The following is a 54,744-nucleotide window of genomic DNA, read 5'->3' as shown; positions in this document are numbered from 1 at the left end:
GGCCAGATCGTGATCCGCAAAATGATGAACCTCTCCAGCTCCTTCGACCATCGCGTGGTGGACGGCATGGACGCGGCACAATTTATTCAGGCCATGCGTGGCTTGCTCGAACAACCTGCCACCCTGTTTCTGGAGTGAACATGCAGCCAACTCAACACACCACGCTGCTGATTATCGGTGGCGGCCCTGGCGGTTACGTCGCAGCGATTCGCGCCGGCCAGCTGGGAATTCCAACGGTCCTGATCGAAGGCCAGTCGCTGGGCGGCACCTGCCTGAACGTCGGCTGCATACCGTCCAAGGCATTGATTCATGTAGCCGAACAGTTTCATACCACGCAGCGTTACAGCGGCCAGCACTCGCCGCTGGGGATCAAGGTCCAGGCACCCACTCTGGACATCGGCCAAAGCGTGCAGTGGAAGAACGGCATCGTCGACCGCCTGACCACAGGTGTCGGCGCGCTGCTGAAAAAACACGGGGTCAAGGTCATTCATGGCTGGGCGAAGATCCTCGATGGCAAGGCGGTCGAAGTTGACGGTCAGCGCATTGAATGCGAACACCTGTTGCTGGCCACCGGCTCACAAACCGTCGAACTGCCGGTTCTGCCGATTGGCGGGCCAATCGTTTCGTCCACCGAAGCGCTGACGCCCACGACCATTCCCAAACGCCTGACGGTGGTGGGGGCGGGTTACATCGGGCTGGAGCTGGGCATCGCTTATCGCAAGCTCGGCGCCGAAGTGACCGTGGTCGAAGCGCGCGACCGGATTCTGCCAACCTACGACAAAGAACTGACGCAACCGGTGGCTGAATCCCTCAAGACGCTGGGCATCATTGTGTATCTGGAGCACAGCGTCGAAGGTTTCCAGGCCAGCACCAAAACCCTCTCGATGCGCAATCGCATGGGCGAAAGCCAAACCCTGGAAACCGATCAGGTATTGGTCGCGGTCGGTCGGCGTCCGCGTACCCAGGGGTTCAACCTTGAAACCCTGGGCCTGACCATGAACGGCTCGGCCATTGCGGTGGACAACCGCTGCCTGACCAGCATGCGCAATGTCTGGGCGATTGGCGACCTGACCGGTGAGCCGATGCTTGCACACCGGGCCATGGCCCAAGGCGAAATGGTGGCTGAGCTGATTGCCGGCAAACAACGGGAGTTCAGCCCCACGGCGATCGCTGCCGTGTGCTTTACCGACCCTGAAATCGTGGTGGTGGGTAAAACCCCGGCCGAGGCCGAGGCCGCCGGCCTGGACTGTTTGAGCGCCAGCTTCCCCTTTTCCGCCAATGGCCGGGCCATGACCCTGGAATCCAAAAGCGGATTTGTCCGCGTCGTGGCACGGCGTGACAATCATCTGATTGTCGGTTGGCAAGCGGTGGGCATTGGCGTATCGGAATTGTCGACTGCTTTTGGGCAGTCGCTGGAAATGGGCGCCTGCCTGGAAGACATCGCCGGTACCATCCACGCCCACCCGACCTTGGGCGAAGCCGTACAGGAAGCCGCGCTGCGCGCCTTGGGGCACGCATTGCATCTCTAGCCACATGGGTAAACTCACCGTAGCAACTGCCGACTGAACGAGTCTGCGTTCGGCAGTTGCTACGGAGGAGTTCGTGTCAGGTGGCAATCCAGCACTGGGCGTAATGGCCCAACACCAGTAGAATCGCGCTCTTTTTTCCAGGGCGCTCGCCATGACCTCTCTTAAAACACCCCATGAAGCCGAGTCCCAGGCCAGCGATCTGGTATTTGGTCTTGAGGACCGCCCCAAGCCGTGGATCGGTTTTCTTGCAGCCCTGCAACATTTGCTGGCGATCATCGTGCCCATCGTCACGCCGGGCCTGTTGATTTGTCAGGCATTGGGGGTTTCCAGCCGTGATACCAACCTGATTGTTTCCATGTCGCTGGTCATCTCCGGGATTGCGACGTTTGTTCAGTGCAAACGCTTCGGACCGTTCGGCGCCGGGCTTCTGATCGTGCAAGGCACCAGTTTCAACTTTGTCGGCCCGTTGATTGCCGGGGGCGCCTTGATGGTCAAGCAAGGCACGCCGGTGGAAGGCGTCATGGCGGCGATTTTCGGGGTGGTGATTGCCGGCTCGTTTGTCGAAATGGGCATCTCACGGGTTCTGCCCTTTGTGAAGCGCATGATCACCCCGCTGGTGACCGGCATCGTGGTGCTGATGATCGGCCTGACGCTGATTAAAGTCGGCCTGATCAGCATGGGCGGCGGCTTTACCGCCATGGGCAACGGCACCTTCGCCAACGGTGAAAACCTGATGCTGTCAGGGGTGGTCCTGGCGATCATCGTCATCCTTAACCGCATCCCGCTGGTCTGGATGCGCAGTTGTGCCATCGTCATTGCCCTGGCCGTGGGCTACGCACTGGCGGGCTATCTGGGCCGCCTGGACTTCACCGGCATGCACCAGGCCGAACTGTTCCAGGTGCCGGTGCCGTTGCATTTCGGCCTGGGGTTCTCGTGGTCGCTGTTTATTCCGATGCTGGTGATTTACCTGGTGACCTCGCTGGAAGCCATTGGTGACGTAACCGCCACCAGTAAAGTGTCACGCCAGCCGGTTGAAGGCCCGGTGTGGATGCAACGCATCAAGGGCGGTGTATTGGTTAACGGCGCCAACTCGCTGCTGGCCGGTGTGTTCAACACATTCCCCAGCTCGATCTTTGCCCAGAACAACGGTGTCATTCAGCTCACCGGCATCGCCAGCCGCCATATCGGTGTATGGATTGCCGGTATGTTGATTTTGCTGGGGCTGTTCCCGAGCGTGGCCGGTGCTATCCAGGCCGTACCTGAGCCGGTGCTTGGGGGCGCGGCAATGGTGATGTTCGGCGCCGTCGCGGCCTCGGGGATCAATATTCTGGCCAGCATCACCCTTGATCGTCGGGCCCTGCTGATTATTGCGGTATCGCTGGCTCTGGGCCTTGGTGTTTCGCAGGTACCCGAGTTCCTCGCACACATGCCTGCTGCCCTGCGCAACGTGCTGGAGTCTGGCGTCGCCACAGGCGGCATTTGCGCCCTGCTGCTGAACTGGTTCCTGCCCGAAACGGAAAAAGCCCGGGCCCTGTAAATAGCGACACCGGGCAGGAGCATCATGCGATCTCCTGCCCGGCGTTGACCTCGTAGCACATGAACTCTCCTCTGCATGGCACTTTCCCCCTCCTGCAGTCTGATTTACTCTTTTCCTACATCCACCGCATTCAGTGGGGTACGAACATGAGCACTTACGGTAAACGCCTGAAGCAAGAGCGCCTGCGCCTGTGCCTCACACAAAAACAGCTGGGCCGGATCGGCGGCGTGAGCCGTCAAAGCCAGAGCATGTATGAGCGCGATGTCAGCCTGCCCTTCGCGCCCTATCTGGCAGCGCTCGCGTTGCTCGGCGTTGATGTGCTGTACATCATCACAGGCCGTCACAGCCTGAGGATTGGCGCCCCCGTCACCCGATCAGGTGCCGATGGCGAGTTCAAGACAACACCGAAAATCCGCTACAGGTCTGCTGACGGGGTCTAAGCTCTGCACATGTCCTTTCAATACTGGAGCGCTGCGTGACCGAACCTGGTACTCACCACCAAAAAGCCCTGGACCGTTTTCTCAGTGAACGCCCCGAACTGGCTGAACAGCTCGATACGCTGAACCCGCTGGAAGCCCGGGCGGTAGGCCAATCGATAAAGCAATACCGTCAGGAACGCTTGAACGAAGCCTTTGAAGCCGAGGCCGAACGACAAGGTTTGTTTGCCTGGGAGCTAACGCTGCAACTGATCAGCGAAAGCACGGAAGCCTACGAAGCCCAGCGCCTCGAAGTGCACCGCGAAGTTGCACAAATGGCAGGCATGACCTGGGCCGAATACTGCGAGCTGTATGACCTTAAGCAGGGCTCGTAAATCCTTGCGACGGCTACGCCGCCGAACGCGGCCTCGCTCCGCTCGACCGCTGCTACAACCACCCCCGAGCCGTAACTGTTGATGAGTGCAACGAGGCTGCGTCCTGGCTTTGGCTTGCGGAAGACCCGGGCGCAGCTCCTCACCTGTCCTTGAAGGTCCTTCGGCCCTTTTCGCAGCCTTCGGCAGCGGCTACACCCCCCGAGCCGTAGCAGTTGACGAGTGCAACGAGGCTACGTCCTGGCTTTGCGCGGTGTCCTGTAAGACCGCAACTATCCAATGAAATAGATTTTGTAGCCGCTGCCGCAGGCTGCGATGGGTTGCGCAGCGACCCCGGACAGGATTACCGCTGTGGTGACCAGATGCGGGTACAGACTTTTTCCAGCAGCGCCTGGTTGTGACTGAACACAATCAGCCCCAACTCCCGACGCTTGACCTCTTCCAGCAAGACTTGCCATACCTGCGCCTGCACGTGTGCGTCCAGTTGCGCCGTCACCTCATCGGCAATCAGGTATCGGGTTCGCGGGTCCAGCGCTCTGAGCAAGGCGATGCGCGCCAGCTCGCCACCCGACAGTTCGTCCGGGCGACGCGTCAGCCAGGCCGGACTGACCGCCAGACGCTCCAGCCAGGCGGCATCCGGTGACCAGGCATCGCGCAGGCTTTCGCCGGTGGTGCGATAGGGATTGAACGTCTGCTCAGGATGTTGCGGTACCAGCTGGATCGGGCAGTAGCCTTTTTTCGGCAGGGGCTGGCCTCCCACGCTGACGCGGCCCGAGGTCGCCGCTTGCCATTGTGCCAACACCCGGCCCAGGGTGGTTTTGCCAAAGCCGCTGGGGGCGGAAATCCCTTGGCGCTCCCCCGCCTTGACCTGGAAGGACACCGAGTCCCAAAGTCGATGACCGTTTTGCACAATGCTGAGCTGGTGGACTTCAAGCATAGGACTGACACTCGCCTTCCGGTACCCGCCGCGCAAAGAACTGCTGCTCGGGCAGTGCAGCCCATAAGGATTGCAACCACGGACTGCCGCCGTTTTCGCGCAGTTCCCGGGCGCTGAGGGTCTCGTGCAGCGCACCTTGGTGCAGCACCGCGATCCGGTCGGCAAACTTCGCCGCCAGCGACAGATCATGGGTGACCCACAAGATCCCCCTGCCCTGCTGGCAAAAGCCCTTGAGGTGGGTCAGCAACTGGCTGGCATGCTCGTCATCCAGCCATGAAGTGATCTCGTCAGCCAGGATGTAGCGCGCATGGGTCAAGGCCGCGCAACTGGCCAGCACCCGTTTGGCCATCCCGCCCGACAGCGTGCGCGGAAACTGTTCGACCAGCTCCGGCTGCAAGTTGTAATGCGTCAGTTGCTCCGCCACATCGGCCAGGCCCAGACGGGCGCCGCTCAACTGTGCCGCGCGCCGCAATTGCGGGCCGACTTTGATCAGCGGATTCAGGGCACTGACGCCTTGCGGCACGTAACACACCGATTTACCGCGCTGATCGACCTTACCGGCTTCGCCCAACAGTTGCCCGTCAAGCCAGATGTCGCCACGGCAACGCATCGTATCGGGCAGCAGGCCCAGGATACTTTGCAAGAGCAGGCTTTTGCCTTCACCGCTGGACCCCACCAGCGCCACCAGTTCACCGGGGTGAACCTCGAGCGAAATATCACTCAGCAGCGGGTGCCAGGTTCTGTGGCCCAGCCAGTGAAAATGGGCAATATCGATCGCAAACTGGTCGAATTTCAGCATCAGGTAATCCTTATCCATAGCTGCTGCAAAGCCCGCGCAAACTGGTCAAAAACCAGCACCAGTCCCACCAGAATAAATCCCGGAAAAAACGCCAGCCACCAGGCTCCACTGCTCAAGTACCGTAGCGCATCGGCCAGCAATAAACCCAATGACGGATCATGGGGCGCCAGACCAAAGCCCAGGAAGCTCAGCGCCGCCGAGTGCAATACCGCGTGGGGAAACATCAGCAAGGTGCCGATCATCCACTGCGGCAGTAGCAACGGTAGCAGGTGATGGCGCCAACGATAGAAACTGCTGTTGCCCAAGCGATGTGACAGCATCACAAAGTCGGTCTCGCGAATACGCAGGATTTCTGCACGCAGGATCAATGCCAGACGCGGCCAGTGAGTCAGGGCCACGGCCAGAATCACACCCTGCTTGCCTCCGCCCAAGGTGAAACAGATCAACACCAGCAATAACAAGTGCGGTAACGCCAGCATGCTGTCGATCAAGCCGCGAATCAGGTAGTCCAGGGTTTTATTGAGCGAACACAGGCTGGCCGTGAACATCGCCAGGAAGCCGCTGCTCAAAGCCGCCGTCAGGCCTATTTGCAGGCTGGTGGTCATCCCCTGGAAACACCTGAGCCATAAATCCCGCCCCAGGCTGTCGGTGCCAAACCAGTACTGCGCCGACGGCGGCTGACGTCGCGCCAGCAAATCCATCGGTACATCGATATGGGTGATCGACAGGCCATAGGCAACCAGCGCCAGCAGCATCAACAACGACAGGCAAAGCCTGAGCAGCGCACGATTCGGATCGTAAGTCATGACTGGCGCGCCGCCCCGCGATTGAGGCGCCGTAACAGCGCATTGGCAATGCTATTACCGGTGAACACCAACACGGCGCACACCAGCACAATCCCCATCAGTAAAGGGATATCCCCGCGCAACCCGGCATCGATCGTGGCCTGCCCCAGCCCGGGATAAGCGAAGACTTTTTCGGCCAGCAATGAGCCGCCGATCAGCTCACCGACAGAGGCAAATTGCAGGCACAGAGCCGGGGTCACCGCGTGACGCAGGATATGAAAGTTGATCAGCGGCCAACCCTTGTCACCCTGAGCATGGGCGTAACGGATAAATTCACTGTTCATTACCTCGGCCACCCGGGCGCGGGTATGCAGCGCAATGTTGCCGACCCCCAGAATGCCCAACGCCAGCATGGGTAAGATCAAATGCCGGAGTTTGTCGCCCCAGGTGGCCGTCTCGGCATTGCTGCCAGGCGTCCAGGCGCAACAGATCGGGGCCCAGTTGAGGGTCACGGCAAACAGGGACAACAGCAATAAGCCGACCCAAAACGTCGGCAAGGACGCCAGCACATAGGACAACGTTGAGATCAGCCGGTCGGGCCAGCGATGGAGGTAGCGCCCGGCCGTCAATCCCAAGGCCAGTCCGACGATGCCGGAAAACAGCCACGCCGAAAGCAACAGCGCAAAAGAGGTGCTGAAACGTTCCCCGATGACCTCGGAAACCGGCGCGTTATAGAGCATCGAATAGCCCAGGTCGCCTTGCAACACTTGGCTGAACCAGTGCATGAAGCGCTCCCACAACGGCAGATCAAGCCCCCAGCGTGCGGCAATCATCGGGTATTGTTCAGGGGGTACGTGCAGCAGGTCGTTACCGATGTAGGCCCTGATCGGGTCCACCGGGGAGAAGCTGAGCAAGGTAAACGTGCCTGCCGCTGTTACCAGCAGCAGGCACACCAATCGCACCACAAAGAGCCAGAGCCCGCGAATCACTGGCAGGTCCACTTCCAGCCTTCAAGGCTATTGAGCAATGACCAGGAACCATGGATTTCCGGCGTTCCCTTGCCCAAATCGATGCATTCATCCGCCAGGTAGGTGTGCTGAACATTCAGCAACCAGGCCCACGCAGCATCGCCCTTGACCCCGACTCCCGTTACGCCGTCCCATTCCACTTGCTGCCAGAACGGTACTGCTTGCTGCCAGGTCGGGGCATCCAGCGCTTGCTGCAAATGCTGGTCGACCCGTGGATTCTGGTAATAGCCCGGGTTGTAATATTCAACCCCGGCCACCTTGCTGCTGTAGTGATGGTAAAGCTCCATCGGGTCGAGACTGCCCCAGCCAAATAACGTCGGGTTGGCGTGCATGTTGCGTTCAACGGTCTCCCAACTGCCCGACTTCAAATCCACATCGATGCCAATGGGCTTGAGCATCGACCGCACCGCCTGGGCCAGATCGCGGCGCGTGGCATCGCCACTGGCGTACCACAGGGTAATCTTGGCCGGCAGACCCTTTTTTTCGCGGACGCCACTGGCGGTTTCTACCCAGCCGGCTTGATCCAGAATCTGTTTGGCCCTGTCGGTATCGCCGTCCTTGAAAGCCGCGTCGGGATTGGCCCACGGTAAACCCTGCACGCCGGAATACGCCGGGATCGCGTGGCCTTCCAGGATCTGATCCGCCAGTAATTGCCGATTGATGGCGTAGTTTATCGCCCTGCGGATGGCCACATCGGCTGTCACGTCGTTACCAATGGGGTAACCATGGGCATCTTTTTTGCCGGAAGCGAGGGTGGGCAGCACGATTCCCCGGTTTTCAACGCTGGGGCGAACCCACAATTTCATGCCCGCCGCAGGTGTCACTGCCAGTGACGGAGCAATTCTGACAATACCCAATTGCTGGCTTTGCGCTGCGGCAAAGGCGCTGTCTTCATCGAGAAAGACAAACACCAGCTTGTCGAAATCGTTTTTCTGACCCGCGTAGTGCGGGTTAGCCTCAACAATCAGCTGTTGCCCTGGTTGATAGCTGACCAATCGGTATGGCCCGGCCCCGATCGGTTTTTGTGCATAGGTCTTGGGGTCGTACTGGTCGGCCGAGACGATACCCAACGAGCCGAGCACGTTGACGAAGGTGCTTTGCGCAGCCTTGAGCTCAATACGCACAGTAAGCGGATCAACCACCTCGGCCTTGAGGAAGTTCCCCATATCGACCTTGCCGCCACTGGCCGCGGCGTTGTTGTAGGTGTACGCCACGTCCTTGGCCGTCAGCGCTGACCCGTCGGAGAACTTCAGGTCGGGCTTGAGCCTCAGGGTCCAGCTTTTACCATCGGCGCTGACCTGGTAATCACTGAGCAAAAAACCATGCCAGGACAAGTCTTCATTTTGCTTGAGCAAAGGGCTGTGCAGCAGCAGGTAACTGCCGTGACTCCAGCCCAGCATGGGGTCAAATCCCTCCGTGGGCTCATCACCAATGGCCAATTGCAACGTGCGCGCCGGCGATGACGACGCAGGGGCTGCCAGCACACTCAACAAAGCGGCAGCTACCAGGGTATTTCGCATCCATGCAGGGTTTGACATCCATCCTCCTGAAAAAAAATACCGTCGCCGGGGTGAACTCCAAAACGCTGTGCGCCCGTTATCGCGCCCATCAGTAATAGCATTCTCATTCTAAATAGCCAGTTATCCATCTGATTTTTTTACTGTTTTTTACCCTCATTAGGCACCTTCCCCTGAGCTCCCACGACGATCCATGAGCTGACGACGGGCCGTGGCATTGAGCCATCCTGTGCTATACCCATTAGTACGTTTGATCAGTCATGACACATAGACTCCACTGACAGAGGTTCGCATGTTCAAAGGATTAGCCGGTCACCTCAAAGACAAAAACGTCCACTCGATCAACGCCCTGCCGTCCAACAATATCGAACTGTTCGACTGCTACGCTGGCTTGACCCTGGGCCACCTGTACCGCAACTTCCCGCTGCCCGTCACCCTCACTGCCGAGCGCTTTATCGACTACAGCACACTCGGCGCCAGCAATCGCGAGGCCCTGGAAAAAGAAGAAACCCTGTTCATGGCAACCATAAAATGGCTGGCCGACGTCGGCTACATTCATTTCGACGGTATGTCCGGCGTGGCATTTTATGAAGTGGTCCTGACGAGTAACGGCCTGCTGACCCTGCGCGCCTTCCCTGAAGGCTCAGACACCGGCCCCACCCTCGGCGACAAGCTGTCGCACTGCATCAAGGATCAGCACACGGCAGAGCTCAGGGCGCTGATGGCACAAGCATTGAGCCTGAGTAGCCGAACGCTTAGTCCGATGACGCGGTCAGGGATTTAAACCAGTCACATCGCTGCGCATGCCACTTCAACGCCCCCGCACTGGCCTTCAACGAGGGTGAGGACGGCGTATGGAGGGGCATGCCGTGGTCAGGTGTCACGACTACCGACACGCCCCCACCACCCACTTGACCTTCTCGAGTGCCTCACGCAGTGAAGGCATGTCTACCGAACCCAATGCCAGTCGGAGGGCGTGGGGGACGTGGGTTGATGTGGCAAAGGGTTGGGCTGTCGAGACTGAGACCTGCTCTCGCATCAAAGCCATGACGACCTGGTCGGCTCTGGCGTCTTCGGGCAAGGGCAACCAGATGAAGTAGGAAGACGGGTGCCCCATACACGGCAGCCCCGCCAGTATCTCGCCGGCGAGTTTTTGTCTGGCTTGTGCGTCTGTGCGCTTTTGCGCTTCAAGGCTGTCGACCGTGCCGTCTTCCAGCCAGCCGCTGGTGATCGCGGTCATGACCCCGGGGGTATTCCAGGCAGTAACCCTGATGATGCGTTCCAGCGCGCTGACGCCTGAAGCCGGTGCAGCAATAAAGCCGACGCGCAGTCCGGTGGCGACACTTTTGGATAATCCAGAAACGTAGACTGTTCTTTCTGGCGCCAGCGCTGCCAAAGGCGGCGGTGCGTCCTCGACCAGGAAAGCGTAGGCCGCATCCTCAATGATGTGCAGGTCATGCTTGCGGGAGAGCGCTACCAGGCGCTGACGCTGTTCAAGGCTCATCACCCAGCCCAATGGGTTGTGCAGAGTAGGCATGCTGTAGACCGCGCGTACGGATCGGCTGCGGCAGAGCTGTTCGAGGGCGTCCAGGTCCGGACCGGTGTCTGTGACGGGAACGGGAAGGACTTCAAGGTGCAGGGTGTGCGCCAGCACTTTGAAGCCCGGGTAGGTCAGTGCATCGGCAGCAATCACGTCGCCAGGCTGCAACAGCGCCATCAAGGTCACAGCCAGCCCATGCTGCGCGCCGTTGACGATCAGCACCTGTTCGGCAGGCACGTTGAGCCCGCGCCGTCTCAGATGCCGGGCTACGGACGCCCGCTCGTGCAGGCGACCGCCATGGGGCTGGTAGCGCAGCAACGACTCAAGGTCACCGGATAACGCGAGCTGACGCAAGGCTTGGCGCAATAAATCGGCCTGCCCCGGCACCGAGGGGTAGTTGTAATTGAGGTCCAGCACGCCCGCTGGGACTTCGGACTGATCGATCCCGTGCCCCGGTGGCAACGCTGTTTCCCTGACGAAAGTGCCCCGCCCGGCTTCCCCGCTGACCAGCCCCATCGCTTCAAGCTCTGCATAAACGCGGCTGGCAGTCACCAGCGCCAGTCCATGTGTCACTGCCAGTTGGCGATGGGTGGGTAATCGCATACCGGGTGGCAAACACCCGGAGCGAATATCCGTGGCGAAGGCGTCAACCAGCGACTTATAGCGAGAGCGAGGCATCAGTGATGTATCCATGACAATTTTTTGATTGTCATCCATCTTCAACCGCAAAATGCACTCATGCAACTGCCGAGGCTCCACACCCGTGGAGCCCTTTATTTCAGTCACCCGCTTCAGCGTGAGGCTCCGATGGAACGTACCCGTAATCTGCAAGACCTGACGCCTGAAAGAAACCTCAGTGGCTGGATTAACGGGTTGATCGGAGTGGTCATTTTCAGTGGTTCGCTGCCGGCCACACGGGTCGCGGTGCTGGAGTTCGACCCTGTGTTCTTGACCGTGGCGCGCGCGGCTATCGCCGGGTTGATTGCGGTGGGCATGCTCGGGCTGCTCAAGGCCAAACGTCCAGAACGCCGCCAGCTGTTACCGCTGCTCATTGTAGCCCTGGGTGTGGTGGTCGGGTTTCCCCTGCTGACCGCACTGGCGCTGCAGCATGTGACCTCGGCCCACTCCATCGTCTTCCTTGGCATGTTACCGCTGGCCACTGCCGCTTTCGGCGTGCTGCGCGGAGGCGAACATCCCCGACCTGCATTCTGGCTGTTCTCGATTCTGGGCAGCGCACTGGTGGTGGGGTTTGCGGTGTCTCAGGGACTGACGGCCTCCCCTGAAGGCGACATCCTGATGTTCCTTGCCATTCTGGCCTGTGGCCTCGGTTACGCAGAGGGCGCCAGGCTCTCCCGGACACTGGGCGGCTGGCAGGTGATTTCATGGGCGCTGGTGCTTTCGCTGCCGGTGATGACCGTACTGGCCTGGTTCTGCGCACCCGCCTCATTCGCCGGGATCAGCCCGCCCGCCTGGTTTAGCCTGGGGTACGTGTCGCTGTTCAGCATGTTGATCGGTTTTGTGTTCTGGTACCGCGGGCTTGCCCAGGGAGGTATTGCGGCCGTGGGCCAGCTTCAGTTGTTGCAGCCTTTCATGGGGTTGGCGCTGGCCGCCAGCCTGCTCCACGAGACTGTCAGCCTCGGCATGTTTGCCGTCACCGGCGCGGTGATTCTGTGCGTGGTGGCGGCTAAAAAATTCGCTCGATAGATGCTGGCCTAATAATCAGGGAATCGGGACCGATAGCACGCGGGAGAACTGGCGTCTGCGCAACGCTCCAGCTCGTCTTCCAGCCACTGCGCCAATACGATTGCATTGTTCGCCTCAGGGTCGTGGGCGGAATAAATCAGGGTCAACGTCCCCTTTTCTGCATATTGCAGCAGCGCCCACCAGTGCTGCGGGCTGGCGGCCAGTTCTTTTCGATACGCCGCTGCAAACTGCGGGAAACTCTGTTCACCGCTTTTGAACGCTTTACGTAACTCGGTCGAAGGAGCGGCGTCAGGCAACCAGGCGGTCAGTGGCAGATCTTCCTTCCGGCAGTTGCGTGGCCACAAACGGTCAACCAGCACCCGGGTGCCGTCATCCGGGGCCGCGGGGGTGTAAGCACGTTTGCATTGAATCATGGCGATAGGCTCTGAGCGGATGAGCAAAAGCAGGCAGCCTGCTCCCTTCAGCTTAACCGGTTTGGCGCAAAGTGCCGCGAACGCTTCCACGCTCGAAAGTGGCTGTGTACTATCAGCGCAGGCCGATGCTGCCTGCCGCTCGCTCCCCTAGGGAAAGGTGAAAGCATCTGTACTCCAGACCCTGTTTTAATACTCTTGAGAGTCGAGGTTTGGCAACGCGAGCGCCCATAGCATCGACGCCCGGGAGTCATCATGATATCGATCGAACAAGCCAAGCTCATGGCCAAAAAGCTGCGCGCCTCATTGGACACGCGTCACCAACCCGTGTCCCATTCCACAGCGCTGGAGCTGGTAGCGCAGCAGTTGGGTTACAAGGACTGGAACACCGCCTCGGCGCTGCTGCTCCAGGAACCCGGCCCATCAACCATCACCTTCGACAAACCCATCCCCATCCTGCGCATGTTCGACGAAGCCAAGGCGCGCGAGTTCTACCTGGCGTTCCTGGGCTTCAGCGTGGAGTTCGAGCACCGGTTCGAGGCTGACCTGCCGCTGTACCTGGGGATCCAGCGCAACGGCTTGCAGTTGCACCTGTCCGAGCACCATGGCGATGCGAGCCCCGGGGCGACGGTGTTCATCCCCATGCGCAATATCGAACAACTGCGCGACGAGCTGCTTGCCAAACGTTATGGCTACGGCCGCCCGGAGATTGTCCAGCAAGGCTGGGGGCGAGTCCTGGAAGTCTACGATCCTTTCGGTAACCGCCTGCGGTTCTGCCAGGACTGATCGCTCAGGCACCTGAGTACATTCACCGCAGCTTTCCTCACCCTCACATGCCTGCGCCCAATAAAAACCCCGCTCGAGGCGGGGTTCCATACAGCGCAGGTGCAGGATTCTTATCCCTCCCAGGCTGGCGCCGAACTGACGCTCGGCGCCAGCTGGATCAGGAGGCTGCGTCCAGCTCGGCTTTTAGCGCTTTGGCACTGGAGCGAGTGCGCACCCAGTTGAAGGCGATGGCGAGGATCAGGGCGAAACCGACGTAGCCCAGCAGCGGGTAGACGGTGCCGACCAATTTGCTGAAACCGCCCAGGCTCAAACCCAGACCTACGCACACGGTCACTGCACTGATGAGCTTGAAGCGGCTGGTTTCAGGCTTGGCAAAGCGCGCGCTGAAAGCAAAGAACATCCCTACCGCGGTGCTGTAGACCATGCACACCAGCGCCAGCGACATCACTACCGAGAGAATCGGCGAGATGCGACCTGCAAGTGCCAGCGACGGCATTTCAATGCCCTGCAGCTGGTTGATGTTGGCGAACAGACCGATGTTCAGCAGCAGGATCAGGGCACCCAGACCGAGTCCACCGAGTACACCGCCGAGGGCTGCTGCCTTGGGTTGCTTGGTCATGCCACCAATGACAGCCAGCATCGGGAAGCCAACGGCGATATTGAATGATGCGTACAGCAAGGCACCGACGAACCAGTTGCCCGTGACCGTCTCGTTATTCTCGCGGGCCACCGCGTCTAACGTCTCGATCGGGGCGTTGTAGCTGAAGATCGAGTAGGTCGTGATGACCAGAACCATGGCCAGCAGGAAAGGCATCACCGCACTGATCAAATCGATGATGCGCTTGACGTTCATGCACAGGGTGGCGATCACCAGCACGGTCATCAACACACCGCCGAACAGCGGCGGCAGGTCGTATTGCTGGGCAAAGATCGAGCCGCTACCGGCCAGCATCACCACGCCAACACCGTAAAGGAAGAAGGACAGCACTACGTCGACGACCAGACCGATGCGTGCACCGAACAGGATGTAAAGAACTTCCTTGTGCGAGCTCGCTTGCATCTTCGAACTTATGCGGGCGATCTGCATACCCAGGAAGGCAAACATCAGGCCGCTCACCAGAGTGCCGACGACACCTATCAGCCCATAGCCGGTGAAAAACTGAAGCACCTCCTGCCCTGAGGCAAAACCGCCACCAATCACGACGGACATGTAAGCAAGGGCAATCTGGATGGATTGTTTATTCATTGCACTATTACTCGTTCTTAGACTTATTAGGTGCACGGTGCAGAGAGGCAACCTGCAGCCTCTCATTTCCGTAGAGCGACTCTCTCCGTAACAGCACAACAAAACACGCTGATTTGTTGAACTGTGCAGGCCTGCGGACGCCGACCGCAGTATAGGAAGTGTTGACCAGTCATTTTCACCATATACACAGCAATATCTGGTTAAAAAACAGGGGAAAGATGGCTCTCACGCGAGATAGGTAGCGAACACAACGATATTGACCGCAAAAACACCGGAAATATATTGATACAAGTGCGCTTTTATAAATCAAGGACTTAGCCTGAAGTGACACTTTCGCTTGGCACGCACAGACAAAACACCCGACGGGCGATACACCTGCATGGCCACATGTCTACAGCCGATTCATTCCGCGCTTTGCGATCGGCCATCCGCAAAAGGTTCGTTGCCACGCCCCCCGCCAAACGACCATTCATCGCTGGCCGTGGTGGTGATGACCACCATGACATCCTCCGCATTGAGACCCGGCGCCCGCCTCAGCTTCTCGACCAGATCGAGATAGAAACGCTGCTTCGTCTCGACGCTGCGGGGACGGCCAGCCGTAATCGCAATCAGCACGAAGTCATGGCTACGCGGTCCGCCCATGTAATCAGGATCAAATATCAGCTCGCCTTGTTCATGCTGGTGAATGACCTGGAAGCGATCTGCTTGCGGTACCTCGAAGCTATCAACCAGGGCATCGTGCAGCCCCTGCGACAATGCCTGTAAATACTCGGCCGACTTCCCCCGGTGCAGTGAAATACGTGAAAACGGCATATCCGTTACTCCTGGAGAAAGATGAAGTCAGCCCGTAACCCGCTCAACACCGTAGCGCCCGACTGCCACTCTGAATAAAGCCCCTGATGCGCCATGACATTTCCCCCTCGGATCCGCTAATCGAACGAGGAAACTATCAAGTCGTGATCGTTCCGAATATCAGATTTAATAGAGGCATTCATTCCAAATAAATGGACTATTCAATGCGCCGTCCGACCTTCGATCTTGATGTCCTGCGTACTTTCGTGACCGGTGTGGAGCTCAACAGTTTTGCCAAAGCGGCGGATCGTCTCGACCGATCCACTTCGGCCGTAAGCGCGCAATTGAAAAAACTCGAAGAACAGGTGGGCACCCCGGTGCTGGTCAAGTCCGGTCGGGGCTTGGTGTTGACGCCAGTCGGTGAATCGCTGCTCAGCCATGCGCGCCGGTTGCTGGAGCTGAACGACGGTATTTTCCAGACCCTGCATGAAAGCCAGACGGCCGGGACCATCCGTCTCGGCCTTCAAGAGGACTTTGGGGAGCACTTACTGAGCGAGATCCTCCGACGCTTCGTCCAGGTTTACCCGATGATGACGCTTGAGATCAGGATCGCGCGCAACACTGAACTGCTTGCCCTGGTGGAAAACGCTGGCCTGGACCTGGCCCTGACGTGGGACACGGGTCACACGTCGCCCCATGCCACACGGCTGGGTGAAACGCACATGCACTGGATCGGCGCGCATGACACACCGTCGCCTGCCCGCCTTGATGGCTCAGCGTTGCCCTTGATCCTGTTCGACGCGCCTTGCGTGCTGCGCAGCGCCGCCACACAAGCACTGGATACTGCGCGAATTCCCTGGCGAATAGCCCTGACCAGCCCCAGCGTCGGTGGCCTCTGGGCGGCCGTCGCCGCCGGCTTGGGCCTGACGCTGCGGACCCGCATCGGCCTGCCGGCTCATCTGCGCGTCATCTCCGGCTTGCCTCCCGTCCCCAGCCTTGGCTACGTGCTTCACAGCAGTGGCGACCACCCGAAACCCGCCATCAAACAATTGGCCGCATCGATCAAAACGAGCCTGCAAGCGCACACGTTCGGTTTTGCGACTGCGCAATGATTGAGTTAGTCCGAACGGCGCAGGCCAGAAAAACGCCCCTTTATCTATCAATGTGGGACTTGTATTGCCGGTCTGGCATGACTAATCTCAGGCTCATGGCTAACTTCCGCACCGAACCGACCACCACCACGACTGCCAACGGCGGGTCGTGACAGGTTTCGTGAGCTGATTTACCCCACAAACCCAAAGACCCGCCAGCAATGGCAGGGTCTTTTTTTTGGCCCTGCATTACTGGCTCAACGTAAGGAAACGTCCCATGTATGCACTGCTGATTCTCGATATGCAGGTGGGTCTTATGCACGGCCCCGACAAACCCTGGCGCGGCGAAGCGCTCATTGGCACCTTGCACCACTTGATGAGCAAAGCCCGTGAAGCGGGAGCCCCGATCTTCCTTGCCCGCCACACAGGCCCTGCGGGCTCGCCCATCGAGCCGGGCAGCCCGCTGACAGAGATCATCCAGGAGCTGGAATTGAAGGGTGACGAGGTGGTCTTCGACAAAACCCGGCCGAGCGCCTTTAGGCTCACCGGCTTGGTAGATCAGTTGAAACAGCGCGGCTGTGAGGGCGTGGTGATTACCGGCATGAAAACGCAATACTGCGTTGACAGCACGACCCGAGCGGCGCGCGATCTGGGTTTCGACGCCGTACTGATCGCCGACGGCCACACCTGTTCCGATACTCCGGAATTGAAGGCTGAAGCCGTGATCGCCCACCACAACGCAACACTCGCGGGGCCCTTTTGCCAGCTCGTCCAGGCAGCGGACTGGGTGTTCTGATACAGCCCTCTGATCGATCCGGCCCGGGTCGATCAGAGGGGGGCCGCAACACGCCCTTCGCGCCTAATCACACTGCAAAAAAAGATGAACCCCTCTTTTCGGCGAAATTCGCCCCACATTTCATGGCCGCATGAATTATTGTCTTGCTGCTGCAGCTAGTTGTTTTTTTACTGACCGTTCCGCGAGGCTTCATGGAAATCGAGTTACAGGAAATTCGTGACCACCTTCACCGCCATGCACCTTTCGATGCTCTGCCCCTAGAAACGCTGGACGCCATCGCCCAACGGATCGAGGTCAGATATTTCAAGGCCGGGAGCGACATTCTCGAAGCCGGGGCTGTTATCCAGGACTTGCACTATGTACGCAGCGGGGCTGTGGAGATATATCGGCGTAATGGCGAACTTTATAACCGGCTTGTCGAAGGCGATATCTTCGGCCAAGCCGGCTTATTGCGTAGCAACAAAGTTCGCTTCCCTGCCCGCGCCCTTGAAGACTGCCTGATCTACTTTATTCCGGGCAGCCTGTTCGCAGAACTGTGCGCCCAACATGACACCTTCGCGGACTTTGTCGAAGCCGAGGGCCACTCACGCCTGCAGTCTGCGGTCGAGGCGCAAGGCCGCGCGAGCGAGCTGATCCAACTCAAATGCCGAGCCTTGATATCCCGTGAGCTGGTATGGGTAACCGCAGATACGAGCGTGCACGAAGCGGCCCGGTTAATGACGGAACAGAGCGTTTCCTGCGTAGTCGTGATGGCACCTGGTGCCGCGCAGGCGGGACAAATGGTCGGTATCGTGACCGACCGGGATTTGCGCACCCGGGTCGTCGCGGCGGCACTCAGCGACCGCTCGACATCCATCAGCGAAATCATGTCGGTCGATACGGTATCGATTCAGGCAGACGACTCCGTGTTCGAAGCCATGCTGGTGATGTTACGGCGCAATATTCATCACCTGCCAGTCGTGCAAAGAAACCGAACCCTGGGCTTGATCAATCTGTCGGACATTATCCGCTACGAATCCCAAAGCAGCCTGTATCTCGTCAGCACCATATCCAACCAAACGTCAGTTATAGGCCTGCGCTCGTTGCTACGCGACTTGCGAGGGACTTACATCCGCATGGTGCGCGATGGCGCAACGGCACACATGATCGGCAGTGCAATTTCGGGTATCGGCCGCGCCTTTACTCAGCGCCTGCTTGAACTGGCAGAAAAGAAGCTGGGCCCTCCTCCTGTGCCTTATTGCTTCATGGCACTGGGGTCGATGGCACGCGATGAGCAGTTACTGGTAACCGATCAAGACAATGCACTGGTGCTGGACGACCAGTTCGATCCCGCATTGCATGATGACTACTTCCTTAATCTGGCCACGTTTGTCAGTGATGGCCTGGCCGAGTGCGGATACAGTTATTGCAAGGGTGGAATCATGGCCACCAACAGTCAGTGGCGGCAGCCATTGCGGGTATGGCGTGAGTACTTTAATCAATGGATCGAAAAACCGAATCCCACAACGCTCCTCAATAGCTGCATTTTCTTCGACCTTGACGGCGTTTATGGCCAGCTTGAATTTGTGGAAGAGCTCAAGGTTCTATGCGCGCACAAATCCAGTACGCATCCCCGCTTTCTGAATGCCATGGCCAGGAATGCGCTGAACCGTACACCGCCTTTGGGGTTCTTCCGCACATTCATGCTGGAAACAGATGGCCAGCAAAAACGGATCATCAATCTCAAAGGGCGTGGTACCGCACCGCTTACAGATCTAATACGTATCCACGCATTGGCTTGCGGCAGTACAGCGCAGAACTCTTTTGATCGGCTTGAGGCGATCAGCAACACAAAACTCATGCAACCGGATGCCTTAAAGCACCTGCGTTACGCACTGGAGTTTTTATCCATGGTACGGATCCGGCATCAGGCTGACGCCATAGAGCAAGGCAACACCCCTGACAACTACATCGAGCCAGAGCGTTTTTCCACCAGCGAACGACATAACCTCAAAGAAGCTTTTCAGGTATTGAGCAATGCGCAGAACTTTCTGCGTTTCCGCTATCCGGCCAAGGGCCGGCACTACAATGATTGATTTAACAGCACGTCGAGATCAGCGGGCACTGGACTGGTCAGCCAAATTTAAGCTGTTGGCGCAACAGGCCATTCACCCAGGCCTTAAACGCTATTATGAAGCTGGCGTTATCTCTGCACAGACGCCGATAGAGGATGTGCCATTGCTTGCGATGGACATAGAAACCACCGGCCTCAACCCCGAAGCCCACAATATAGTCAGCATCGGCCTGATACCGTTTACGCTGCAGCGAATACGCTGTGGTGAGTCGCTCTACTGGGTTATAAAGCCGCCATCCGGCTTGAATGAAAAGTCCGTAACGTTCCATCACATCACCCATGCCGATATCTTGCTCGCCCCTTCTTTGCCCACTGTCGTGGAGCCCCTGTTAGAAGCCATGGCAGGCAAAGTCATTGTCGTGCATTACAGGAATATCGAAAGGGCCTTTCTGGATCAGGCGCTGCGTAACTTTCTGGGAGAAGGACTGCAATTTCCGGTCGTAGACACGATGCAACTGGAAGCGCGAATGCACAGAAAGAAACGAGGGTGGCTAGACAGACTTCTGCGTCGTCCCCAGACGTCGATAAGGCTTGCAGATAGCCGCGCCCGCTATAATTTGCCGCCCTACCATGCCCACCACGCATTGACTGATGCGCTTGCAACGGCGGAGTTATTGCAGGCTCAAGTCGCCCATCATTACGCGCCCTCCACGCCCATTGAAGAGCTGTGGAGTTAATCCCCTGAGCCTGTCAGCCAGGTGCACCGGGCAGGCGCACCTGGCTTCACTCAGTACAGTGGCTCAGGAGCGTGGTTCAGACATCAGTCCTTTCACCAGGGAAATACACCCAATCAGCAGCACTATGGCGAACGGCAGTCCCGTTGAGACAGCCATTGCTTGCAAGGCCACCAATCCACCACCCAGCAACAGGGCGATAGCAATCACGCCTTCAATGACCGCCCAGAAAACGCGCTGTGGCACAGGTGCATCGACCTTGCCGCCTGCGGTAATCGTATCGATCACCAATGAACCGGAGTCCGAAGACGTGATGAAAAATACAATCACCAGGACAATCCCCAGAAAGGACGTTATCTCCTTAAGTGGCAAGTCCCCCAGCATCGCAAACAGTTTGAGCTCCAGCACCGCATCCTTGACGCCAACAAAGCCTTCGACTGCGGCCTGATCAATTGCCGTTCCACCAAATGTCGTCATCCACAATACGGAAACCAGCGACGGAACGAGCAACACAGAGACCAAAAACTCGCGAACCGTACGGCCACGACTGACTCGGGCAATAAACATCCCCACGAATGGAGACCAACTGATCCACCACGCCCAATAGAACGCCGTCCACCCCTGAGTGAACTCGGTGTCCGTTCGCCCGAAAGGATTCGAAAGTGCAGGCAGATACTGTCCATAACTCACGAGGTTCTTGAAGAAACCCGTGAATATGGCCAGCGTAGGCCCCACAACAATGATGAATACCAACAGAAGCAGAGCAAGTCCCATGTTGATCTGGGATAACATCTTGACGCCTTTGTCCAGGCCGGAAAGTACGGACCAGAGAGCAATAAGCGTAATGCCTATGATGAGTACGACTTTACTCAGATTCGTCGACTCGATGCCAAACAGATACTCAATACCCGCCGCCGCCTGTTCTGCACCAATCCCTAAAGATGTCGCCAAACCGAACAACGTCGCAAACACGGCCAGAATATCGATGATATGCCCCGGCCATCCCCATACGCGCTCCCCCAGCAGCGGATAAAATATCGAGCGTATCGATAGAGGCAGGCCCTTGTTGTACGAGAACAGCGCCAGGGACAGGGCAACAATCGCGTAGATCGCCCAAGGGTGCAGGCCCCAGTGAAAGATGGTGGCCGCCATCGCCAGGTCGGCAGATGTTTTTGAATCACCCGCAGCCCCCCCGAGTGGAGCCCAATCAGTACGCGCCCCGCTGGCATCGAGAGTGACGCCACCCATCGCTGCCGAGTAGTGCGACATGGGCTCAGCAACGCCGTAGAACATCAAACCGATGCCCATGCCCGCCGCGAACAACATTGAAAACCAGCCAACGTATGAGTGGTCAGGTGTGGCGTCTCGCCCCCCTAACCGCACCTTGCCCAAAGGGGAAACGATGAGCCCTAAACACAACACAACGAAGACGTTGGCAACGCTCATGAAAAACCAGGCAAGGTGACTGGTCAACCAATTGCGGATCGAACTGAACAGAGGCTCAACTTCGTTCTGCAATGCCAAGGTCAAAATGACGAAAAGCAATATGGCGGCTGCCGAAATGATGAAAACCTTACCGTGGATATCGAGCGAGAATGAAAACTCACCTTTGATATTGTCCTGGCCGATAACGTAGTCGGTATCAATCAAATTGGCCGCTCCGCTAGGAGCTGGAATACCATCCTCACCGACAGGCTGAGGATTAACTGGCAGGTCATCCATAGGTATCTTACCCATAAGAGCTTCCTTATTTATGGCACGCATCTGCGTGCAATGGTGTGTAGCCCCGCTGTTCTGATGGTAAAAACGAGATACTGGTGCCGCTATCCTAACAAGCTTTGTCCGCGATTCAGTAACATCCGGTAAAATTCGACTGACATGCATAGCCCGGGTTAAACATGGCGCCATCGGGATATCGCCCGCAACGCATCGCCGTGCGGGCCACCTGTACTTGAAGCGACAGGCTGATAAAGCGCTTACGCTTTAGACTTTCAGCAGCCCACCGTTGCGGTAGGCAGGACGCACCGTCGAAGCAGCAATCAGCCAATGGCAGGAAGTCTCGCAACCCGGCGCGAGGTGTCGATATATCGACTGACTCATCGATAAGCCGGCTGCGGACTCTTACGGTTCCACGCTCATAAAACTTGCAACCTCCGGGCTGTTCACACCTGTCGACTGGAGGGTGCCCTGTAGGGATTTTATGATGAAAGAGTCATTTGAACGTGATGTCTGGCCCCGCTCACTCCGCGCTTGAACACTTCTATTGTTATTAAGAACTCTCGAATTATCACTGGCTTTTAGTTCATTCATAAAAGACTGCAAGAATGCATAGCCAATGAATTTATTATCTTTCAGTACCGGTTGACCATCGGTGTAACGGGAGTGAAGCAACTCGTCAGAAATCGTCATGACATCCTGCCCACCGTCATGAAGCATCGCCATTCTCGTCCAAAACCTCATGGCATCGGGACCATTCGGCAATGCGACCACTTTGGAATCCAGTTCATTTCGACTCACGGGGAGCTTATAGGTCGACATGCCTGACGGATAGTGGGCCTGTGATCTGAAAGCGTACTCCATAAGCCTTGCCGTAGGTTCCATCCACCAGGAACTCTTGAGCGGGGTTTGTCCGTATTGATAAAGGTGGAAGACTTCGTGGGCGACCACAAACCAAAACCGGGTGAATTTTGCTTGCACCGGTTTTTTTGCTGAACCAATAACTTGCGCTTCCAACTGCGTCGATATATCGACTCTTAAGGTGCAGGCCTCTCCCCGCCCTGGGGCTGCGGAGTATCTGACGGGAGAGTTGAATGCCAGCCCGTTCGGCCGAATATTCATGACGTTGATATCAATATATTTAACCGCCCGATACTTTTCCGTCAGCGTTGGATCCGTAAACCCCAACGCGTTATATACCTTTCTGGCCACATCGGCCTGTATTGCAATATTTTCTATATAGTCAGGCACCCCATTGGCATTGCCATCGGCTTGCGACTGTTTTGGAAGTCGGTGATCCTTGCCCGAGACGGGCGCCACTTCCGTATAGAACACACGAATACCGTTCAGCGCGTGAACCTTCTCGAGTTTGTTCAGCTCTGCATTCTTTCTGTCAGTGCAGCCAACAACATGATCGTTCGCAAAGGCATTTGCGGCGAGTAAAAAAATGACAGACGCAAGGCACCGGGCAATCATATCCAACCTCGTTTTATTTAGTCGTTACTTTGCCGAGCGCAAGGCGCTGCATTTCGGCGACAGCACGCTCAAACTGTTGCTTGCGCAGTGCTTTATTCAGCATCCTGGTCAGGTTGATATCTGTCCCCTCCCGGCGGGCGAACTCGTGGTTTTCCCGCAACAACTCCAGATGATCTTTCGCCAGAATGGCTTCCCAATGTGCGTCGTCCTTGTACAAGAACGTTTGCGCTTCCGACAACACGCCCAGCACCTTGAGAGGAATAGCGGTGCGCACACATTTTCGACAACGCCCGCAATTGTAAGCCCCCCCGAAATTACCCAGACAGACTCGCAAATAACGCAGCCCAAGCGCTTTGTTCCAGCGAATGATCGACGCGACCTTCTCGGGCCGTGTCACTTCCGAACCGTCATGAAAAATGAACATCTGCTCATTTGAAAACATTTCGTCGACCAGCGGAGAACTGCCGTGCGGGACCTGGTGCGCGTAGGAAAAGGCTGAAGGTATGCACATGTGCCCGATCACGGGAGACAGGCACAGGCCGATTGAAGCTAATGCACTGCCGTGATCAAACTTTTCCCAATTGGACATGACATGGGTACGAACATTGGTGATTCCAAAAATGGTCTTCACCCCAAGCTCATCGGCCACAGAGCGCACCCAGTCCTCCGACTCTTCTACGCCTACCGTCGTTTCAATGGGCGTTTCCACGCCTCGCATGAAGACCAGATACGTCAAGGGGCGTCCGGCCGCCACACCTTCTTCATGATGTTTTAACAGGCTGTAAAAGGAGTCGACACCGCCGGAAAAGAACGTCGCAGTAGTCTTGCGCGGTGCAGCAGGCAACTCTGAACGCGGGACGGTCCGGATCGGGACTCGCTTGAACAAGGCGGGCCACCACGTGTGATAAATGTCGCGAATGCGCGGCAGCATGACATGGAGCCTGTTCGAGATCGGGGAGACGATCTCAAGCGGCTCATCCACACGCATGGACTTGATCAGACAAGCAGCAGCAAATGCGTCTGCCGTATCGTCTACATGCCCTTCCTCGGCACCAAAGAACGTATAGTAAAGTTCTATCGGCTCACGCTCAGCCGAGTGGAATCTCACCTGGGCTTTAAGCGAAACGCTATCTTCCGAGACTTCGCGGCGAACATTTTCGATAATCATTTATACTGTCTTGTCTGCTTGATTGATGACGTGCATATGAAATGCAATCTCTATCGATCGCCCTGGTCCTGAAGCACATTCGCCTGTTGATCAGAGACCTTCACCTGCCAGACTCAAAGAACATCAACCTAGAAAGCATAGACCCTCCAGCAACGCACAAACTGCAATTTAAATACAGCGCTGCATAAACACCTGTCGCCGCATCAAGTCACACCAGAAGATAACTGTATACCTCCCTTCGATAAAAAACGCGTTCAAGCTTCCTCAAACCCAGTCCTTTCTTCATGGACAGCGAAAAATTATCACCGGATTAGCCTCCAGCACACACCTGATGATCATCCAACATCTTTTGCCCATCATCTTCTTGCGCGGCAGTCACAGGCCGACGGTCAGCCCGTGCTCATTTAGCGGCAGAGCGCTCATTTGCAGCATGGATCCGGACTTACTTACGATCTCGCGGGTGCTGCTGCTGAATGAGACATAAAAATAGAACAAGACAGCAATGATGATCCTCCACCATCGAATATTAAAAACCTAACGTTACGTGCACTCCCATAAACTAACTTAATACAAATACAGCCCCTCGATCCTCCGCGTTAAATCGATACGGTAATCATCGCGACCGGCGAGCACCGTAAACAATCAAACATGGCATCTAATTACGCGCCTATTGAATATTGGCTCTGTTTCGACACCTAAACAGCTCACGACTCATTCCTGAAACTCGCCAACACGGAGGTAGGCACGATTTCTTTCCAATGAGACCTTGATCATGCCCCCTGGAAGCCGTGCATTCCACGCGGCCAGCCGAAACCATCGATAGCTTCCCGCTAGCAGCTCGAAGGAATTATTCTGACGCCTTCCCAAACCCCAGAAATGACAAAGCCCGCCAAAAGGCGGGCTCTGCGGTGTAGCAATATGGCGGAGGCGATGGGATTCGAACTCATGGACCTGTTACAGTCGACGGTTTTCAAGACCGTTGCCTTAAACCACTCGGCCACACCTCCTAACGTTGTTGCGGGCGCCATAATACCTGAATGACACACGCTGTCAAACTCTCTTGATCGCTTGTTACAGAGCCTCTGCTATGATCTTTGCTACTTAACATTTCCAAACACAGGAGTATCGCCATGCGCGAACAGGATTACGCTGTTGATCGCAGCTTGCAGGCTGCTGAGCAGCTAGAGGTTAGCCGCGTCCTGCGCAACACTTATGGATTGCTGGCCCTTACTCTCGCGTTCAGCGGTGTAATGGCTTTTGTCGCCCAGCAGATGCGTGTCGGCTATCCGAATATTTTCGTGGTACTGATCGGTTTTTACGGGCTGTTCTTCTTGACCAACAAGCTGCGTGATTCGGCATGGGGCCTGGTGTCCGCTTTTGCCCTGACCGGTTTCATGGGTTTTCTGTTGGGTCCGATCCTCAACCGTTACCTGGGTATGCAGGGCGGCGCTGAGGTGGTGAGTTCCGCATTCGCGATGACAGCGCTGGTGTTCGGTGGCTTGTCGGCCTATGTATTGATCACCCGCAAGGACATGAGCTTCCTGGGCGGTTTCATCACCGCTGGCTTCTTCGTGTTGCTGGGCGCGGTTCTGGCGAGCTTCTTCTTCCAGATCAGCGGGCTGCAGCTGGCTATCAGCGCCGGTTTCGTTCTGTTCTCTTCGGTCTGCATCTTGTTCCAGACCAGCGCCATCATTCATGGCGGTGAGCGTAACTACATCATGGCGACGATCAGCCTGTATGTATCGATCTACAACCTGTTCGTCAGCTTGCTGCAACTGTTCGGCATCATGAGCCGCGACGACTGATGTACAGCACCTGACAAAAAGCCCGCTTCGGCGGGCTTTTTGTTGTCTGCGGCAAGCATCTTTAGGCGTCTGGCTTTATCATTGCGACAGATTTGCTGACAGAGCCCACCATGAAATTTTCCATTGCCCTTTATTCAGCAGCCCATGCGCCCTCTTCCCGCCGCGCCCTGCGATTCGCCGAGGCTGCGCTGGCTGGCGGCCATGAGATTGTCCGGTTGTTCTTCTATCAGGACGGTGTCCACAGCGCTTCGAGCAACATCGTGGTGCCACAGGACGAACAAGATCTTGCCCGACAATGGGCGACGTTTGTCCGTGAGCATCAGCTCGATGCCGTGGTATGCATTGCGGCGGCCCTGCGCCGCGGGGTGCTGAATGAAGAGGAAGCCGCGCGTTATCAGCGCCCGGCGGTCAACCTGGATGCGCCGTGGGAGTTGTCCGGGCTGGGGCAATTGCACGACGCGGTTCAGTCCGCCGATCGACTGATCTGCTTCGGAGGGCCTTGAAATGCCTAAGTCGCTTTTGATTATCAGCCGTCAAGCACCCTGGGCGGGGCCCGGTGCCAAAGAAGCACTGGATATCGTGCTGGCGGGAGGTGCGTTTGACCTGCCAATCGGCCTGATATTTATGGATGACGGGGTGTTCCAGCTATTACCGGAGCAAAACGCCGCCGCGATTCAACAAAAAAACCTGACGGCCAATCTGCAAGCCCTCTCCCTGTTCGGGGTAGATGAGCTGTACGCCTGCGCCTACAGCCTGGGCGAGCGCGGTATATCGCCTGCTGCGCTTGCGGTGGATGACGTCCGTACGCTGTCGGCAGAGGATGTCCGCGCACTCATTGACCGTTATGACCAGGTGATTACTCTCTGATGTCGACCTTACACGTTTTGAGCCACTCACCTTTCTCCGACACGCGCCTGGCCAGTTGCTTGCGCCTGCTTGGCGAGGATGACGGCCTGTTGCTCTGCGGCGATGCAGCCTATGCCTTGCAGCCCGACAGCAGCGCGCTTGAATGCCTTGAAAAGCGTAGCGGCAGGTTCAAGCTGTATATCCTCGAGGAGGATCTGCTGGCGCGTTACCTTGAATGCCCGCAGTGGGCGACGGTCGTGGATTACCCCGCCTTCGTCGAGTTGTCGATTACGTATGACAAGGTCAACAGCTGGCTATGAATGCACTTATCCTCGACGACAAACAGATCGAGCTGGACAAAGACGGTTACCTGGTCGATCTCAATGACTGGTCCGTTGACGTCGCGCAGGCGCTGGCCGCGCAATCAGGGATTGAGTTGAGCCCCGAGCACTGGGAAATCCTGGAGCTGCTGCGCAGTTTCTATCAGGAGTTTCAGCTGTCTCCCGCCACTCGCCCGCTGATCAAGTACACCGCGCTGAAGCTGGGTGCAGAGAAAGGCAATAGCTTGCACCTCAACCGTCTGTTCAATGGCACTCCCGCCAAGCTCGCCGCCAAGCTGGCGGGACTCCCCAAGCCGACCAATTGCCTATGAACGCTCAAGCTCCGCTCACCCTTGAAACCCCGGCCGAACACCCTTTCGCACAATTCGTGCGCATCCTGGGCAAAGGCAAACGAGGCGCTCGCAACCTGACCCGTGAAGAAGCTCGCGAAGCAATGGGCATGCTGCTTGACGAAAAGACTGAAGACACCCAGCTGGGCGCCTTCCTGATGCTGCTGCGGCACAAGGAAGAAAGCCCTGAAGAAATGGCCGGTTTTACCGAAGCGGTGCGCGAACGTTTAATCGCGCCCACGCTCAACGTCGACATTGACTGGCCTACGTACGCAGGCAAAAAACGCCATCTGCCCTGGTATTTGCTGGCGGCCAAATGCCTGGCACAGAACGGCGTGCGCATTTTCATGCATGGCGGCGGGGCTCACACCGCGGGCCGGCTCTACAGCGAACAGTTGCTCGGCGAGCTTGCGATCCCGCTGTGCCGCGATTGGCAAAGCGTCGAGGCGGCACTGGACTCAGGCCATCTGGCCTTTATGCCGCTGCAAGACTGGGCGCCGCAGCTACAGCGCATGATCGATCTGCGCAACACCTTGGGCCTGCGCTCGCCGATTCATTCGCTGGCGCGGATTCTGAACCCCCTGGGCGCACGCTGCGGCCTGCAAAGCATCTTCCACCCGGGCTACCAAAGCGTGCACCGTGAGGCCAGCGGCCTGCTGGGCGACAACAGCATCGTGATCAAGGGCGACGGCGGCGAAGTCGAAATCAACCCGGACACCCTGAGCCATCTTTACGGGACCACCGCAGGCGTTAGCTGGGACGAGGAATGGCCTGCACTGTCTTCCCAGCGCCATGTCAAACCGGCATCCCTGGAACCCGGGCATCTCAAGGCCCTGTGGCGCGGTGAAGTCGAAGACAGCTACCCGCAACTGGCGCTTATTTCGACCATGGCCCTGGCCTTGCGTGGGCTGGGTACGCCGCGTGAACAAGCCTTTGAGCTGGCACAGCGCTATTGGGATAACCGCGACAAATCGATTTAACTGATAGTTAGCGCCCACGTTTTGCGCTATTCGTTCGAACCCAGCCCTTTAAACTGAACGCCAAAGCACACCTGCCAAGGAGTTCACATGGGACTGTTAATCGATGGGCGCTGGCATGACCAGTGGTACGAAAGCAGTAAAGACGGGGCATTCCAGCGCGAACAGGCGCAACGCCGTAACTGGGTGACCGTCGACGGCTCACCCGGGCCCACCGGCACCGGCGGTTTTGCGGCCCAGGCAGGACGCTATCACCTGTACGTGTCCCTCGCCTGCCCCTGGGCTCATCGCACCCTCATTACCCGCCAGCTCAAGGGGCTTGAGTCGTTGATCGAGGTGTCTGTGGTCAGCTGGCTCATGCTCGAAAACGGCTGGACCTTCGACAAGGCCTTTGGCTCCAGCGGCGACCACCTCGATCCACTGGACTTCCTGCATCAGCGCTATACCCAAGACACTGCCGATTACACCGGCCGCGTCACGGTGCCCGTGCTCTGGGACAAACAGCAGCAATGCATCGTCAGCAATGAGTCCGCCGACATCATTCGCATGTTCAACAGCGCGTTCGACGGCCTGACCGGCAACACGCTGGATCTTTATCCGTCAGCGTTGGCCCCACAGGTCGACAGCTGGAATGACAGGATTTATCCGGCGCTGAACAATGGGGTCTACAGAGCCGGCTTTGCCACATCACAATCCGCTTATGAACAGGCATTTGATGATGTTTTTCGCGAGCTTGAAGAACTGGAACACCATCTGACAGAACATCGCTATCTAGCGGGTGAGTACTTAACTGAAGCGGACGTAAGGCTTTTCACTACTCTTATTCGTTTTGACGCGGTGTACTACAGCCATTTCAAATGCAATGAACGCCGCATTGTCGATTATCCAAGCCTGTCCAACTGGCTCAGGGAGCTTTATCAGTGGCCTGGCGTAGCTCAAACCGTGGATATGACTCACATCAAAGGGCATTATTACGCCAGCCACCGCACGATTAACCCGACGGGCATCATTCCCGTAGGTCCGGCGCTGGACTTCAACGCAGCCCATGATCGCGCCCGTCTGGCCGGCAATGGCATCTGGCAGCAGTAACCGCGCAAACAGTGCTGGCATTCAGGGCTAGCCGTACGGGCTGCCGGCCAGTAGCATCGCCCGCACTGTTTACGAGAACACCTCATGCTTATTCCTTACGACCAGCTTGAACCCGAAACCCTCACCCGCCTGATCGAAGACTTCGTGAGCCGCGACGGTACTGACAACGGCGATGACACGCCTCAAGAAACCCGTGTGCTGCGGGTCCGGCACGCGCTGAGCAAGGGCCAGGCGGTGATTTTCTTCGACCTCGAAAGCCAGCAATGCCAGTTGATGCCCAAGCATGCGGTACCCAAGGAGTTCTTTGATTAGCGGGTGCTCAAGGTCGAGTCCCGCACGCCCTTAGCCTCCTCCTTTTTAATCCGCTCGTAGATTTCCGTTCGGTGCACACCTACATCCCGAGGGGCTTCGACGCCCAGGCGCACGTGGGCACCACTGACGCCAATGATGCACACCCTAATGTTCTGGTCGATGGAAATATATTCGTCGACGGCACGGCTCAATATCAACATGGCTCTCATCCTTTTCAGTGGAGCCACAAAGACTGCATCGCATGATCTAGCGCTTCAATCCCTACAAGAGAATTCAGTAGCGTCCTACACCTACCAGAGAATTCCCCTTCAGTTACTCGAAAAGCGTGGTCCCAGCAAAATGACGGTTGCGCCCAGCACGCATAAGCCGACCCCGACCCAGTCAGAGCTCAGTGGACGAATACGCTCAACGACCGCCAGCCAGGCAATGGATGTGATGATGTAGATGCCGCCATAGGCTGCATAGGCACGCCCGGCATAAGTGGCTTCAACCTTGGTCAGGAGCAAGGCAAACGCTGTCAGGCTCAACACCGCCGGCACCACCCACCATGCGCTTTTGCCCTGGCGCAACCACATCCAGAACCCATAGCAGCCGGCTATTTCAAACACGGCGGCCAAAAAAAACCAAACATAATTAAGCATACCGCAGCCCCCCTGGATTCAGCGCGCCACCCTACCCTTGCGCTGGAGGCTGATCAAGGCAAACGTATTCTTGGCGCAGCGAATATAAAGTTGAATCTTTTACCGGCCGGACCAGTCGGATTTTATAAGCACTGCCCAGCCTTGTACCTCAAGCAGCGCCCTGTAAATCCTGCGTGTTGGCGAAACGTATCAATAAGGAAATGACTATGACCACGATTCTGCTCATCATCCTGATCTTGCTGCTGGTAGGTGGCCTGCCCGTTTTCCCGCACTCAAAAAGCTGGGGGTACGGGCCGTCCGGGATCATTGGTGCCGTTCTGATTGTGCTGCTGGTCCTGCTCTTGCTCGGCAAGATATAACGGGCCCCGGCCCTGCCGTTCAGCGCAATAAAAAAGAGGCCCAAGGGCCTCTTTTTTTATTGCGTCATGACTTACTTCGGATCTTCTACACCTGCGGTGTTATCCAGCAAGCTCTTGGTCGCGGTCTGCAGGAAGGATTCGAGCTTCTGCTTGAGCTCGGCCTCTGCCGGCGAACCGGTTACCACCTTGGCGCCAGCGTTGGCACCCAGGTTGTATTGCCACACTTTGCCCGGCATATCCTTGGGCTGAACCAGCATGTGGTCGCCACTGATGATGGCCACTGTCTGATCACTGCCCGACGGCTTGATAACGCCCGTGCCTTTGTCGCCTTCCGGCAGGGTCAACAAGTCACGACCCCAGCATTGCTGACGGAACTCGCCACCCAGACGGCCCATGATGGTGGGCACGATGTCGACCTGAGTACCGACGGTGTCATTACGCGGTCCGAACTTTTCCTGGATACCAGGCCCGATCAGCAGCAATGGCACGTTGAAGCGACCCAGATCCATCTCGGAAATCTGCTGCTCATTACCAAAGCCATGGTCACCGACCACTACAAACAGGGTTTCCTTGAAGTACGGTTCTTTACGCGCTTTCTCAAAGAACTGGCCCAATGCCCAGTCCGAATAGCGCATCGCGGTCAGGTGCATATTCAGCGGGCCACGGTCGGTCACGGGTTCGACTGGCAGCGGCGTTGGCAAGGCATACGGCGTGTGGTTGGACAGGGTTTGCAGCAGCGCATAGAACGGCTCTTTGCCTTCACGCTTTTTCAGCTCTTCCAGGCCACGGTTGAACATATCCTGATCGGACACGCCCCACGTCGGATCAGAGAACACCGGGTCAACGAAATCGTTGCGACCTACGAACGTGGTCATGCCCTGGTTGCTGAAGAAACCTGACTGGTTGTCCCAGGCGAAATCGCCGTTGTAGACATACACGTCATCGAACTTGCGTGCACTGAGCAACTCCGGCAAGCCGGACAGTTTGTGGCTGCCTTCCGGGGTTTGCATCAGGTATTCAAAACCCGGCAAGTTCGGGAAGCAGGCCATGGTCGCGAACATACCCTGGTGTGTATGCGTACCGTTGGAGAAGAAGCGATCAAACAACAGGCCTTCTTTGACCAGGTTGTCGAAATACGGCGTGATATTGCCAGGACGGCCCAGCGCACCCACCGAATGACCGGCGAAGCTTTCCATCAGGATCACGACAACGTTCTTGATCGGCAGGGTTTTCTCGTCAGGCGGCGTGGTATCACGGCGCACGGGCGCGGTGTCCGGGTCGACCAGTTTGTCGTGCTCGGTCAACAACATGTCACGAACCTTCTGCACAGCCACAGGCTCTTGCAGCGTGGCCTTCCAGACATTGGTACGGTCTTCGGAGAAACGGCTTTTCGCGGCAGCAATCAGCGACAGCGAGCCATTGAGCCCCAACTGGTTAGCGAAGTTGGAGTCTGTTGTATACGCATCACCCCAACGCAGAGGAGGTCCCTGGCGCAGGGTGCCACGAGCAGCAACCACACACACCAGCAACACCACGACGAACACGGCAACACGCCCGTACCACGGTGCCACGCCAGCGGTGCTGGCGCCTGTGGCAGCGACTGCACGAGGACGGGTCAGGCGATCTGCACCGCGGAATGCAACGTACAGCACCAGTGTGCCCACAGCCCATGACAACAAATAGCGCACCACCGGGAAGCCATACCAGAGCATGCTCATCACGGTTTGCGGGTCTTCCTTCACATACTGGAAAACCAGACCGTTAAGGCGCTGGTGGAACTCACGGTAGAAATCCATCTCCATCAGGCCCAGGAACAGCGCCAGGCTGGAAGCCGCCGTTAGCCAGAAACGCAGGACACCGCGCTGGGCCATGGCCTTGACGCTGAGCACAGCCAGCAGCAGAGGGATGCTGAGGTACACCACAATTCGCAGGTCAAAACGCAGTCCGTTGACGAACGCCTCGATGAAGGTCGAGGCCGGGGTGTCGAGGATCATTTCCTTGTTGTAAACCAGCAATGCCACCCGCAGCAGGGTGAACATCACCATCATGATCAAGGCACAGAGCAGCGTAAACGCCAGATGCGATTTGACGGTCGGTTGCAACACCCGCGAGAGCGCGGGTTGTTGTCTTGGGGCGTCCGGGATTGCCATGTCGTTTTAGGACCCATTGATTCGAGTTGAAGAAACTTTTGGTGTGCACGACCCTCGGCATCTACGCCCAAGGGCGTCGGAGTGCGGGTGTGTGCGCGGCGGGCAAATGTTGCATGATCACCAGTGGTTTGCCACTGATGCTGTAAGATTTTTTACCCAAAGTGCAGCTCGACACTGAGCGGTTACGACCCCTTCAGCGTCTGCGAGCACGCTTTGGCGTCGAGTTTTAGCGCGCGGATTGTCGTAAATGGCACGTGAAAATTTTGTCCAGAGGCTGTTTCCAAACACAAGAAAGGGCCTTTCGGCCCTTGCTTAATTGTTACCGGATTTTAATCGCTACCGGTTTCTTGCACGTGCTGCAAAACAGCGTTCTGCACTGCACCCTCACTGTTCGGCCACTTAAATGCGCACATTGCCCCGCGGCCCTGCGATGGCCCAAATAACCAGACCGAGCACCGGCAGGAAGATAATCAGCAACACCCAGAGAATTTTCGCCCCGGTTCCGGCGCCGCTTTTGATCACATTGATGATGGCCCAGATATCCAGAGCCAGAATGATCAGGCCAATCAGTCCATTAAATGTAGAACCCATGATGACACTCCTGAGTGAAGGCTGGTTCACATAGGATAGACAGCTATCGCCGGGGTTCCGTTATTTATTGCGATGGCCCGGCGATCAAACGTGAACGGCGACCTTCAGGGCTTCCAGCGACGGCTGCGCAGCGATGCCCACGTGCGCGCATAGTTCGAGTACACGGGGTACGTCATTGCCGAATACCAGCACCACCTGAATGTCGTCATCCAGTGGCTGGCTCAGGTTCATCAGTACATAACCGCCGTTTTCGGGGTTCATGCTGCCCATCTGGATTTGAATCCGGTTAAGCGCCGTGAGCGCCTCGGTCTTGGACAGTTGTTTGGGCTTGATGTTGAACGCAACACCCGGGCCGAACGACGCCACGATCTGCGCAAACAGATCCATGTAGGTGTCGGCCTGGAACAAAACCGTCTCCGGCAAGCTGCCGATCACCACCCACTCCCCCAACGGGATGGGAAAGCTGTCGTCGTAGTTGATGTCTGGATTGGCAGCCAGAAACGCCTCAGGATCGGCGTAAGCCTGAGCCGCTTCATCGGCGATCGCGGCGATTTCGTCGTCGCCCATGCACCCAGAACTGATTTTGCTGATGAGTTCAACGAGCGTGGTTTTCATGGGTATGACCTGTCACAAGGAAAATTGAGGGCGCGCAGGATATATCAATTGCGCCCCTCTTGGGTCATTGCCGTGAAGTGGCGGGCGACGATCAGCCCACGTATTTCTCGAGTTGGGCGACCGCGTCGGTAGCGCCCATGGTCTTGGCCGCGTCAAGAGCCGTAATGCCATTGGCATCTTTGGCCTTCGGGTCGGCGCCTTTGCTGATCAGGTAGTCAATGATCGCCGTGCGATTGAACATTGCCGCCATCATCAATGCCGTGCGGCCATCAAACGATGCTCCTTCAACCTGAGCGCCTCCTTCCACAAGCGCCTTGACCATCTCCAGATCGCCTTTAAAGGCGGCACCGGCAATCGGGCTCTGGCCGTTGTCATTGCGCACTTCGGGATCGGCCTTGTGTTCCAGCAAAACTTTAACGGCCTCGACGTGGCCGTGATAGCTGGCCAGCATCAACAGGGTATCGCCCTTGTGATTACGCAAGTTGGGCGGCAGCCCCTTGCTCAGCAAGGCCGCCAGCATGGCTGCATCACCTTCGCGGGCCTTGTTGAAAACCTGCTCGGCAAAGTCGGCGGCCTCTTCCGGAGTCATCTGCCGGGTTTGGTCTGCTGGCTTTTCATCTGACATGTGAGGCTCCACGTTCGCTGCAAAAAAAGCTAGTTTCCTGAGACCGCCGCCCTGTGTCATCCCTTTTTTACGGAAGACGGCGATAGCGACAATCAATCCACCCTGAAAATTCCATTTCCTTGAAATCAAATCCGCTAAAAATGGGCAAAATGCAGGATGCACGATGGCCACTCATGCAGAATGCACGACAGGCAACGTTATGCATTTTTATAAGCTATTGATTTATAAGGATTTTTTAAAATACGGATAGTGGCACAATCACTGCAACTCTTACTCCATGCAGCCCGCTGAGCAAATGGAGCTAGAAAACATGAGCCTGATCCAAGAAAAATTCTCGTCGCTTTTTACCAGCCACACGGTAACGGTCAAGCCCCGCCCGGATGGCGGCGTATTGCTCACTTTGTGCGACAGCGATGGCAAGCAGACACAGCGTTCGATCTCTTATGCCCAATTGCATACCGCAGAACAACTGACGTGGGTGATCAGCGCGATTCGTCGTGACCTGGCAGGCACTGCCAGTGAGCTTCCGTCAATTTCGCTGTTGCAAAGCCAACACCGCTTCGCCCTGCCGACCTATCACACTCGCTGATAGCGTAACGCAGGATGTAAAAAAGCCAGCAGGCGCGATCAACGCCTGCTGGCTTTTTGCTGGGTCACATTAAAGCCTGCCCACTAGCACCCGACAAAACGTCTCACTGCTCGTCAAGCCCCGGGAATCGGCTGGCGATGTCATCACCGGTGAAACTCACCCCACCGTCACCCGGGTTGTTGAACAGCCGGATAGCGACAAAATGCGGCCGTTCGCCCATGTCGAACCAATGCGGTGTACCCGCAGGTACCACAATCAGATCGTTCTTCTCACACAGCGCTGCGTATACATAATCGCCAATATGCAGGGTGAACAACCCGCGCCCGCTGACGAAGAAACGGACCACGTCTTCAGATGTTCGATGCTCATCAAGAAGCCCGGCGCGTAACTCGGCTTTTTGCGGATGGGCATCATTGAGGCGGATGACGTCCACGCCGAGATAGCCGCGCTCGGTCATCAACTGATCGATTTGCCCCCGATAAGCCTCGATCACTTCTTCCTGGTCAGCCTCCGGCCTGATCGGCGCGTCCGCTTGCCAGCGTTCAAAGCGCACGCCCTGCTCTGCCAGCGTCGAGGCGATGTCATCCAGATGGGTCAGTACTTTGTTTGGCAATTCAGGGGTTGATACGTGATAAACGGACAGGCTGCTCATGGGGCGTTATTCCTCGGCTTCGATGACTTACAGGCTCAGGTGTGTGGCCTGTCCTCTTGCAGTCGGACGGCAATGATAACGGCTGCAGCCAGCGCTGCGACGCTCGCCATACTAAAGGTGATAGTCGGACCCAGCGTGTTCCAGCTGTATCCGGCATAAAGAGCGCCCGCCGCGCCGCCAATACCGGCCAGCGTGGCGTACAGGGCCTGGCCCTGCCCTTGCTGGCCGGGGCCGAAACTGCGCTGAACAAAGGCCATGGCCGACGCATGAAAACTGCCAAACGTGGCCGCGTGCAGCAATTGCGCCAGCAGCAACACCCCCACATGCTCGGCAAACGAACCCAGCAAAAGCCAGCGCAATGCCGCCAGCATAAAGCTGAACATCAGTACCCGGCGCACCGAAAATTTCAGCAGGATACGGCGCATGGCCAGGAACATCAGCACTTCAGCCACCACCCCCAAGGCCCAGAGCAAACCGATCACACCCCGGCTATAACCCAGGTTCTCAAGGTGCAGGGTCAGAAAGGTGTAATACGGCCCGTGGCTCATCTGCATCAAGGCGACGCAGCCATAAAACGCCAGCACCCCCGGGCTGCGCAATTGTTCGAGAAAACCACCTGACAACAGTTTGCGCCCCTGGCTCGAGGGCTGGGCATTGGGCACCCACAAACTGCACAGCACGATCCCGGCCATGACCACGATCAGCGCCACCGGGTAGATGTCCAGGCTCATCCACTCGAACAGGCGCCCCAGAATCACCACCGTGAGGATGAATCCAATCGACCCCCACAAGCGCACCTGGCTGTAACGCTCGGGCTGCTCACGTAAATGGGCAAAGGTGATGACTTCGAATTGCGGCAATACGGCATGCCAGAAAAACGCGTGCAACGCCATGACCAGCGCCAGCCAGGCATAGCTCTGGCTGACAAAGATCAAGGCAAAGCTGAGCAACGTGCACAACGCGCCCAGGCGTACGATCAGCAGACGCTGGCCGGTGTAATCTCCCAGCCAGCCCCACAAGTTGGGGGCGAGGCAGCGCATCAGCATGGGAATGGCCACCAGCTCGCCAATCCGCGCACTGGAGAACCCGAGGTGATGGAAATACAGCGCCAGAAAAGGCGCTGTAGCACCGAGCAGGGCGAAATAGAAAAGATAGAAGCCCGACAAACGCCAGTAAGGAAGTGCTGCCACCGTCGTCAGACCGTGGCGCTCAACAGACCTTGCATTACAACTGGCCCAGTACGGGGGTAGTCACGCGTACATCGGCATTTTGCCCACGATGGCGCAGCAGATGATCCATCAGCACAATGGCCATCATGGCTTCGGCAATCGGCGTGGCCCGGATGCCGACGCATGGGTCATGGCGGCCCTTGGTGATCACATCAACCGGGTTACCATGGACATCGATCGAACGCCCCGGGGTGGTGATGCTCGACGTAGGCTTTAGGGCCAGGTGCGCCACGATCGGCTGCCCGGACGAAATACCGCCCAGAATCCCGCCCGCGTTATTGCTGAGGAAACCTTCAGGGGTCATCTCGTCGCGATGCTCAGTGCCGCGCTGGGCGACGCTGGCAAAGCCCGCACCGATTTCGATGCCCTTGACCGCGTTGATGCTCATCAGGGCGTGGGCCAGCTCAGCGTCCAGACGGTCGAAAATCGGCTCGCCCAGGCCTGGGATCACACCTTCTGCCACCACGGTGATCTTGGCACCTACGGAGTCCTGGTCGCGACGCAGTTGATCCATGTAGGCCTCGAGTTCCGGCACCTTGTCCGGATCGGGGCTGAAGAAGGCATTTTCTTCGACCGAGTCCCAGGTTTTGAACGGGATTTCAATCGGGCCCAACTGGCTCATGTAGCCACGAATCACAATGCCCTGGGTCGCCAGGTATTTTTTCGCGATGGCACCGGCCGCCACGCGCATGGCGGTTTCACGCGCCGAACTGCGACCGCCGCCGCGGTAGTCGCGCTCGCCATACTTGTGGTGATAGGTGTAGTCGGCGTGGGCCGGGCGGAACAGGTCCTTGATCGCCGAGTAGTCCTTGGACTTCTGGTCGGTATTGCGAATCAGCAGGCCGATGGCACAGCCGGTGGTGCGCCCTTCGAACACGCCGGAGAGGATTTCGACTTCGTCTGCTTCCTGGCGCTGCGTGGTATGGCGGCTGGTGCCCGGCTTGCGTCGATCCAGATCGCGCTGCAAGTCGTCGAGGGACAGCTCAAGCCCTGGCGGGCAGCCATCGACAATGGCGACCAACGCCGGGCCATGGCTTTCGCCAGCGGTAGTGACAGTGAACAGCTTGCCGTAGGTATTGCCGGACATGCAGGGCGCTCCGCGAAAATCAGCCGAAAAACTCAGCCTGGATAACTAAGCGCGCCAGTATACGCAGGCTGTCTCTGTAGTTCATCCTCGAACCTTATCCATCCGGGTCTGTCCAACCGGCACTTAGTCAATGATGGCGTGATGATGCTGCGAATTATCTTTCTGGTTTTAACGCTGTTCGGTACCCAGGCCCTGGCGGCCGCCCCCAATGTATTACTGCGCCCCATCGAACTGGAAACCGGCTCCGGCACGCTGTATGGCTCGCTGATGCTGCCAAAAAGTACCCGCCCGGTGCCGGTGGTGCTGATTCTGGCCGGCTCCGGCCCCACCGATCGCGACGGCAACAATACCCAGGGCGGGCGCAACGACAGCCTGAAAAAACTGGCCCGCTACCTGGCGCAAAACAACATTGCCAGTGTGCGCTTCGACAAGCGCGGCATCGCCCAAAGTGTGGCGGCAGGCCCCGACGAACGCACCCTGAGCCTTGATCAATACGTCACTGACGCCGTGGCCTGGGGCGAGAAACTGAAAAGTGACCCGCGTTTCGGCGATGTGTACATGCTGGGGCACAGCGAAGGCGCGCTGATTGCCAGCCTGGCAGCCCCTCAAATCGACGCCGCCGGCGTTATTTCCATTGCGGGGACCGGTCGCCCGGTCGGCACGGTGCTGCGTGAACAATTGCAGCGCAACCGCCTGCCACCTGCCCTGCTGCAACGCAGCTATGAATTGATCGACCGGCTCGAGGCCGGGCGCACAGACCCTGACGTGCCCAATGACCTGAAAGTGATCTTCAGGCCCAGCGTTCAGCCGTACTTGATCAGCCTGTTGCGCCGTGATCCGGCGGCGGCTTTCGCGGCACTGAAAATGCCTGCACTGATTATTCAGGGCACCCACGACATCCAGGTCGATGTCGACGATGCACGCCGGCTCAAGGCAGCCAAACCAGACGCCGAGCTGACGCTGATCGACGGTATGAACCATGTGATGCGCATCGTGCCGATGGACATAAAGCGCCAGGTCCAGTCCTACAACGATCCCAATCAGCGCTTGTCCAGCGAGCTGAATGAGCGAATTGTGCGCTTCATCACCAAAGTGAGTGCCCCATAAGCGTTTGCCCCTCCAGTCTTGCCCGTAGCGGCCGATAAACCTGTGTCGGCGGCCGTTGCCTTGTCGACATACCGGGCAAGCACAGGATTCTGCCGTTATGAGCGACAACCCATCAAACCCCGCCGGGCCAGAAGCACCAGTCATGCCCGAGGCCCCGCCATTGCCTTGGGCAGACGTGCAGCCCGAACATTTCAAGATGCTGCGCCTGGCGCCCCTGCAAACCGATCGCAGCACGGGCGCCCGCCCCCTGCGCTTTGTTCAGTTCGGCTACGCCGAGCGCAACAACACCGACCACAGCTTGCTGCGCATGAATATCCAGTTGCCCAATCAGCGGGTGCGCAAAGAGCAAAATCATCTGGACGTCTGGGTCGACCACACCACCCACCGCATCCGCGTCCTTCCTGACAGCGGCTTGCAGCTGGAACCCCTGAACCGTGGTGTGGGTCGCTTCCTCATGGCCCAGGGTATTCAATGGGCGCAAAAAAAATGGTCGCACTACCGCTTTGACAGCATGCTCTTGCCCAGCAAGGACGCCTTGAATGAAGACGCTCGCCTGCGCCGCGATCACAGTTTGCGCACCCAGGGATTTGATGTGGTGTATGCCGACGCCCAGCACCTGAAGTCGCATATCGAAGACGTGCAAGCCGGTGAGTTGTTCGACGCCTGGAACAGCGAAAAGCTGCAACTGGTCGACATTCTTGAGGCCGCGCAGATGCTTCAACAGGCAGAACAGAACCTGCTGGAAATGGAAGTAAAACTGCGGGAGAAAGAAGAGAGAATCAGCCGGTTCCAGCGCGAAGACACCGGCTTGCGTTTCACCATCACCTGCCTGGTGGCGTTCGCTGTATTCCAGGCCGGGCTGTTGATCTGGATTGCGACCCACCGCTAGCAAAGAAGTGTGCATCGCCTGTAGACACACTGCTGCCCGTCATGCGCTCGGCAGCGGCTACTGGCATTCGTAGCCGTTGCCGAGCGCTGCGAGGTTACGTCCGGTGCGCACCGGACGCAGCCTTCGGCAGCGGCTACATATCAGATACGGGCAGCAAACAACGCCTGATGTTCGCGGCATTGTTCCGCGGTGAGCATGAACACGCCATGACCGCCGCGCTCGAATTCAAGCCAGGCAAAGTCGACTTCTGGGTACAGCGACTCGACATGCACCTGACTGTTGCCCACTTCAACGATCAACAAACCCTTGTCAGTCAGATGATCAGCCGCCTCGGCCAGCATCCGGCGAACCAGGTTCAGCCCGTCATCCCCACAGGCCAGGCCCAGTTCAGGTTCATGCTGGTATTCAGCCGGCATGTCGGCGAAGTCTTCGGCGTCGACATAGGGCGGGTTGGAAACGATCAGGTCGAAGCGCTGACCCGGCAGGCCGTCGAAGCCATCACCCTGAACGGTGTACACACGCTCATCGACACCATGGCGCTCAATGTTCTGGTTAGCGACTTCAAGGGCTTCGTATGACAGGTCGGCCAGTACCACTTCAGCGTTCTGGAACTCATAGGCGCAGGCGATACCGATGCAGCCCGACCCCGTGCACAGGTCAAGAATACGCGCAGGCTCGGCGGCCAGCCAGGGCTCGAAACGGTTTTCGATCAACTCGCCAATCGGCGAACGCGGGATCAGTACGCGCTCGTCAACGATGAACGACATGCCGCAAAACCAGGCTTCGCCCAACAGATAGGCGGTCGGGATACGCTCTTCGATACGGCGCTTGAGCAAATGTTGCAGATTGACCAGTTCGTCGTCTTCAAGACGGCAATCCAGATAACTGTCCGCGATTTCCCACGGCAGGTTCAGTGCTCCTAACACCAACTGGCGGGCTTCGTCCCAAGCGTTATCGGTACCATGACCAAAGAACAGCTCTTCCCCATGAAAGTGGCTAACGGCCCAGCGAATATGGTCGCGCAAAGTGCGCAGGCGGGAAGTGATCAATGGTCTTACTCCTCAAAATCGACCGATGATTCTAACAGCCAAATCCCGACGCGGCCAAAGTTGTGCCGGGCGGTTGCTCAGCCGTGGCCAAAGAGCGTAAGTTCCGCCATAAAAAATCGTACCATCGTTCCATTTCGTACATTTTTTGGTTCTACTGCTAGCACTTGACATCGCTGCAGCCCAGCAACCATCACGCTTACACGACTGACCATTCACATAAGCGCTCCGCCAGTGGAGAATGTCGCAAAAGCCCCACCTGAAGGAGCCCCCGAATGCCCGCTTTAAAGACGATGTTTCAACTCACTGGACGTGGTTATGCCGCTGCCAGTCTGAGTAATGCCAGCCTGCTGATCATTGATGCGCAAAATGAATACCTGAGCGGGCCATTGGCCTTGTCCGGAATGGAAGCTGCCACTGCCAACATCGCCCTTTTGCTCGAAGCTGCCCGCAAGGCCAAGCGCCCCGTGGTTCACATCCGTCACCTGGGCACCGTGGGCGGCATGTTCGACCCCCAGGGCGAGCGCGGCAACTTCATCAAAGGCCTGGAACCTCAGGGCGATGAACTGATCATCGAAAAACGCATGCCCAACGCCTTCAACGACACCGGCCTGCAAAAAACCCTGGAAAACCTCGGTTCGCTGGATGTCATCGTATGCGGCTTCATGAGCCACTCCAGCGTCAGCACCACCGTTCGCGCTGCAAAGGACTATGGTTTGCGCTGCACCCTGGTCGAGGACGCCTGCGCAACCCGTGACCTGCCGACTCCGGACGGCGGCGTGATCAGCGCACAGCAGGTGCAAAGAACCGAAATGGCTATCATGAACGATAACTTCGCGACCCTGACACTGACCCGGAATTTGATCTGACACGACTCCGGACAGGCTGCATGCTTGACCTGCCTGTCCAGGATCCACCTCCAGCTGTATGCCTGCGGTCTATTTCAGTGCATGCAAGGAACAACCCGCCCATGTTCCTGTCGAAGGGCCGATACCCTACAAGGAAAAATCGGAATGAAGATCTCCGATGGTTTTGATGCTCGGCGCTTACGCCCCAAATCCCATGGCAACTGGGGATCACGCCTGGTACTGATATTTTCTGCGCTGCTCGCCCTGTTCGGCGCAGTGCTGTTTCTGGCGGGCTTGATCAGCCTGGTTAGCCAACCCGCCGCCCTGGGCGATCTCAATGCCAGCCCGGCCGGTGCGACGCTGGTACTGGTGTTCGGCTTGCTGATCTTCTGGCTGGGTGTCTGGCTGTGGCGGCGGCGCCGTCGGCAAATGCGTCAGCCGTTCGGACTGAACATGGCCCCGCACCTGATGAAAAAACGCGACTGAAGCAGATCCGCCGCACGCCGGTCGTCGACTTGGGTAAACTGTGCGCCCTTCGCGGAGGCTGACATGCAAGACGACGATTTTTCCCTGTTCAAAAACGAGATTCGCGGTGTCAAACCGATCAAGCATGATCGGGCCGACACCGGCAAACCCAAAGCTGATCGGGCACAACTGGCCAAGCTGCGCCAATCGGCGACCGTGCGCTCCAACGAGACCATCATCGACGGTTTGTCAGACCAGTTCGTGATTGATGTCGGCCCCGAAGACTCACTCATCTGGTCACGTGACGGCGTGCAGGAAAGCCAGATGCGCAAGCTCAAGCTGGGCCAGATCGGCTTCGAAGGCAGCCTCGATCTGCACGGCATGAGTGTTGAAAAAGCCCGCGAGACCCTTTGGGAATTCCTCACCGAGGCCACCCGCCTCGAAGTACGCTGCGTGCGCGTCACTCACGGCAAGGCCGTGCGTCTTGACGGCAAACGCCCCATGATCAAAAGCCACGTCAATACCTGGCTGCGCCAGCATTCACAGGTGCTGGGCTTCTGCTCCTGCCAGGCCAGGCACGGCGGCGCAGGGGCGGTTTACGTCATGCTCAAGCGCACCATGATGGACGGTCGCGACGAGTGAGCCGTGTCACCACACTTGCAGCGCCGCGCCAGCCCCCGTACCCTTGCTCTTTGCGAAAAATCCCACAGGTAGATTAATGTCCCTGGAACAAAACTACACCGCCATCCTCGGTCAGCTTGGCGAAGACGTCTCCCGTGAGGGCCTGCTGGACACGCCAAAGCGTGCCGCCAAGGCCATGCAGTATCTTTGCCGCGGCTACGAACAAACCCTCGAAGAAGTCACCAACGGTGCCTTGTTCAGCTCCGACAACAGCGAAATGGTGCTGGTCAAGGACATCGAGCTTTACTCGTTGTGCGAACACCACATGCTGCCGTTTATCGGCAAGGCCCACGTTGCTTATATTCCGAGCGGCAAGGTGCTGGGTCTGTCGAAAGTGGCACGCATCGTCGACATGTACGCCCGTCGCCTGCAGATCCAGGAAAACCTCAGCCGCCAGATCGCCGACGCGGTGATGCAAGTCACCGGCGCGCTGGGTGTTGCCGTGGTGATTGAAGCCAAGCACATGTGCATGATGATGCGCGGTGTCGAGAAGCAAAACTCCTCGATGATTACGTCGGTGATGCTGGGCGAGTTCCGCGAAAATGCGGCCACCCGCAGCGAGTTTCTCAGCCTGATCAAGTAATTCCCGTACCAAAAAGAACCGGCGTTCATCGCCGGTTTTTTTCCGCCTGCCATTTTCAGGTAAGCTGCGGCCCTTCTTTACTCGCCCATGAGGCTACTACTGTGTTTATCAAAGCGCTTCGCGTAGGCCTGGGTCAGCTGATCATCGCTGGCGATTTCATCACCCGCCCCAGCAAAAAACAGCGCCCCGCCGCCGCCCAGGCACAGGTCGATCAAGCCGCCAAAGGCCTGACCCTGTACCAGTTCCATGCTTGCCCGTTCTGTGTAAAAACCCGCCGCACCCTGCGCCGCCTGAATGTGCCGGTGGCGCTGCGTGACGCCAAAAACAATGCTCAGGATCGCCAGACCCTGCTGGAGCAAGGCGGCAAGATCAAAGTGCCTTGCCTGCGCATTGAAGAAGATGGCAAGACCACCTGGATGTATGAATCCAAGGTCATCATCGATTACCTGAACCAGCGGTTTGCCAACGTTTAAACGCCCTCCCTCAGCCGCCAGCCCGGCGGGTGACGGACAGGGATTTACCGCTGGCGCGCACAAAAAAACCGGCACCAGGCCGGTTTTTTTGCGGGTTCAGGTCGCTCAGTCGAGCATTGCCACATGCCGCGGATGGCTGGCCACACGCGCCAGCCAGGCCTGAATCGCCGGGTAGCCGCTCAGGTCAAAGCCACCTTGATGCGCCACATGGGTGTACGCGTACAGGGTCACGTCCGCAATCGAGTAGTGCTCACCCACCAGGTACGGCGTACGCGCCAGCTGTTGCTCCATCACGGTCAGCGCCCGGTAGCCCCGCTTTTGCAGCTTGCGGTATTCCTCAAGCCGCTCTTCAGGCAACCCCAGATAGAACTGAATGAACCTGGCCACCGCGATGTAAGGCTCATGGCTGTATTGCTCGAAAAACTGCCACTGCAAGACCTGAGTGCGTAAACGCGCCTCTGACGGCAAGAACTCGCTGCCGTCAGCCAGGTAGTTGAGAATCGCATTGGACTCCCACAGGCAGGTGCCGTCTTCCAGTTCCACGACCGGAACTTTGCCGTTCGGGTTTTTCGCGAGGAATTCCGGGGTCTCTGTTTCGCCCTTGAGGATGTCCACCGGCAGCCACTCATACTCAAGCCCGAGCAAATGCAGCATCAGCTTGATTTTGTAGCAGTTCCCCGAATTGTAATCGCCATAAACCTTGAGCATCGTGACTCCTTCAAGCTGCCTGGGCAGCCTGTGCCTGGCGGATCACGTTGGCCAGACGCTTGAGGCCCTCGTGCAAACGCGCAGGATCAATGTGGCTGAAGTTCAAGCGCAAACTGCCAGTGTTCTGGTCCGGCTCGGCAAAGAACGGTTCGCCCGGCATGAACGCAACGTTTTGCTCCAGCGCAGGCTTGAGCAAGGTACGGGTGTCCAGAGGCTGTTTGAGGGTCAGCCAGAAAAATAACCCGCCCTGCGGCACGTGCCAGTCGGCCAGATCCGAAAAGTGCTCTTCCAGCGCCAGTTGAAACCCGTCGCGGCGTACGCGATAGAAATCACGCAGCTCCGCCAGGTGAGCCCGCATTTTCTCAGTGCCGATCCACTGCAAGGCTTGCCATTGTCCGATACGGTTGGTGTGCAGGTCGGCCGATTGCTTGAGGCGCAACAGATGCGGGAACAAGTCCGGGCTGGAAATCAGGAAACCGACACGCAAACCTGGCAGCAGGGTTTTGGACACGGTGCCGGTGTAGATCCAGCTGGCTTTCTTCAGGCGGCTGACAATCGGGGTCGCACTGCCGCCGTCAAAGTTCAGCTCACGGTACGGCTCGTCTTCGATCAGGGTTACACCGAACTCGTCGAGCAAGGCGGCAACAGCGTCACGCTTGGCTTCGCTGTAGCGTACGGCGGACGGGTTCTGGAAGGTCGGGATCAGGTAGATGAACGCCGGGTTGTGTTTTTCCAGCTCGCGACGCAGCGCGGCCAGATCCGGGCCATCCGCCTGCAGCGGGAAGCTCAGGCATTCGGCACCGAACAGTTGGAAAATTTGCAGCGCCGCCAGGTAGGTCGGAGCTTCGAGCATGATCTCGGTGCCCTTGTCGATGTACAGCTTGGCGGCCAGATCGAGCGCCTGTTGCGAACCGCTGAGCACCATAACCTGGCTCGCATCGCAATCAACACCCAAGGCGCGGGCCTCGGCTGCCAGCACTTCACGCAGTGCCGGCTCGCCTTCGCTCATGCCGTACTGGCCCATTGAGGCGGGCATGTCGCTCCAGTCGACCTTGGGCAACATCGCTTCTGCCGGCAGGCCGCCAGCAAAAGACATGACTTCCGGACGTTGGGCCGCAGCCAGAATTTCGCGAATCAAAGAGCTTTTCAGGCGGGAAACACGTTCGGAGAAGGCCATACAGATCACCGGTAGCGGAAGTAATTGGAAATAAGTCAAACTGATTGACCGAAATTACGCCGCGAAACCTAGATACGTCAATATGCTTGACCTTAAAAATCCGACCACTCAGCGCGCCGCCATGGAAGCCTTCTTCTTTGGCTATCAAGCATTTACCGCCAAAGCGGATGAGATGCTGGCCCGTCGCGGGCTCAGTCGGGTGCATCAGCGCATTGTGTTTTTTATCGCCCACCACCCCGGTTTGAGCGTCAAGGAGCTGCTGACCTTGCTGGGCGTCAGCAAGCAGGCGCTGAACACGCCCTTGCGTCAACTGATCGAAATGAACCTGGTACGCAGCGTGGCTCCCGAGACCGACAAGCGCAAACGCCTGCTGGAATTGACGATGGATGGCGTGCGCTTCGAAAAAAACCTTCGGAGCGAGCAGGTCAGGCTGCTGCAACGGGTCTTCGGCCAGGCCGGTGAAGAAGCCGTGAACGGCTGGCTGGCGATCAATCAGGCCCTCGGACAAAGTCGTTTGTCCTGAACCCGCTAAGCCCAGCCCCAATAACTGAAAACAATACTTGCTTTATTTGTATACAAACGCATAAATCACTTGGCCCGGCAATGGCGCAGGGCGTTTGTACATGGAGGAAGTGATGAGTCTGGAAACCTGGCTGCTGTTCAGCAGCGCCGCCCTGGTGGTCATCCTGATCCCCGGGCCCTTGTCGTTACTGATGATCAGCAACAGCTTGAACTACGGCTTGCGTCGCTCGTACCCTGCGTTCTTGGGCGGAGTGATCGCTTCGATCTGCTTGCTCAGCGCCTCGGCACTGGGGCTGGGTGCCTTGTTGCTGGCCTCGGAGCAATGGTTCAGCGCGCTCAAAATCGCGGGTGCGCTGTACCTGTTCTACCTGGCCTGGCAAAGCTGGAAGCAATCGCGACAGCCGGCCACGGCAGCACACGTACCTGAAGCTGCACCCAAACCGCGCTTTAGTGCCCTGTTTGGGCGCGCTTTTGTGCTCGGCGCCAGCAATCCAAAAGACATTCTGTTCTTTGCCGCGTTTTTGCCGCAGTTCCTCAACCCTGACCAGCCCTTCTTCCCGCAATTGCTGGTGATGATTGCCACCTGGACCGTACTCGACCTGCTGTGCAAGCTGGCTTATGGTCTTGGCGCCCATGAGGCCGCAGGTTACCTGCGCAGCGGCAAGGGCCAGGGCTGGTTCAACCGGATCAGCGCCGGACTGTTCAGCCTGGCCGGTACCGCGTCCCTGCTGAGCCGCTAACCATTGATACCCCTCTGCAGGAGCGAGCGTGCTCGCGATGCCTGAGTGATTTCCGTCAGGCTATCGCGACCAGCCTCGCCCCGGCAGGCCTGAAGTATTCACGCAAAAAAAAGCCCGCAGTGTGAGCGGGCAAAAACCACATGCGCAGATCGAAAGAACGCTAACTTCCGCGATAGGTCGAGTAGCTGTAAGGCGAGATCAGCAGCGGCACGTGGTAATGCGACTGCTCGGCATTGATGCCGAAACGCAACACCACCACATCCAGAAATGCCGGTTCCGGCAACTCAACACCGCGGGCGCGGTAATAATCCCCTGCACTGAACTGCAACTGATAAACCCCGGAGCGGTAGTCATCGCCTTCCAGCAGTGGCGTATCACAACGACCATCGCTGTTGGTCAGCACCGTGGCCACCCGCGTCAGCTGTGAACCTTCAACCCGGTAGAGCTCGACCTTGATCGAGCTGCCAGGGCAACCGTGTGCGGCATCCAAAACGTGAGTAGTCAAACGTCCCATTGATTCTGCGTGCCTGACCGGTGATCACCGGCCCAGGCCTCGCGCCTCCTGAAGTCAATTGATAAGAGTCACCGTAAAAGGCCGCCATCCCCTCTGAATACTCAGGTCTGCGGCAATGTCACGATTAAGACATTTATAAAAAAAATTGTACACAATTAAAATGGCAATTTTCCACAGCCCTTGCGTGGTACGCCCCGCAGCCTTTTATCCACCAAAGCCGCAGAGACCATAGACTTTATATTCATAAGCTGACCAATCAGGCAGGTTTCTTGCAAGTACCTTTTCGGCACAGGACATGATAAAAATGCAAAAAAACAGGCTTACAAAGTGTTTATAAAGTTGTATACAATCAGGCCATCGCAGTGACGCCAGGTCTGGCCGATCGACTGTTAACACGAACAATAAGGAAGACTGTTGTGAGCGCTGACTACCCACGCGACCTGATTGGTTACGGTCCCACCCCTCCGCACCCGCATTGGCCGGACAACGCCCGTATCGCCCTTTCGTTTGTACTCAATTACGAAGAAGGCGGTGAGCGCAACATCCTCCATGGCGACAAAGAATCTGAAGCCTTCCTCTCGGAAATGGTCTCGGCGCAACCGCTGCAAGGCGAGCGCAACATGAGCATGGAATCGCTTTACGAATACGGTAGCCGCGCCGGTGTCTGGCGTGTGCTCAAGCTGTTTCGCGAGTTCGATATTCCACTCACCGTCTTCGCCGTCGCGATGGCCGCCCAGCGCCATCCGGACGTCATTCGGGCCATGGTCGCTGCAGGGCACGAGATTTGCAGCCACGGTTACCGTTGGATCGACTACCAGTACATGGATGAAGCCCAGGAGCGTGAACACATGCTCGAGGCCATTCGCATCCTCACCGAAATCAGCGGCGAGCGTCCGCTGGGCTGGTACACCGGCCGCACGGGGCCCAACACCCGGCGCCTGGTCATGGAAGAAGGCGGCTTTATGTACGACTCGGACACCTATGACGATGACCTGCCGTACTGGGAGCCGAACAACCCGACCGGCAAGCCGCACCTGGTGATCCCGTACACCCTCGACACCAACGACATGCGCTTCACCCAAGTACAGGGCTTCAATACCGGCGAGCAGTTTTTCCAGTACCTCAAGGATGCTTTCGATGTGCTTTATGCCGAAGGTGCCGAGGCCCCGAAAATGCTCTCGATCGGCTTGCATTGCCGCTTGATCGGGCGCCCTGCCCGCCTCGCGGCCCTCAAGCGTTTTATTGAATACGCCAAGGGGCATGAGCAGGTGTGGTTCACCCGCCGGATCGATATTGCCCGCCACTGGCAAGCTACCCACCCTTTTAATGCAGAGGCCTCGAAATGAGCCGCTTCAAGACCCTCACGCCTTCGACCTTGAGCCGCGAAGCGTTCGTCGAGACCTTTGCCGATATCTACGAGCACTCGCCCTGGGTCGCGGAAAAGGCCTGGGACCTGGGCCTGGATGCCAGCGTCGATCAGATCGAGCGCCTGCACCAGCGCATGAGTGACATTTTGTTGAGCGCCGATCACGCCAGCCAGCTGGCGCTGATCAATGCTCACCCGGACCTGGCCGGCAAAGCGGCTGTCCAGGGCCAACTGACCGAAGCCAGCACTCATGAACAAGCGGGCGCCGGTATTCACCAATGCACGGCCGAAGAGTTCCAGCGCTTCACCGAGCTGAACGAAGCCTACAAAGCCAAGTTCAAGTTTCCCTTCATCATGGCGGTAAAAGGCAGCGACCGGCACCAGATCCTCGCCGCGTTCGAGACACGTATCCACAACCCGGCAGACGCCGAGTTCAACTGCGCGTTGGCAGAAATCAACAAAATCGCCCTGTTCCGATTACTCCAGCTCTAAGCCAAGCCGGCACCTGCCGGAGACGCATCTCCAGCCACTTATTTAAAGGCAGACAAGAAGAATGAAAGCTTACGCCGTACCTTTCGAGAAGTTCGTTAACCTGGCCGACGCCCGTCTGGGCACCAAGATTATCTCGGTGACCGATGACTGGTTCGCTGACGCCAACCGGATGTTCCAGCCGACCCCGGCCGTATGGAAGGAGGGCGTTTTCGATGATAACGGCAAGTGGATGGACGGCTGGGAGTCACGCCGCAAGCGCTTCGAAGGCTACGACAGCGCAGTGATCCGCCTGGGCGTACCCGGCTCGATCAAAGGCGTGGACATCGACACTTCATTCTTCACCGGCAACTTCCCGCCGTCTGCTTCACTCGAAGCCTGCTTCCTGGCCTCGGGCGAACCTACCGACACCACCGAATGGGTTGAAGTACTGTCGGCCGTCGAGCTGCAAGGCAACAGCCATCACTACCACGAGATCAACAATGACCAGGCGTTCAGTCACCTGCGTTTCAATATCTACCCGGACGGCGGTGTAGCGCGTCTGCGGGTGTATGGCGTGCCGTTCCGTGACTGGACCGCCGTAGGCGACAACGAACTGGTCGACCTGGCAGCCGCTCTGAATGGTGGCCGCGCCCTCGCCTGCTCCGATGAACACTTCGGCCGCATGAGCAACATCCTCAACCCGGGCCGAGGCATCAACATGGGCGACGGCTGGGAAACCGCACGCCGCCGTACGCCGGGCAACGACTGGGTCATCGTCGCATTGGGCCATGCCGGCGAGATCGAAAAAATCGTCGTCGACACCCTGCACTTCAAAGGCAACTACCCGGACAGCTGCTCGATCCAGGGCGCATTTGTCAAAGGCGGCACCGACAGCCAGATCGAAACCCAAAGCCTGTTCTGGCGTGAATTGCTGCCGAGCCAAAAGCTCGAAATGCACGAAGAGCACAGTTTCAGCGAACAGATCAAAGCCCTGGGCCCGATCACTCATATTCGCCTGAACCTGTTCCCGGACGGTGGTGTGAGCCGCCTGCGCATCCTGGGCAAAATCGCAAAATAATGCCGCAACTGTAACCGCTGTCGCAGTCTTGGGCAGCGGCTACAGAACACGGGCACGCACGACCGGACACCTGACAGAAACCAGAAAAAGAAGACCACCATGCGCACATTGATGATTGAACCGCTGACCAAAGAAGCCTTCGCCCCTTTCGGTGATGTGATTGAAACCGACGGCAGCGACCACTTCATGATCAATAACGGTTCGACCATGCGCTTTCATCGTCTGGCCGAAGTGGAAACAGCGACGCCGGAAGACAAAGCCATCATCAGCATTTTCCGCGCCGATGCGCAGGACATGCCGTTCACCGTGTGCATGCTGGAGCGCCATCCGCTGGGCAGCCAGGCTTTTATCCCGCTGCTCGGCAACCCCTTTCTGATCGTGGTCGCGCCACTTGGCGATGCACCTGTATCAGGCTTGGTCCGCGCCTTTGTCAGTAATGGCAGGCAGGGCATTAATTACCATCGCGGCGTCTGGCACCACCCGGTGCTGACGATCGAAAAGCGGGATGACTTCCTGGTGGTTGATCGCAGTGGCGCAGGCAATAACTGCGATGAGCATTTCTTCAAAGAGGATGAGCGATTGATCCTCGCCCCCCACCAATAAGAGAAGGCCCTGACCCTCACGCCAGCGAGCATGAGTGACGGGCAAGAGGTAGCGACTGTGGAAGCACATCTAATGGAATGGCTGAATCTGAGCGTGCGCTGGATTCATATGATTACCGGTGTGGCCTGGATTGGCGCGTCGTTTTACTTTGTCTGGCTCGAGAACAACCTCAATCGGGCCAACCCCAAAGACGGCCTGGCCGGCGATTTATGGGCCATTCACGGCGGTGGTATTTATCACCTCGAAAAATACAAGCTGGCTCCACCGACCATGCCGGACAACCTGCACTGGTTTAAGTGGGAAGCCTATTTCACCTGGATGTCAGGCATCGCCTTGTTATGCCTGGTGTTCTACTTCAACCCGGCGCTGTACCTGATTGCTCCCGGCAGCAGCCTGAGCGGCCCGGAAGCCGTCGCGATCGGCATTGGATCGTTGGTTGCGGGCTGGTTCGTTTATGACTTTCTGTGCGACTCGGCACTGGGCAAACGCCCGGCGCTGCTCGGCTTTATTCTGTTTGTGTTGCTGGTGGCTGCGGCGTTCGCCCTGAGCAAGGTGTTCAGCGGGCGCGGTGCGTACCTGCATGTGGGCGCCATCATCGGCACCATCATGGTCGGCAACGTGTTCCGCATCATCATGCCGGCCCAGCGTGCGCTGGTCGCCGCGATCAAGGAAGGTCGCAGCCCCGATCCGGCCCTGCCCGCCAAAGGTTTGCTGCGCTCGCGGCACAATAACTACTTCACCCTTCCGGTGCTGTTCATCATGATCAGCAACCACTTTCCGAGCACCTACGGCAGCGCCTACAACTGGCTGATCCTGGCCGGAATCGCGGTTCTGGCAGTGCTGGTGCGGCATTACTTCAACACCCGCCACGACAGCCACAAATATGCGTGGACCTTACCGGTCGCGGCACTGAGCATGATCTGCCTGGCCTATGTCACGGGGCCAAAACCTGTATCCGATGCACCCGAGACGGCCAAGGTAATCAAGTATCAGCCCCTCCCGGCAACAGCCGTCGGCGGTGTCAAACCGCAAGCCGGCCCTGCGCCTGAAGCGACGCCCGAACCTGCAGCGCCGGTGGCCACTGTCGACTTCGAAAAGGTTCACCTGGTGATCCAGGAGCGCTGCACCGTGTGTCATTCCGCCAAACCCACCAGCCCGTTGTTCAGCACGGCTCCGGCAGGCGTGATGTTCGACACGGCGCAACAGATCCAGTTGATGGCGCCGCGAATTCAGGCCCAGGCGGTGACCAGCCAGATCATGCCGGTGGGCAACATTACCCAGATGACTCAACAGGAACGCGACCTGATCGGTGCCTGGGTCAAAACCGGAGCTTCTACTCACTGACGTACACGCTGCTGCGTGGCCGCCGCGGTTGTGCGGCCGCGTCGCCATTACACCACTAGCTCACAAAAATAAAAAAGACCGAGGTGTTGCATGTCCGAATTAACCGAACCGCGCATACCCGCCGTGACCGCGCCGCCGCCGATTCAGCGGCTGCCGTTGTTGCAATTGATACTGGTCGGTTTACAGCATGTGTTGTTGATGTACGGAGGCGCTGTCGCGGTGCCGCTGATTATCGGGCAAGCCGCCGGCCTGAGCCGTGAGGAAATCGCCTTCCTGATCAACGCCGACCTGCTGGTGGCAGGGGTCGCAACCATCGTGCAATCCATGGGCATCGGGCCTATGGGCATTCGCATGCCGGTGATGATGGGCGCCAGTTTTGCCGCGGTCGGCAGCATGGTGGCCATGGCCGGAATGCCGGGTATCGGCATGACCGGGATCTTTGGTGCAACCATTGCCGCCGGTTTCTTCGGGATGATCATCGCGCCCTTCATGTCCAAAATCGTGCGCTTCTTCCCGCCTCTGGTGACGGGCACGGTGATTACCTCGATCGGTTTGTCGCTGTTCCCGGTGGCGGTGAACTGGGCCGGCGGTGGCAGTACAGCCGTCCAGTTCGGCTCACCGTTGTACCTGTCCATTGCCGCACTGGTACTGGCCACCATCTTGCTGATCAATCGCTTCCTGCGCGGTTTCTGGGTCAACATCTCGGTACTGATCGGCATGGCGCTGGGGTATGTGCTGTCCGGTGCGCTGGGTATGGTCGATCTCTCCGGCATCGGCCAGGCGCCGTGGTTCCAGATCGTCACGCCGCTGCACTTCGGTATGCCTGAGTTCCATCTGGCGCCGATCCTGTCCATGTGTCTGGTGGTGGTGATCATTTTCGTCGAGTCCACCGGGATGTTTCTGGCACTGGGTAAAATCACCGGCCAGGAAGTCACCCCGCGCATGCTGCGCCGCGGCTTGCTGTGTGATGCCGGCGCATCGTTCCTGGCCGGTTTCTTCAACACCTTCACCCACTCTTCCTTCGCCCAGAACATCGGTCTGGTGCAAATGACCGGCGTACGCTGCCGCTCGGTGACCATCATGGCCGGGGTGTTTTTGATTACCCTCAGCCTGCTGCCTAAAGCGGCCTTTCTGGTGGCTTCGATTCCGCCCGCGGTATTGGGCGGCGCAGCCATTGCCATGTTCGGCATGGTGGCCGCCACCGGGATCAAAATCCTCCAGGAAGCCGATATTGCCGACCGCCGCAATCAACTGCTGGTGGCCGTCAGCATTGGCATGGGTCTGATCCCCGTCGTACGTCCGGAGTTCTTCGCTCACCTGCCGATGTGGATGGGCCCCATCACCCACAGCGGTATCGCCATGGCCGCTGTCAGCGCTGTCAGCCTGAACCTGATGTTCAACGTTCTGGGCGGTGCCGAGCGCGCTGCAATGAGCGGTCAC

General features: G+C 57.8%; 62 protein-coding genes and 1 tRNA gene (2 of these 63 running past the window's edge). 37 read left to right on the top strand and 26 right to left on the bottom strand.

Annotated features, from left to right (window positions below):
• The 5 genes from AWM69_RS19955 to AWM69_RS19935 all read left to right on the top strand — a co-directional run.
• Window positions 1-138: the 3' portion of a dihydrolipoamide acetyltransferase family protein gene (locus AWM69_RS19955; protein ID WP_218728115.1), read on the top strand. Its footprint begins 1,143 nt before the window's first position; the window shows 138 of its 1,281 coding nt (coding positions 1,144-1,281); the start codon falls outside the window, past its left edge; it ends in the stop codon at window positions 136-138.
• A 2-nt stretch (window positions 139-140) separates the two neighbouring features.
• Window positions 141-1,529, top strand: a complete 1,389-nt coding sequence (gene lpdA, locus AWM69_RS19950; protein ID WP_218728113.1) for a dihydrolipoyl dehydrogenase — start codon at window positions 141-143, stop codon at window positions 1,527-1,529.
• Between the two features lie 151 nt (window positions 1,530-1,680).
• Window positions 1,681-3,066 carry a nucleobase:cation symporter-2 family protein gene (locus AWM69_RS19945; RefSeq protein WP_218728111.1) on the top strand — a complete coding sequence of 462 codons (1,386 nt, stop codon included), beginning with the start codon at window positions 1,681-1,683 and terminating at the stop codon, window positions 3,064-3,066.
• 146 nt (window positions 3,067-3,212) lie between these two features.
• Window positions 3,213-3,506: a helix-turn-helix domain-containing protein gene (locus AWM69_RS19940; RefSeq protein WP_218728109.1), complete on the top strand. Its 294-nt coding sequence runs from the start codon at window positions 3,213-3,215 to the stop codon at window positions 3,504-3,506.
• A gap of 35 nt (window positions 3,507-3,541) precedes the next feature.
• Window positions 3,542-3,877, top strand: coding sequence for a DUF6388 family protein (locus AWM69_RS19935; protein WP_131654420.1), 336 nt, complete (start codon window positions 3,542-3,544; stop codon window positions 3,875-3,877).
• 340 nt (window positions 3,878-4,217) lie between these two features.
• Here AWM69_RS19935 and AWM69_RS19930 read toward each other — a convergent pair whose 3' ends face one another.
• Genes AWM69_RS19930 through AWM69_RS19910 form a run of 5 tightly spaced genes read right to left on the bottom strand, consistent with a single transcriptional unit; the run spans window position 4,218 to window position 8,961 of the window.
• The gene (locus tag AWM69_RS19930) at window positions 4,218-4,811 is read right to left on the bottom strand and encodes an ATP-binding cassette domain-containing protein (protein WP_131654421.1); all 594 of its coding nucleotides are present in this window, start codon (window positions 4,809-4,811) and stop codon (window positions 4,218-4,220) included.
• Window positions 4,804-5,610, bottom strand: coding sequence for an ATP-binding cassette domain-containing protein (locus AWM69_RS19925; RefSeq protein ID WP_218728107.1), 807 nt, complete (start codon window positions 5,608-5,610; stop codon window positions 4,804-4,806). Before AWM69_RS19925 ends, AWM69_RS19930 begins: the two co-directional genes overlap by 8 nt.
• Window positions 5,610-6,416, bottom strand: a complete 807-nt coding sequence (locus AWM69_RS19920) for an ABC transporter permease (RefSeq protein WP_218728105.1) — start codon at window positions 6,414-6,416, stop codon at window positions 5,610-5,612. The genes AWM69_RS19925 and AWM69_RS19920 overlap by 1 nt, the downstream gene beginning before the upstream one ends.
• Window positions 6,413-7,396: an ABC transporter permease gene (locus AWM69_RS19915; RefSeq protein ID WP_218728103.1), complete on the bottom strand. Its 984-nt coding sequence runs from the start codon at window positions 7,394-7,396 to the stop codon at window positions 6,413-6,415. The genes AWM69_RS19920 and AWM69_RS19915 overlap by 4 nt, the downstream gene beginning before the upstream one ends.
• On the bottom strand, window positions 7,381-8,961 hold the full coding sequence (locus AWM69_RS19910; protein ID WP_218728101.1) for an ABC transporter substrate-binding protein: 1,581 nt from the start codon (window positions 8,959-8,961) through the stop codon (window positions 7,381-7,383). The genes AWM69_RS19915 and AWM69_RS19910 overlap by 16 nt, the downstream gene beginning before the upstream one ends.
• Before the next feature lie 271 nt (window positions 8,962-9,232).
• Here AWM69_RS19910 and AWM69_RS19905 point away from each other — a divergent pair, with 271 nt between their 5' ends.
• The gene (locus AWM69_RS19905) at window positions 9,233-9,724 is read left to right on the top strand and encodes a hypothetical protein (RefSeq protein WP_131654424.1); all 492 of its coding nucleotides are present in this window, start codon (window positions 9,233-9,235) and stop codon (window positions 9,722-9,724) included.
• A gap of 102 nt (window positions 9,725-9,826) precedes the next feature.
• Here the strand turns inward: AWM69_RS19905 and AWM69_RS19900 are convergent, their stop codons facing one another.
• The gene (locus AWM69_RS19900; RefSeq protein WP_218728099.1) at window positions 9,827-11,158 is read right to left on the bottom strand and encodes a PLP-dependent aminotransferase family protein; all 1,332 of its coding nucleotides are present in this window, start codon (window positions 11,156-11,158) and stop codon (window positions 9,827-9,829) included.
• 129 nt (window positions 11,159-11,287) lie between these two features.
• Here AWM69_RS19900 and AWM69_RS19895 point away from each other — a divergent pair, with 129 nt between their 5' ends.
• Entirely contained in the window at window positions 11,288-12,184 is an 897-nt protein-coding gene (locus tag AWM69_RS19895; protein ID WP_218728097.1) for a DMT family transporter, read from the top strand.
• 8 nt (window positions 12,185-12,192) lie between these two features.
• Here AWM69_RS19895 and AWM69_RS19890 read toward each other — a convergent pair whose 3' ends face one another.
• Window positions 12,193-12,597: a DUF488 domain-containing protein gene (locus tag AWM69_RS19890; RefSeq protein ID WP_218728095.1), complete on the bottom strand. Its 405-nt coding sequence runs from the start codon at window positions 12,595-12,597 to the stop codon at window positions 12,193-12,195.
• Window positions 12,598-12,849: 252 nt separating this feature from the next.
• Between AWM69_RS19890 and AWM69_RS19885 the strand changes: the two genes are divergently transcribed.
• A complete protein-coding gene (locus tag AWM69_RS19885; RefSeq protein ID WP_218728093.1) occupies window positions 12,850-13,380 on the top strand; it encodes a glyoxalase superfamily protein in 531 nt (176 codons plus the stop codon).
• 157 nt (window positions 13,381-13,537) lie between these two features.
• Here AWM69_RS19885 and AWM69_RS19880 read toward each other — a convergent pair whose 3' ends face one another.
• A complete protein-coding gene (locus AWM69_RS19880) occupies window positions 13,538-14,626 on the bottom strand; it encodes a membrane protein (RefSeq protein WP_048383126.1) in 1,089 nt (362 codons plus the stop codon).
• A 402-nt stretch (window positions 14,627-15,028) separates the two neighbouring features.
• A complete protein-coding gene (locus AWM69_RS19875; RefSeq protein ID WP_218728091.1) occupies window positions 15,029-15,439 on the bottom strand; it encodes a tautomerase family protein in 411 nt (136 codons plus the stop codon).
• A 203-nt stretch (window positions 15,440-15,642) separates the two neighbouring features.
• Here AWM69_RS19875 and AWM69_RS19870 point away from each other — a divergent pair, with 203 nt between their 5' ends.
• The 4 genes from AWM69_RS19870 (at window position 15,643) to AWM69_RS19855 (ending at window position 20,095) form a co-directional block, all read left to right on the top strand.
• Complete coding sequence (locus AWM69_RS19870) at window positions 15,643-16,530, top strand: LysR substrate-binding domain-containing protein (protein WP_218728089.1); 888 nt, start codon at window positions 15,643-15,645, stop codon at window positions 16,528-16,530.
• Window positions 16,531-16,786: 256 nt separating this feature from the next.
• Window positions 16,787-17,305, top strand: a complete 519-nt coding sequence (locus AWM69_RS19865) for a cysteine hydrolase family protein (RefSeq protein ID WP_218728087.1) — start codon at window positions 16,787-16,789, stop codon at window positions 17,303-17,305.
• Window positions 17,306-17,496: 191 nt separating this feature from the next.
• Window positions 17,497-19,380 carry a DUF294 nucleotidyltransferase-like domain-containing protein gene (locus AWM69_RS19860; protein WP_131654430.1) on the top strand — a complete coding sequence of 628 codons (1,884 nt, stop codon included), beginning with the start codon at window positions 17,497-17,499 and terminating at the stop codon, window positions 19,378-19,380.
• Window positions 19,373-20,095 (top strand): 3'-5' exonuclease, encoded by a 723-nt coding sequence (locus tag AWM69_RS19855; protein WP_131654431.1) that lies wholly within the window; start codon window positions 19,373-19,375, stop codon window positions 20,093-20,095. Before AWM69_RS19860 ends, AWM69_RS19855 begins: the two co-directional genes overlap by 8 nt.
• Before the next feature lie 63 nt (window positions 20,096-20,158).
• Here AWM69_RS19855 and AWM69_RS19850 read toward each other — a convergent pair whose 3' ends face one another.
• From AWM69_RS19850 to AWM69_RS19835, 4 genes are all read right to left on the bottom strand, one after another.
• On the bottom strand, window positions 20,159-21,829 hold the full coding sequence (locus AWM69_RS19850; RefSeq protein ID WP_218728085.1) for a BCCT family transporter: 1,671 nt from the start codon (window positions 21,827-21,829) through the stop codon (window positions 20,159-20,161).
• 384 nt (window positions 21,830-22,213) lie between these two features.
• Window positions 22,214-23,284 carry a hypothetical protein gene (locus AWM69_RS19845; protein WP_218728083.1) on the bottom strand — a complete coding sequence of 357 codons (1,071 nt, stop codon included), beginning with the start codon at window positions 23,282-23,284 and terminating at the stop codon, window positions 22,214-22,216.
• Window positions 23,285-23,297: 13 nt separating this feature from the next.
• Complete coding sequence (locus AWM69_RS19840; RefSeq protein WP_218728081.1) at window positions 23,298-24,452, bottom strand: hypothetical protein; 1,155 nt, start codon at window positions 24,450-24,452, stop codon at window positions 23,298-23,300.
• A 919-nt stretch (window positions 24,453-25,371) separates the two neighbouring features.
• Window positions 25,372-25,459 (bottom strand) — tRNA-Ser (locus tag AWM69_RS19835).
• A 123-nt stretch (window positions 25,460-25,582) separates the two neighbouring features.
• Here AWM69_RS19835 and AWM69_RS19830 point away from each other — a divergent pair.
• The 8 genes from AWM69_RS19830 to AWM69_RS19795 all read left to right on the top strand — a co-directional run bounded on the left by AWM69_RS19830 (window position 25,583) and on the right by AWM69_RS19795 (window position 30,151).
• Window positions 25,583-26,257: a Bax inhibitor-1/YccA family protein gene (locus AWM69_RS19830; protein WP_048383111.1), complete on the top strand. Its 675-nt coding sequence runs from the start codon at window positions 25,583-25,585 to the stop codon at window positions 26,255-26,257.
• Between the two features lie 110 nt (window positions 26,258-26,367).
• Entirely contained in the window at window positions 26,368-26,760 is a 393-nt protein-coding gene (gene tusD, locus AWM69_RS19825) for a sulfurtransferase complex subunit TusD (RefSeq protein ID WP_218728079.1), read from the top strand.
• A gap of 1 nt (window position 26,761) precedes the next feature.
• A complete protein-coding gene (gene tusC / locus AWM69_RS19820) occupies window positions 26,762-27,124 on the top strand; it encodes a sulfurtransferase complex subunit TusC (RefSeq protein ID WP_218728077.1) in 363 nt (120 codons plus the stop codon).
• The gene (gene tusB / locus AWM69_RS19815) at window positions 27,124-27,423 is read left to right on the top strand and encodes a sulfurtransferase complex subunit TusB (RefSeq protein WP_218728075.1); all 300 of its coding nucleotides are present in this window, start codon (window positions 27,124-27,126) and stop codon (window positions 27,421-27,423) included. Before tusC ends, tusB begins: the two co-directional genes overlap by 1 nt.
• Window positions 27,420-27,755 (top strand): TusE/DsrC/DsvC family sulfur relay protein, encoded by a 336-nt coding sequence (locus AWM69_RS19810; protein WP_048383107.1) that lies wholly within the window; start codon window positions 27,420-27,422, stop codon window positions 27,753-27,755. The genes tusB and AWM69_RS19810 overlap by 4 nt, the downstream gene beginning before the upstream one ends.
• Window positions 27,752-28,753: a glycosyl transferase family protein gene (locus AWM69_RS19805; RefSeq protein WP_218728074.1), complete on the top strand. Its 1,002-nt coding sequence runs from the start codon at window positions 27,752-27,754 to the stop codon at window positions 28,751-28,753. The genes AWM69_RS19810 and AWM69_RS19805 overlap by 4 nt, the downstream gene beginning before the upstream one ends.
• 87 nt (window positions 28,754-28,840) lie before the next feature.
• Entirely contained in the window at window positions 28,841-29,839 is a 999-nt protein-coding gene (locus tag AWM69_RS19800; RefSeq protein WP_218728072.1) for a glutathione S-transferase family protein, read from the top strand.
• An 84-nt stretch (window positions 29,840-29,923) separates the two neighbouring features.
• Window positions 29,924-30,151 carry a YheU family protein gene (locus AWM69_RS19795; protein WP_048383104.1) on the top strand — a complete coding sequence of 76 codons (228 nt, stop codon included), beginning with the start codon at window positions 29,924-29,926 and terminating at the stop codon, window positions 30,149-30,151.
• Here AWM69_RS19795 and csrA read toward each other — a convergent pair.
• Entirely contained in the window at window positions 30,148-30,351 is a 204-nt protein-coding gene (csrA, locus tag AWM69_RS19790; RefSeq protein WP_218728070.1) for a carbon storage regulator CsrA, read from the bottom strand. The two genes, AWM69_RS19795 and csrA, sit on opposite strands and share 4 nt — an antisense overlap.
• Before the next feature lie 108 nt (window positions 30,352-30,459).
• The gene (locus AWM69_RS19785) at window positions 30,460-30,792 is read right to left on the bottom strand and encodes a YnfA family protein (RefSeq protein WP_131654442.1); all 333 of its coding nucleotides are present in this window, start codon (window positions 30,790-30,792) and stop codon (window positions 30,460-30,462) included.
• Between the two features lie 200 nt (window positions 30,793-30,992).
• On the opposite strand from AWM69_RS19785, the gene AWM69_RS19780 reads away from it, so the two are divergent.
• A complete protein-coding gene (locus AWM69_RS19780) occupies window positions 30,993-31,151 on the top strand; it encodes a DUF3309 family protein (protein WP_162199359.1) in 159 nt (52 codons plus the stop codon).
• 71 nt (window positions 31,152-31,222) lie between these two features.
• Here AWM69_RS19780 and AWM69_RS19775 read toward each other — a convergent pair whose 3' ends face one another.
• From AWM69_RS19775 to AWM69_RS19760, 4 genes are all read right to left on the bottom strand, one after another.
• Window positions 31,223-33,301, bottom strand: coding sequence for an LTA synthase family protein (locus AWM69_RS19775; protein ID WP_131654443.1), 2,079 nt, complete (start codon window positions 33,299-33,301; stop codon window positions 31,223-31,225).
• A gap of 399 nt (window positions 33,302-33,700) precedes the next feature.
• Complete coding sequence (locus AWM69_RS19770; RefSeq protein WP_048383099.1) at window positions 33,701-33,892, bottom strand: PLDc N-terminal domain-containing protein; 192 nt, start codon at window positions 33,890-33,892, stop codon at window positions 33,701-33,703.
• Window positions 33,893-33,976: 84 nt separating this feature from the next.
• Entirely contained in the window at window positions 33,977-34,507 is a 531-nt protein-coding gene (locus AWM69_RS19765; protein ID WP_218728068.1) for a hypothetical protein, read from the bottom strand.
• A 91-nt stretch (window positions 34,508-34,598) separates the two neighbouring features.
• Window positions 34,599-35,132 (bottom strand): ankyrin repeat domain-containing protein, encoded by a 534-nt coding sequence (locus tag AWM69_RS19760; RefSeq protein ID WP_218728167.1) that lies wholly within the window; start codon window positions 35,130-35,132, stop codon window positions 34,599-34,601.
• A 310-nt stretch (window positions 35,133-35,442) separates the two neighbouring features.
• Between AWM69_RS19760 and AWM69_RS19755 the strand changes: the two genes are divergently transcribed.
• On the top strand, window positions 35,443-35,721 hold the full coding sequence (locus AWM69_RS19755; protein ID WP_131654445.1) for a DUF3509 domain-containing protein: 279 nt from the start codon (window positions 35,443-35,445) through the stop codon (window positions 35,719-35,721).
• A gap of 103 nt (window positions 35,722-35,824) precedes the next feature.
• Here the strand turns inward: AWM69_RS19755 and AWM69_RS19750 are convergent, their stop codons facing one another.
• Genes AWM69_RS19750 through aroC form a run of 3 tightly spaced genes read right to left on the bottom strand, consistent with a single transcriptional unit; the run spans window position 35,825 to window position 38,689 of the window.
• Window positions 35,825-36,373 (bottom strand): acireductone dioxygenase, encoded by a 549-nt coding sequence (locus tag AWM69_RS19750; RefSeq protein ID WP_218728066.1) that lies wholly within the window; start codon window positions 36,371-36,373, stop codon window positions 35,825-35,827.
• 35 nt (window positions 36,374-36,408) lie between these two features.
• On the bottom strand, window positions 36,409-37,563 hold the full coding sequence (locus AWM69_RS19745) for an MFS transporter (RefSeq protein ID WP_218728065.1): 1,155 nt from the start codon (window positions 37,561-37,563) through the stop codon (window positions 36,409-36,411).
• A 34-nt stretch (window positions 37,564-37,597) separates the two neighbouring features.
• Window positions 37,598-38,689 carry a chorismate synthase gene (gene aroC / locus AWM69_RS19740; protein ID WP_218728063.1) on the bottom strand — a complete coding sequence of 364 codons (1,092 nt, stop codon included), beginning with the start codon at window positions 38,687-38,689 and terminating at the stop codon, window positions 37,598-37,600.
• Between the two features lie 141 nt (window positions 38,690-38,830).
• Here aroC and AWM69_RS19735 point away from each other — a divergent pair, with 141 nt between their 5' ends.
• A complete protein-coding gene (locus AWM69_RS19735; protein ID WP_131654449.1) occupies window positions 38,831-39,796 on the top strand; it encodes an alpha/beta hydrolase in 966 nt (321 codons plus the stop codon).
• Window positions 39,797-39,893: 97 nt separating this feature from the next.
• The gene (locus AWM69_RS19730) at window positions 39,894-40,685 is read left to right on the top strand and encodes a hypothetical protein (protein WP_131654450.1); all 792 of its coding nucleotides are present in this window, start codon (window positions 39,894-39,896) and stop codon (window positions 40,683-40,685) included.
• 140 nt (window positions 40,686-40,825) lie between these two features.
• Here AWM69_RS19730 and prmB read toward each other — a convergent pair whose 3' ends face one another.
• A complete protein-coding gene (gene prmB / locus AWM69_RS19725; RefSeq protein ID WP_048383090.1) occupies window positions 40,826-41,734 on the bottom strand; it encodes a 50S ribosomal protein L3 N(5)-glutamine methyltransferase in 909 nt (302 codons plus the stop codon).
• Window positions 41,735-42,006: 272 nt separating this feature from the next.
• On the opposite strand from prmB, the gene AWM69_RS19720 reads away from it, so the two are divergent.
• The 5 genes from AWM69_RS19720 (at window position 42,007) to AWM69_RS19700 (ending at window position 44,781) form a co-directional block, all read left to right on the top strand.
• Window positions 42,007-42,600, top strand: a complete 594-nt coding sequence (locus tag AWM69_RS19720; RefSeq protein WP_048383089.1) for a cysteine hydrolase family protein — start codon at window positions 42,007-42,009, stop codon at window positions 42,598-42,600.
• A 144-nt stretch (window positions 42,601-42,744) separates the two neighbouring features.
• On the top strand, window positions 42,745-43,065 hold the full coding sequence (locus tag AWM69_RS19715; protein ID WP_131654451.1) for a hypothetical protein: 321 nt from the start codon (window positions 42,745-42,747) through the stop codon (window positions 43,063-43,065).
• Between the two features lie 63 nt (window positions 43,066-43,128).
• The gene (locus AWM69_RS19710) at window positions 43,129-43,686 is read left to right on the top strand and encodes a Smr/MutS family protein (protein WP_048383087.1); all 558 of its coding nucleotides are present in this window, start codon (window positions 43,129-43,131) and stop codon (window positions 43,684-43,686) included.
• A gap of 76 nt (window positions 43,687-43,762) precedes the next feature.
• The gene (folE, locus tag AWM69_RS19705) at window positions 43,763-44,308 is read left to right on the top strand and encodes a GTP cyclohydrolase I FolE (protein WP_048383086.1); all 546 of its coding nucleotides are present in this window, start codon (window positions 43,763-43,765) and stop codon (window positions 44,306-44,308) included.
• A 101-nt stretch (window positions 44,309-44,409) separates the two neighbouring features.
• On the top strand, window positions 44,410-44,781 hold the full coding sequence (locus tag AWM69_RS19700; RefSeq protein ID WP_131654452.1) for a glutathione S-transferase N-terminal domain-containing protein: 372 nt from the start codon (window positions 44,410-44,412) through the stop codon (window positions 44,779-44,781).
• Between the two features lie 105 nt (window positions 44,782-44,886).
• Here AWM69_RS19700 and AWM69_RS19695 read toward each other — a convergent pair whose 3' ends face one another.
• Together AWM69_RS19695 and AWM69_RS19690 are read right to left on the bottom strand one after the other, a co-directional pair.
• Entirely contained in the window at window positions 44,887-45,489 is a 603-nt protein-coding gene (locus AWM69_RS19695) for a glutathione S-transferase family protein (protein ID WP_131654453.1), read from the bottom strand.
• A 10-nt stretch (window positions 45,490-45,499) separates the two neighbouring features.
• Window positions 45,500-46,666: a PLP-dependent aminotransferase family protein gene (locus AWM69_RS19690; protein ID WP_131654454.1), complete on the bottom strand. Its 1,167-nt coding sequence runs from the start codon at window positions 46,664-46,666 to the stop codon at window positions 45,500-45,502.
• Window positions 46,667-46,748: 82 nt separating this feature from the next.
• On the opposite strand from AWM69_RS19690, the gene AWM69_RS19685 reads away from it, so the two are divergent.
• Together AWM69_RS19685 and AWM69_RS19680 are read left to right on the top strand one after the other, a co-directional pair.
• Window positions 46,749-47,189 (top strand): MarR family winged helix-turn-helix transcriptional regulator, encoded by a 441-nt coding sequence (locus AWM69_RS19685; RefSeq protein WP_218728061.1) that lies wholly within the window; start codon window positions 46,749-46,751, stop codon window positions 47,187-47,189.
• A 112-nt stretch (window positions 47,190-47,301) separates the two neighbouring features.
• A complete protein-coding gene (locus AWM69_RS19680) occupies window positions 47,302-47,928 on the top strand; it encodes a LysE family translocator (protein ID WP_218728059.1) in 627 nt (208 codons plus the stop codon).
• A gap of 160 nt (window positions 47,929-48,088) precedes the next feature.
• On the opposite strand, the gene uraH is transcribed toward AWM69_RS19680, so the two are convergent.
• Window positions 48,089-48,442, bottom strand: a complete 354-nt coding sequence (gene uraH / locus AWM69_RS19675; RefSeq protein WP_131654456.1) for a hydroxyisourate hydrolase — start codon at window positions 48,440-48,442, stop codon at window positions 48,089-48,091.
• Window positions 48,443-48,858: 416 nt separating this feature from the next.
• Between uraH and puuE the strand changes: the two genes are divergently transcribed.
• From puuE to AWM69_RS19645, 6 genes are all read left to right on the top strand, one after another.
• Window positions 48,859-49,788, top strand: a complete 930-nt coding sequence (puuE, locus tag AWM69_RS19670; RefSeq protein ID WP_048383079.1) for an allantoinase PuuE — start codon at window positions 48,859-48,861, stop codon at window positions 49,786-49,788.
• Window positions 49,785-50,300: a 2-oxo-4-hydroxy-4-carboxy-5-ureidoimidazoline decarboxylase gene (gene uraD, locus AWM69_RS19665; RefSeq protein WP_218728057.1), complete on the top strand. Its 516-nt coding sequence runs from the start codon at window positions 49,785-49,787 to the stop codon at window positions 50,298-50,300. Before puuE ends, uraD begins: the two co-directional genes overlap by 4 nt.
• A gap of 61 nt (window positions 50,301-50,361) precedes the next feature.
• A complete protein-coding gene (gene alc, locus AWM69_RS19660; RefSeq protein ID WP_131654458.1) occupies window positions 50,362-51,357 on the top strand; it encodes an allantoicase in 996 nt (331 codons plus the stop codon).
• Window positions 51,358-51,456: 99 nt separating this feature from the next.
• Window positions 51,457-51,960, top strand: coding sequence for an ureidoglycolate lyase (locus tag AWM69_RS19655; RefSeq protein WP_048383076.1), 504 nt, complete (start codon window positions 51,457-51,459; stop codon window positions 51,958-51,960).
• Window positions 51,961-52,017: 57 nt separating this feature from the next.
• Window positions 52,018-53,304, top strand: a complete 1,287-nt coding sequence (locus AWM69_RS19650; protein WP_218728055.1) for a urate hydroxylase PuuD — start codon at window positions 52,018-52,020, stop codon at window positions 53,302-53,304.
• A 90-nt stretch (window positions 53,305-53,394) separates the two neighbouring features.
• Window positions 53,395-54,744: the 5' portion of a nucleobase:cation symporter-2 family protein gene (locus AWM69_RS19645; protein WP_131654461.1), read on the top strand. 15 nt of this gene lie beyond the right edge of the window; the window shows 1,350 of its 1,365 coding nt (coding positions 1-1,350); it begins with the start codon at window positions 53,395-53,397; its stop codon lies off the right edge, out of view.

It is taken from the genome of Pseudomonas sp. D1HM (genome assembly GCF_019266105.1).
GTDB lineage: Bacteria > Pseudomonadota > Gammaproteobacteria > Pseudomonadales > Pseudomonadaceae > Aquipseudomonas > Aquipseudomonas taetrolens.
This window is presented reverse-complemented; position numbering and strand designations above follow the sequence as displayed.

What these genes read in the sequence shown, in the direction of transcription:
- AWM69_RS19755 (WP_131654445.1), top strand. Translation starts at nt 35,443, where the DNA reads ATGAGCCTGATCCAAGAAAAATTCTCGTCGCTTTTTACCAGCCACACG.
- AWM69_RS19925 (WP_218728107.1), bottom strand. Translation starts at nt 5,610, where the DNA reads ATGCTGAAATTCGACCAGTTTGCGATCGATATTGCCCATTTTCACTGG.
- AWM69_RS19785 (WP_131654442.1), bottom strand. Translation starts at nt 30,792, where the DNA reads ATGCTTAATTATGTTTGGTTTTTTTTGGCCGCCGTGTTTGAAATAGCC.
- AWM69_RS19875 (WP_218728091.1), bottom strand. Translation starts at nt 15,439, where the DNA reads ATGCCGTTTTCACGTATTTCACTGCACCGGGGGAAGTCGGCCGAGTAT.
- AWM69_RS19760 (WP_218728167.1), bottom strand. Translation starts at nt 35,132, where the DNA reads ATGTCAGATGAAAAGCCAGCAGACCAAACCCGGCAGATGACTCCGGAA.
- lpdA (WP_218728113.1), top strand. Translation starts at nt 141, where the DNA reads ATGCAGCCAACTCAACACACCACGCTGCTGATTATCGGTGGCGGCCCT.
- AWM69_RS19940 (WP_218728109.1), top strand. Translation starts at nt 3,213, where the DNA reads ATGAGCACTTACGGTAAACGCCTGAAGCAAGAGCGCCTGCGCCTGTGC.
- AWM69_RS19905 (WP_131654424.1), top strand. Translation starts at nt 9,233, where the DNA reads ATGTTCAAAGGATTAGCCGGTCACCTCAAAGACAAAAACGTCCACTCG.
- AWM69_RS19690 (WP_131654454.1), bottom strand. Translation starts at nt 46,666, where the DNA reads ATGGCCTTCTCCGAACGTGTTTCCCGCCTGAAAAGCTCTTTGATTCGC.
- AWM69_RS19795 (WP_048383104.1), top strand. Translation starts at nt 29,924, where the DNA reads ATGCTTATTCCTTACGACCAGCTTGAACCCGAAACCCTCACCCGCCTG.
- AWM69_RS19885 (WP_218728093.1), top strand. Translation starts at nt 12,850, where the DNA reads ATGATATCGATCGAACAAGCCAAGCTCATGGCCAAAAAGCTGCGCGCC.
- tusD (WP_218728079.1), top strand. Translation starts at nt 26,368, where the DNA reads ATGAAATTTTCCATTGCCCTTTATTCAGCAGCCCATGCGCCCTCTTCC.
- AWM69_RS19715 (WP_131654451.1), top strand. Translation starts at nt 42,745, where the DNA reads ATGAAGATCTCCGATGGTTTTGATGCTCGGCGCTTACGCCCCAAATCC.
- AWM69_RS19900 (WP_218728099.1), bottom strand. Translation starts at nt 11,158, where the DNA reads ATGCCTCGCTCTCGCTATAAGTCGCTGGTTGACGCCTTCGCCACGGAT.
- AWM69_RS19895 (WP_218728097.1), top strand. Translation starts at nt 11,288, where the DNA reads ATGGAACGTACCCGTAATCTGCAAGACCTGACGCCTGAAAGAAACCTC.
- AWM69_RS19860 (WP_131654430.1), top strand. Translation starts at nt 17,497, where the DNA reads ATGGAAATCGAGTTACAGGAAATTCGTGACCACCTTCACCGCCATGCA.
- AWM69_RS19870 (WP_218728089.1), top strand. Translation starts at nt 15,643, where the DNA reads ATGCGCCGTCCGACCTTCGATCTTGATGTCCTGCGTACTTTCGTGACC.
- AWM69_RS19840 (WP_218728081.1), bottom strand. Translation starts at nt 24,452, where the DNA reads ATGATTATCGAAAATGTTCGCCGCGAAGTCTCGGAAGATAGCGTTTCG.
- AWM69_RS19800 (WP_218728072.1), top strand. Translation starts at nt 28,841, where the DNA reads ATGGGACTGTTAATCGATGGGCGCTGGCATGACCAGTGGTACGAAAGC.
- AWM69_RS19770 (WP_048383099.1), bottom strand. Translation starts at nt 33,892, where the DNA reads ATGGGTTCTACATTTAATGGACTGATTGGCCTGATCATTCTGGCTCTG.
- csrA (WP_218728070.1), bottom strand. Translation starts at nt 30,351, where the DNA reads ATGTTGATATTGAGCCGTGCCGTCGACGAATATATTTCCATCGACCAG.
- AWM69_RS19865 (WP_218728087.1), top strand. Translation starts at nt 16,787, where the DNA reads ATGTATGCACTGCTGATTCTCGATATGCAGGTGGGTCTTATGCACGGC.
- alc (WP_131654458.1), top strand. Translation starts at nt 50,362, where the DNA reads ATGAAAGCTTACGCCGTACCTTTCGAGAAGTTCGTTAACCTGGCCGAC.
- AWM69_RS19945 (WP_218728111.1), top strand. Translation starts at nt 1,681, where the DNA reads ATGACCTCTCTTAAAACACCCCATGAAGCCGAGTCCCAGGCCAGCGAT.
- AWM69_RS19730 (WP_131654450.1), top strand. Translation starts at nt 39,894, where the DNA reads ATGAGCGACAACCCATCAAACCCCGCCGGGCCAGAAGCACCAGTCATG.
- AWM69_RS19890 (WP_218728095.1), bottom strand. Translation starts at nt 12,597, where the DNA reads ATGATTCAATGCAAACGTGCTTACACCCCCGCGGCCCCGGATGACGGC.
- AWM69_RS19710 (WP_048383087.1), top strand. Translation starts at nt 43,129, where the DNA reads ATGCAAGACGACGATTTTTCCCTGTTCAAAAACGAGATTCGCGGTGTC.
- AWM69_RS19880 (WP_048383126.1), bottom strand. Translation starts at nt 14,626, where the DNA reads ATGAATAAACAATCCATCCAGATTGCCCTTGCTTACATGTCCGTCGTG.
- aroC (WP_218728063.1), bottom strand. Translation starts at nt 38,689, where the DNA reads ATGTCCGGCAATACCTACGGCAAGCTGTTCACTGTCACTACCGCTGGC.
- AWM69_RS19680 (WP_218728059.1), top strand. Translation starts at nt 47,302, where the DNA reads ATGAGTCTGGAAACCTGGCTGCTGTTCAGCAGCGCCGCCCTGGTGGTC.
- AWM69_RS19765 (WP_218728068.1), bottom strand. Translation starts at nt 34,507, where the DNA reads ATGAAAACCACGCTCGTTGAACTCATCAGCAAAATCAGTTCTGGGTGC.
- AWM69_RS19920 (WP_218728105.1), bottom strand. Translation starts at nt 6,416, where the DNA reads ATGACTTACGATCCGAATCGTGCGCTGCTCAGGCTTTGCCTGTCGTTG.
- AWM69_RS19775 (WP_131654443.1), bottom strand. Translation starts at nt 33,301, where the DNA reads ATGGCAATCCCGGACGCCCCAAGACAACAACCCGCGCTCTCGCGGGTG.
- uraH (WP_131654456.1), bottom strand. Translation starts at nt 48,442, where the DNA reads ATGGGACGTTTGACTACTCACGTTTTGGATGCCGCACACGGTTGCCCT.
- uraD (WP_218728057.1), top strand. Translation starts at nt 49,785, where the DNA reads ATGAGCCGCTTCAAGACCCTCACGCCTTCGACCTTGAGCCGCGAAGCG.
- AWM69_RS19685 (WP_218728061.1), top strand. Translation starts at nt 46,749, where the DNA reads ATGCTTGACCTTAAAAATCCGACCACTCAGCGCGCCGCCATGGAAGCC.
- AWM69_RS19780 (WP_162199359.1), top strand. Translation starts at nt 30,993, where the DNA reads ATGACTATGACCACGATTCTGCTCATCATCCTGATCTTGCTGCTGGTA.
- AWM69_RS19930 (WP_131654421.1), bottom strand. Translation starts at nt 4,811, where the DNA reads ATGCTTGAAGTCCACCAGCTCAGCATTGTGCAAAACGGTCATCGACTT.
- tusB (WP_218728075.1), top strand. Translation starts at nt 27,124, where the DNA reads ATGTCGACCTTACACGTTTTGAGCCACTCACCTTTCTCCGACACGCGC.
- AWM69_RS19735 (WP_131654449.1), top strand. Translation starts at nt 38,831, where the DNA reads ATGATGCTGCGAATTATCTTTCTGGTTTTAACGCTGTTCGGTACCCAG.
- AWM69_RS19830 (WP_048383111.1), top strand. Translation starts at nt 25,583, where the DNA reads ATGCGCGAACAGGATTACGCTGTTGATCGCAGCTTGCAGGCTGCTGAG.
- folE (WP_048383086.1), top strand. Translation starts at nt 43,763, where the DNA reads ATGTCCCTGGAACAAAACTACACCGCCATCCTCGGTCAGCTTGGCGAA.
- AWM69_RS19805 (WP_218728074.1), top strand. Translation starts at nt 27,752, where the DNA reads ATGAACGCTCAAGCTCCGCTCACCCTTGAAACCCCGGCCGAACACCCT.
- AWM69_RS19720 (WP_048383089.1), top strand. Translation starts at nt 42,007, where the DNA reads ATGCCCGCTTTAAAGACGATGTTTCAACTCACTGGACGTGGTTATGCC.
- AWM69_RS19655 (WP_048383076.1), top strand. Translation starts at nt 51,457, where the DNA reads ATGCGCACATTGATGATTGAACCGCTGACCAAAGAAGCCTTCGCCCCT.
- AWM69_RS19855 (WP_131654431.1), top strand. Translation starts at nt 19,373, where the DNA reads ATGATTGATTTAACAGCACGTCGAGATCAGCGGGCACTGGACTGGTCA.
- AWM69_RS19810 (WP_048383107.1), top strand. Translation starts at nt 27,420, where the DNA reads ATGAATGCACTTATCCTCGACGACAAACAGATCGAGCTGGACAAAGAC.
- AWM69_RS19695 (WP_131654453.1), bottom strand. Translation starts at nt 45,489, where the DNA reads ATGCTCAAGGTTTATGGCGATTACAATTCGGGGAACTGCTACAAAATC.
- AWM69_RS19750 (WP_218728066.1), bottom strand. Translation starts at nt 36,373, where the DNA reads ATGAGCAGCCTGTCCGTTTATCACGTATCAACCCCTGAATTGCCAAAC.
- tusC (WP_218728077.1), top strand. Translation starts at nt 26,762, where the DNA reads ATGCCTAAGTCGCTTTTGATTATCAGCCGTCAAGCACCCTGGGCGGGG.
- AWM69_RS19845 (WP_218728083.1), bottom strand. Translation starts at nt 23,284, where the DNA reads ATGATTGCCCGGTGCCTTGCGTCTGTCATTTTTTTACTCGCCGCAAAT.
- AWM69_RS19850 (WP_218728085.1), bottom strand. Translation starts at nt 21,829, where the DNA reads ATGGGTAAGATACCTATGGATGACCTGCCAGTTAATCCTCAGCCTGTC.
- AWM69_RS19910 (WP_218728101.1), bottom strand. Translation starts at nt 8,961, where the DNA reads ATGTCAAACCCTGCATGGATGCGAAATACCCTGGTAGCTGCCGCTTTG.